Raw genomic sequence first — 57,671 nt, 5'->3', positions numbered from 1 at the left:
AGCGAATCCAGATCCAACCATAACTCTTCCCGATCAACGGGCGTTTCCGGCGGCAGGGTTGGATTTTCCAGCTGAAAGGTCAGTCGCTCTTGCAAGTTGGCCAGCTCCAAAACGCTCTGCACCATGGGGCTACCAAAAAACAACTCATCAAAGCGACCATTGGCAATTGCCAGGCTTAACCCGCGCTCAAGATCCTGAGCCAGTTGCTCATTCGCCTTACTAACAAATAAGTAGAACGGCATCCGGTACACCAGCATCACACGGCGCTCTACTGCCAGATCCAAGTGCGAGCGCGCCGGCACCTCTGACCAGGGCTCTTGAACCCCGCGTGGGAAGGCATCAAACCGGCCCCCATCCACCATGTAAAACAAGCTGTCGAACTTGTTGGCGGTGACCACCTCAAGGCCGTTGTGACGAAGGATTTCCGTGTCGGCCCAGGTGGTGCCCTGCCCAAAGCTGATCTGCTTTAAGTCCTCAAAGGTCTCAACCCGGTTAAAGCGTGCCTGGCTGTCTTTGTGGATAATAAAAATGCGGTGGCCCAACAGCCCCTTGTACAGGGGAATACGCACCGGCCGCAGAGCATCCTCCATCTCCTGATTGGTGGCCGCCCACATAATACTTAAGGCGCCGCTGGCCACCTCTTCAATGGTCCGCGCCTGGGTTTGCTCGCCAGCTCGTATTTCGATCTGATAATTGTGGTCAATTTCGCTCAGCGCCAGCTCTAACGCGGCGTAAGCGTATTTCCCATTGTCATCCAACGGTTGATTGAGGTGAATCACTTGAGGTTGGGCCCAAAGCGGCGATGCAACAAATGCGGTAAGGACCAGACAAGCACAGCGTGCCAGTTGGCGGGTAAAGCTAACCATGGAAGCCTCCTCGGTTGAGTGTATCCATGCAAGACGGGGCTCATCCATAATTGGCGCGTATTTCATCTTTCTCACAGTGTAACCTACCCCGTGGTATTGAGCCACAGTGGTGCACGAACTTTACAGTATCTTTACAACGCGTACTCACTACGGGCAATCAGAAAGCATCAGAGGGCTGCAGAGCGCAAAAGAACAGGAAAAGCGAGGCAGAGCCGAAGGAAAACGGGAGGATAGAAAAAGACAAAAAAAAGCGCGGCCCACATCCCTGTGGTGCCGCGCTTTTCCGCAACGCTCTGGTGTTTAGCCGAGTGTTACGACCACTTCGTGAGTCTTACCCGCTTCCAGAACCGGCAGCACATGACCTTCCACCGGTTGACCGTTTACGGTTACCGAGGCTACGCCGTGGCTGACTTTATTCGGGTTACGCACTTCAATGTTGTAGCGTGCACCACGGAAGCTGCGGGTAACCTTAAAGCCGTCCCAATCGCTGGGAATGGCCGGGTTCACGGACAGGCCCTGGTAGTCCGGCTTAACACCCAGGATATACTGAGTAATGGCCGCGAAGTTCCAGGCAGCGGTACCGGTCAGCCAGGAGTTTTTCGCTTCACCTGGCTTAAAGGCGTCCTTACCGGCAATCATCTGCGCGTATACGTAAGGCTCTACCCGATGCAGGTCACTGATCTCTTCCAGGTACGCTGGGCAGATCTTGCGGTAGTATTCAAACGCCTGGTCACCACGGCCCAACTGCGCCTCGGCGATCATGATCCAAGGGTTGTTGTGGCAGAAGATACCGGCGTTTTCCTTGTAACCGGCTGGGTAGGTGGAGATTTCACCGTACTCAATGTAGTACTTGGTAAAGGCTGGCTGCTGCAGCACGATACCGTAAGGTGAATCCAACCACTCTTTTACCGAGTTCATGGATTTTTCTACCATGCCCTCTTCCTGACCGATACCGGCCATGCCGCAGAAGCCCTGGGATTCGATGAAGATCTTGCCTTCCTCGTTCTCCTTGCTGCCCACTTTGTTGCCGTAGTAGTCGTAAGCGCGCAGGTACCAGTCGCCGTCCCAGCCGTGGGCTTTGACCGCTTCGATCATGTTGTCCACGTGCTTCTGAGCCGCGTCGGCTTCATCGTTGTTGCCAATTTCCCGGCACAGCTTGATGAACTCTTTACCGTACAGCACAAACAAACCGGCAATCATCAAAGACTCAGCGGTTTTGCCGGTCTTGTTGCCCGTGGTTTGGAAGGACTCGTTCGGGTCCTCAGAGAAGCAGTTCAGGTTCAAACAGTCATTCCAGTCCGCGCGGCCAATCAAGGGCAGATTGTGCGGGCCCAGGTTGTTGACCGTGTGGTAGAAGGAGCGCTTCAAGTGCTCAAAGTGACTGGTGGCCTTGCTCTCGTCGTTGTCGTAAGGCACCTGCTCATCCAGGATGGAGAAATCGCCGGTTTCCTTGATGTAATCCGTAGTGGAGAGAATCAACCACAGGGGGTCATCGTTAAAGTTACCGCCAATGGCGTTGTTACCGCGCTTGGTCAGCGGCTGGTACTGGTGGTAGGCAGAACCGTCTTCAAACTGGGTGGCGGCGATATCCAGAATGCGCTGCTTGGCCCGCTCCGGCACCTGGTGCACAAAGCCGATCAAATCCTGGTTGGAGTCGCGGAAGCCCATGCCCCGGCCAATGCCGGATTCAAAGAAGGAGGCACTGCGGCTCATGTTGAAGGTCACCATGCACTGGTACTGGTTCCAGATGTTAACCATCCGGTCCAGGCGCTCGTCACCACTGTCGAGTTGGTAAGTGGACAGCAGGTTGGCCCAGTAATCTTTCAGCTTGGCCAGCTCCGCCTCAACCTTCTCAGCGGTATCAAAACGGGCCATCACGGCTTTGGCGGGGTCTTTGTTGATCACGCCTTTGCTTTCCCACTTCTGCTCCGGCGGTACTTCGATGTAGCCCAGCACAAAAATGAACTCGCGCTCTTCGCCCGGCGCCAGATCCACTTCCAGGTAGTGGGAAGCGATGGGTGACCAGCCGTGCGCGATGGTGTTTCGCGGCTTGCCTTCCATCACCGCGTCTGGGCGGTCAAAGCCGTTGTACAGGCCCACAAAGGATTCGCGATCGGTATCAAAACCCTGCACCGGCGCGTTTACGGAGTAAAAGGCGTAGTGGTTACGGCGCTCTTTGAACTCGGTTTTGTGGTAAATGGCCGAACCTTCCACTTCCACCTCACCGGTGGAGTAGTTGCGCTGGAAGTTGGTCATGTCGTCTTCAGCGTTCCACAAACACCACTCCGCGTAGGAAAACAGCTTCAGGCTCTTGGGCTGATCAGAGGTGTTCTTCAGCTTCACCTTCTGAACCTCGGCCCAGGTACCCAGGGGGATGAAGTAGAGGGCTTCCGCCTCAACGCCATTGCGGGCGCCGGTAATGCGGGTGTAGCTCAGGCCGTGACGGCAGCTGTACTCGTCCAGATCCGCTTTAACGGGCTTCCAGCCGGGGCTCCACACGTCGCCACCGTCATTGATGTAGAAGTACTTACCGCCATCGTCCACCGGCACATTGTTATAGCGGTAGCGGGTCAAACGGCGGAACTTGGCATCCTTATAGAAGGTGTAACCACCCGCGGTATTGGACACCAGGCTGAAAAAATCCTCGTTGCCCAGGTAGTTGATCCAGGGATAAGGGGTCTTGGGATCGGTAATTACATACTCACGAGCAGCATCGTCAAAGTGACCAAATTTCATTGGGAGCTCCGTTGTTTTTGTAGGGCAGTGCTGGGCGGCCTTCCCTGTCGAGAGTGGCCTTGGGATAAAAGGTGGGCATTCTAGCAAGTTACTGGCGGTTTATTAAGCGGGGGGAGAGAGAAAAACCGGGGGCCAGGGGCCGGTTTTTGTGTGGTTTTAGGGGTATTTGGGGAGCTTGGAGGGGGTGGCTGGGTTATAGTCTTTTGGACCACTCATGGGTGGGCTTGGTTACACCGGTCTTTGGAAATCAGTGGGTTACGAACGTTCGAAACACCAAACCGGTTCTGATACCCCGTTACATGCCTTAGTGGCCGCAGAAAAGTAACCAGCCGCCCATGACCAGAAGGGGCTACCGCCCCAGATGAGTGAAACTGCGCCTATGCCGTGATATAAAGATTTACTTCGCCAAAACAGACGGGCAGGCGTTGGGTGGTCCCTAGGATATATCGCCTGATTTCGTAGATTTAATTATTACAAGGCAGAAAAGTGCGCCTAATAGTTCTGATCGTATTCATATTGATTTCAAACTCTGTGTTTTCTGAGAGTGACTCTTATATCAATGGCTTAAGCGTCAATTCAGATCTATCAGAAATCATCGAAGTCTTAGGGGCGCCGTTGGAGTCGAAGGAAGCATTCGATTGGTTCGACTATGTTCACCGGTACGATCGGTTTGAGATTTACGCATTTAGTGATGGGACACTAGTCGGTGGCGCGTCTGACAAGGATGGTGTATGTATAGGAATTGATGTTTGTGTAGGTGAAGAATTTTCTACTGACTCTCTTGAAAGAGCACCGTCATATATTGCGCATCGCTATTCCCACACTTTTGAAAAGAGGTGGTGCCCCTATTACGTCAATGTACTAGAGGGCAAAGTAGTTAGAGTGGCTGTATTATGCCGACCTGACTAGCCATGCAACAAGCGCCAGAACCCAGCCCATCTCGGGCTTCGAAAAAATATTTCACTCGCGCTCATTATTTGCCGGTGTACAAAATGTTTAGATGATGGAGGTCGAGGTGAGGATGCAAGTCAGAGTACTCGTGCAAGCGCTCAGAGCGGCGGGGGAAGCCTACACAGCTGATCTGGCTGAGGATTCCACTAAATCGGAAGATGGACTTAGTGCCTTCCTCGTTTCGAACGAACTTTGGGGTGGTGCCGGCTCTATCGCAGATCAGGCTGGTATTTCTAGCTCAGTCAAGCAACGGAAAGAAATCGAGTATGCGCTAGTTCGTCTAGGCGAGGCTCAAATAGAGTGTGGCATTACTAACCCCAGAACTGCTACATGGGTGGGTGCATTTAAGAGCTTGCACAATGAGCACATCTAACCTGTAGTGGCCAATTTTACTTGACCACTACAACCTGCCACTCAACCGTATGATAGAAACAGAGATTCTTGACGGCCTACCCGTTGAAGTTAGCGGCCGTTTTTTTAAGACTGAGGACGGATTAGGGCTCGAAGTAAAATCCATTAGAGAATTGGAGCCTGGCGAAACCATTCACAACCCAGAGTATCCTAGCATTTGGGGTGAATTCCAAGATTCGATAAACAAGTAAGATGGGCAAGAAAAGAGTATTGACTTAGGAGATTAGAATGGAAGCTTTATCGTACTCTATTCCACGAAATTCTCAGCATATTTTTACAGCTCTCCTCCAGACTCGAGAAGAAAACTTCTTGGTGCGAACAATCAAAATTGTTCTTTTTTCGCTCCTATGTGCAATATCAATCGCCACTTGGGCCGAAGAGGAAAACCGTACGGCCGCCAGCCAAGACTATTTCGACTACACCAGCGTTCTCCGCATACTGGTATACACCACTGACGGGACCCAGTCCTCGGGGCTGACGAAACCATTGTCGTCGGACCCGATGATGATGCGCGCGAGCGGGCGTCAATTCTACGAGCTGATCATGCCCTATATGGCGGAGGCGGTGGAAATGGTTATACCGATTCCGGAAGATCCTGTGTATGTGGTGGATCTGTTGGCGAGTGACCGCTTCAAGCGGTTGTACCTCGGCCCTGGGTGGATCAATGATGGTAAGGAGATCGCCTTTATTAGTGATGAGCATTGGAACTCTATCGTTCAGATTCTCGAGTCGCGGCTCGAGCGAGGCATTTCTTCCGTATCTACGGCTGATATTGAACGTAAGTTCGAGAACATGGATCGAAGCCAACCCGTAACGGCGGAACAGGAAAAACGGTCCATACACGAAGCGATCGAGGAAATGGGGGCATCAAGCGCGGATAGTGAAACAGCGCAGGACAGTGCCCGCTCTACGGACCCCCTGCCCCAGCTAGACACTAGGGACGATGGAGAGCAGCCAGTACGCCAGGAAACTGTGAGCTCCATCGCTACCGAGCATCAGAATTCGAGTGCACCGAATCGTGTAGCCCGTATGACAAGTCTTAATGGCGAAATGCCTGCGAGCAACGTGCCCGAGGCGAGTCCTACCCCTTATCATCAAGAAGCTGACCGCCCAACTTACGCTCTTTTATTCGGCGCTTTTTTGGTTTTGCTTTTGGTTGCGGGCGCTATACGCTTGAGTTTTAAGCGTCGCTAATTGGCGCCAGCCTGCCAATAAAACATACCCGCTTTTTTGCCTAGTACCCGCACAGACTCATGCCAATCAGCGGGCCGTTCGGCCAACCCGTAACACACATGCAGTGGCAGCAGGTGTTCTTCGCGTGGGTGGCAGTAACGGGCCTCGGGGGCGCTGGCCCATTGCCGCAGGCGTTCGGCGCGCTCGGGCTCGCTCAGTTCGGGCGCGGTGCAGGTGTGCGTTAGCCATGTTTCAAACGCGTGGTTGCGCGCTTCGGTTTCCGGTGTAACAGGCGCGAAGAAGGCGCTCATATTGTGAAAGGAAAAGCCCGAGCCAATCACCAGAAGGTTGTCCCAATCCAGCGCTTGCAGCGCCTTTCCCATCGCTAGATGAGCATCAGGGTCCAACGACTTGACCAGCGATAATTGAACGCAGGGAATATCCGCCTCCGGATACATCAACTTGAGGGGCACAAACAACCCGTGGTCAAACCCGCGCTTGGGATCTTGTGCCGCTTCCAATCCCGCTTGGGTTAAGGCGTGATACACACGGTCAGCCAGTACTGGAGAACCCGGGCATGGGTACTGAATTTCGTAGGACTCGGGCGGAAAGCCGTTATAGTCATAAATCAGTGATGGCTGCTCCCCACTGGTGACCGTTGGCACGGATGCTTCCCAATGGGCGCTGATTACCACAATGGCCGAGGGTCGCCGTAGGCGCCCGGCGATGGCGGTTAAGTGCGCAACCAGCTCTTGGTGGTCCGGGTCGCCCAGCAGTGGCAGAGGCCCACCACCGTGGGAGATGTAAAGGATGTCGGGTTTTGTCGTCATGGCACTGCTCCACATGAACGCTAGTGCCCATCATAGACGAGCCCGCGGATCAAAAGCCAATGACATTAGTGGCTGAGCAGAGGACTGACACGCCGCGGGTGAGTCAGGTGTACCTGTTCATCCACCGGAGAGTTGTCATGTGTCGAAAACGGAGCGAGTCAATCGACCACATTAGAAACTGACCTTTAATTTAACGGGAGCTGGATAATGGCACACGTGATTCATTCGATAAACACTACCGCGAGCGGCTTATGTCACCACCTGGATAGCATCATCGATGACGCCCACCATCAATACGCCATTGATTTGGCGCGATCCGCTGATGCTTTAGTTTTAGGTCGGAACACGTTCGATCTGTTTATGGAGTTTTGGCCCAACGCTGCAACCAGAAGTGATTTGCCCGAGATGACAGCAGCCCTAGCCAATGCGCTCAATACGGTGCCCAAGCTTGTGATCTCCAGCAGGCCGATTGAATTAACCTGGAATAACACAAATCATGTACGCGGACCTGACCTTGAACCACTTAAAAATGAGCTAACGAAGTTGGCGGGTACCGTCGTAATTTTTGGCAGCCCCAGGCTCGCCACTAGTTTGCTGAATGAAGGGCTAATTAATGAAATTCATATCCTGACTCAACCTTTTATCGGTACTGAAGGGCCCCAAGCGTATCGTGGATTAAAAAAGCGAGCAGAACTAGACCTCATAGGCACAACGCAGTTTCCGACCGGCTCAGTGTTGTTGCGTTACAACGTGACTTAGTTCAGTGGCCGACTACCCTGTCCGAACACACCATGGCTTAACGGCCAGAATAGCATGCCCTACCGCGAACCATCAGTCGATGTTACAAAACGTGCTTGTCAACCAACCAGTACTCAGATTTTAGGGCTGGTTGGCTTGCATACGTATTCACCGCGTTTGACCACTTCGTGCATACGTATTCATCTTGCGACTCAACCAGCGTAGTACTCCAATGGGGGTTCAGCGACGCTCTACAACAATAATCAGTCGTTGCGGTGTTTCCAGCTTCCGATTTCCCATGTTGTACGGATGCTGAGGAGGAGGTCCCAATAACAACGGTGCCCACAGGGCGCATAACCTCAAACACGCAGACATCACATGGGTGACTCTATGAATACAATCACAAGTAATTCCGTTACGCCATTCTTTCGGTGGCTCGGAAGTCTTTTATTTCTTCTTTTGATCAGTGTGAACGCGCAGGCCCATTCAGGAAGCACTTTCGTGCATCTGTTCGAGTGGCGTTGGACGGATATCGCCACGGAGTGTGAACAACACCTTGGGCCCAAGGGCTTTGCGGCGGTGCAGGTATCGCCACCGCAAGAGCATATTCAAGGGGATACGTGGTGGACCCGCTATCAGCCGGTTAGCTTGAATATCGATAATAGCCGTAGCGGTACACGTGCCGAGTTTATTGATATGGTGAACCGCTGCGACGCCGTGGGCGTTGACATCTACGCGGACGCGGTGATCAACCACATGGCCGCTGGTAGCGGTGTCGGCACCAACGGCAGCTCCTATTCGGCGGGTACCAGTTACCCAGAGTTTTCCAGCTGGGATTTCCATAACGAGTGCGAAATTACTCCCGAAGATTATGGCACCAACGCCTGGGCAGTAAGAAACTGCCGGCTCGTGGGCTTGCCAGATTTGGCCACCGGTTCGGAGTATGTTCGCTCAACCATGGCGGCCTACCTGAACGATTTAATCAGTATAGGTGTAAAAGGGTTTCGCATTGATGCCTCCAAGCACATGACGCCCGAGGACATTCACGCTGTGATCAGTCGCTTGAATGGCAATCCGTACATCTTCCAGGAAGTCATTGATTTGGGTGGCGAAGCCGTAAGCGCTGGCGAGTATTTGTGGGTGGGTGATGTCACCGAGTTTAAGTACAGCGGGGAGCTGGGGAACCAGTTTAATCACGGCCAATTGAGAAACCTGCAAAGCTTTGGCGAGAACTGGGGCTTTATGGGCAGTGGTTCGGCCGTGGTGTTCACTGATAACCATGACAATCAACGCGGCCATGGTGCGGGTGGCGAGAACGTTCTCACCTATAAGGACGGCCAGCTTTATGACTTGGCGAATGTGTACATGCTCGCTTGGCCCTACGGTTACCCGAAAGTGATGTCCAGCTATGCCTTTACCGATACCGAGGTCGGCCCTCCGAGTTCTTCAGTGCACGGTGGCCAGGGTGTGAACTGCTTCGGTTCCGATTGGCAGTGTGAGCATCGGTGGCGCCCCATTGCCAACATGGTGGAGTTTCGCCAACAAACTGCTGGTGCCACTCAGGTAACCAACTGGTGGGATAATGGAAACAATCAAATTGCGTTCGGTCGTGGCAACCAAGGCTTTGTGGTGATCAACCGTGAAGGCGGCAACTTGACCCGTACGTTTGGCACCAGCATGCCCGAGGGCGAGTACTGCAATGTGATTGATGGCGATTTCAGTAACGGTGAGTGCACGGGCGAGACGGTGTATGTTGATAACAACGGTCAGCTGAATGTGAGTGTACCGGGTATGACTGCTTTGGCGATCCATCAAGGCGCCATGGTTGAAGGCGGCTCTACCAATCCGGGCTTCCTTTGGGACAACGCCTATTTCCGTGGTACGCCCAATGGCTGGGGCACCACGCCCTTGACGGCCAATACGGACAGCGGCCTGTGGGAGACGGTGCAAACCTTTGGCAGCGACAACCCGAGGTTCAAAATTTCACGGGAGCAAAATTGGGAAGAAGCCTACCCCACTCAGGATTTCCCGATTGAAGACGGCCCGGGCGATTACCTGATCACGTTTAACGATGACAGCAAAGCCATTACCGCCACAAAACTCTCTGGCGGAACCACAATCGCGGCGTCGAATATCTGCTACGACAACGCCGCAAATTTCAGTAATCCGCACATCTATTACTGGAACCCTGCACCGTCGGGCAGTCTTGACAGTGTTGGCTGGCCGGGCGTGCCTATGAGTCAGGTGGGTGATTATGTATGTTTCGACCCGCAGACACAGTTAGACAGCCTAAATATCGTGTTCAACGACAACGGCGGCAGCCAAACCAGCGATTTAACCTATACAGGCGCTGGCTGCTACCAAGGAAACCAGTGGGTCACCCTGGAACAATGTGGGTTTACCGTTCATTAAGTTGATCAACCCCCTCTAAACTGGTGCACAGTTATTCTGTGCACCAGTCCCTCATCTGCCCCTTTAACCCTGCTTCGCTAAAATCCCACACGCCAGCCTTCCAGCTCGTGAAGTTACGGCTCTGCCGTGATATAAAGATTCAATTGAATGGAGTAAAAGACGTGGTCGCTAGCGAGCACCATACGGTGATTCTTTTCGTTGCGGGGGCATCATGAATAAAACCGAATCCAACGCTAACTGGAAGGCGGGTTATTGGTCAGCCATTCTTTGCGCCGCCTTCAGTCTTTTGTACATCGTGCTTCAGCTGGCGGAGTGGCTTGGCCTTTTAGGTTCAGCGGGAGGCCCAGAAAGCGCGAGCACGCCGTTGGGCGTGATACTTTTACTTACACCGTCGTTACTTCTCGCACCCAGCTTTATCGTTTTGATCGTAGCGGTTCACTGCTTGATCCCTGAAAGCCGCCGGGTCTGGGGATTAGCTGGGATCGCGTTTTCAGCAGTTTACGCGGCACTGATCGGTATCGTGTACTACGTACAACTTAGTTTTGTGGTGCCGCGCATGCTGCAAGGCAGGACGGACGATATCGAACTTCTTCTCTTTACTCCATTTGACTCGTTTTTGTACTCAGTGGATTTGCTCGGATACAGCTTCATGAGTTTGGCGGCTTTGTCTGCTGCGCTTGGACTGGCAGGTTTGGACAACACCCGTACTGCCCGGTGGTTTTTGCTGGCGACCGGGCTATTGCTGCCCTTTTTGCTGTTCCAAATCTACTTCAACCAACTAATCTACATAGCAGCCCTTTGGGCGATAACCTTCCCTGGTGCCGCCATCGCCCTGGCCATGGTTTTTAAGCGGAAAATCATACACTCCTGAGACTTAACTGCCTGAATGAGAAAGTTAGGATGAATTGGAAAACAATACTATTGGCTGCTTTTGGCGCCACACTGGGTACTGTTGGGGCGAATGGGTATTTTAACGGTTTGGACCTTGTGTTGACGCTAGTGGTTGGACTTGCATCCTTGCTGGGTGCGGTATTCCTGGGATGTATCAGTACCTTGGGAAGGCGCGGAACAGACGATAGGTAATACCTAAAACGCCTAGGGCCCAGGATCATCTGACCATGGAAACTTTGCGCCCTTAAAGGCTTTTGTGCCATATTTACCCAGATCTGACCGTTAAGTGCGGTGTATTGACGCGGAGATATGTGGCTACTAACAGCGAAGAGCGCGATGCGGCGTTTTAGGTTTCTGAGTGCGCTGATGTGTCTATGCAGCGGTTTGCTGGGATGCGCCCTGCCCGCTTTGGACGAGCGGCCAGAATCGTTCGCGCTGGATAGTGACCTGGCGCGGGACACGCACCTGGGGCGCGTGGTCTCTCCCTTGGTGGATGCCCACCCGAATACCAGCGGTATTCACCCTTTACAGCGCCCTATTGATGCCTTTGCGGCGCGCGGGCTATTGGCGCACTTGGCCGAGCGAACGCTGGATGTTCAGTACTACCATTGGAACAATGACCTTACCGGCACCCTGTTACTAGAAGCACTACACGCCGCAGCGGAACGGGGCGTGCGGGTACGCCTGTTATTGGATGACGTGGGCACACGCGGGCTGGAAGCCGAGCTGGCAGCTTTGAATGCGCATCCGAACCTTGAGGTTCGGCTTTTTAACCCCTTCCCCATGCGTCGGGCCAAATGGTTCGGGCTCTTGACGGACTTCCCCCGCCTGAACCGGCGTATGCACAATAAATCCTTCACGGCGGATAACCAAGTGGCGATTGTTGGTGGCCGTAATGTTGGCGACGCTTACTTTGGCGCGGCGGGTGTGCTCTATTCAGATTTGGACGTGCTGACTATCGGCCCCATCGTGGAGGAAATCTCCCGGGATTTTGACCGCTACTGGAGCAGCGAATCCGCCCACGTGGCCGAGCAAGTACTACGACCAATACCACCGGACCGGGAGAATCGTTTTGCCTCCGGCTCGTTTCTTATCGAACAGGAAGCGGGGGCAGCGAAGTACATGAGCAAGGTGGGACAATCGGCACTGATTGGTGATCTGCTCTATGGTCAACTGCCCTTTGAGTGGGCAAAAACGCGTATTCTCAGTGACGACCCGGCCAAGGCTTTGGGGTTAGCCGATAAAGAAGCGCTGCTGATCCATCAGTTGGAAGACATCAAGGGCGAGCCTCAAGGCAGCGTAACCTTGGTTTCGCCCTACTTCGTACCCACTGCCGCCAGTGCCAAGGTGTTCAGTGATATGGCCCGGCGCGGTGTGGATGTGCGGATTCTCACCAACTCGTCCGACGCCACACCCGTGCCGCCCGTTCATGCCGGTTATGCGCGGCGACGGCGGCAGTTGTTGGAAGCCGGCGTAAAACTGTACGAGCTGCGCAGCCTGATACCCGCCGTGACGCCGGACGACGATTACGTACCCTTTGCCGCACCCAGCTCCGCCTTGCACGCCAAAGTGTTTTCAGTGGACGACAAGCGCGTGTACATCGGCTCGTTTAATTTTGATCCGCGCTCGGAGAATTTGAACACGGAGGTCGGGCTGGTCATTGAAAGTCCTACGTTGGCACGACAAATCAGTACCGCTTTTGACACCAGCGTTCGGGCCAACGCCCATGAAGTCCGATTAAAAAAAGACGGCCGTATGTACTGGGTTAAGTTTGTAGACGACGAAGCCCACCATTCTTACACCGAACCCTATGCCGGCTTCTGGCGCCGCCGGGGCATTTTCTTGATGGGCATTCTTCCCATTGAGTGGTTGCTGTAAAGCCAGCCCTTCCCGCCATAGTTCAACTTCCGCGTACGCCTGTTGTCGACAACAGTTAATGCTGTCGTTTCGGGGCTCCACGTCATTCCCGCAGGCAAGAAAAACGAAGGACGGAGAAATCGCTGATATGGATCCCCGCGTGCGCGGGGATGACGAATGAGCGCTGGGATGACGATTGAGAGCGGGGATAAGGATTCGTGTCACCATACCATCGTCATTCCCGCGAAAGCGGGAATCCATGACAGACGGTAAAACGCGGATCCCCGCGTGCGCGGGGATGACGAGTAATGGAGGTGGATGCAAAAGGGAGGTTTGAGTTGTTGGATGCACGTACGGAACCCAAACGATCCTGGATCAGTAGGCGACTTGGCGTGTGTGTATTATTTGCCCTTGGTTTGGGTACTGGCTCCCCCGCGGTGGCCGATGGCGAGTGGTACTTGTCCGCTTATTGGGCAAAGAATTCACCCGATCGGTTGTTGGACATATTGCAGACGTCGATTCCAGAATTGCGCAGTACCTATTTGAACGCCGTCGCGGTGAATTACGCCTACGCGGAGGGCCGACTTATTCGCTGGGAACTGGAAGGGCAACTGGTGCGGCATTACGGGATGCAGGACCACTGGGAAACGAACGCTCTGGTGGTGGCGCGCTGGATGCATTTTCCGTGGGACCACATTCTGGATACGCGGGTGGCCTACGGCGGTGGTTTGTCCTATGCGTTGGAGGTGCCGTACATTGAGCCGCGCAGTGAACCCGAGCGGGAAGACTCGACGCGGCTGCTGCATTACTTATTACTCGAAGTAGAAGTTACCCTACCTGAAGCCGAACGCTGGAGCGCGTTTGCGCGTATTCACCATCGCTCGGGCGTGTTTGGTCTGTTTGACGGTGTGCGTGGCGGCTCCAACTTTATCGGTGTGGGCGTGCGCTATCAGTGGAAATAGCTCGCCCATCACCGCGGTGAACCGGCTCGGCGGATGCGCCTTGATTCTGCCCATCTTTTAAGTCCTGAATCTCACGCTCGAGCATTTTCATGCGGCGAAACATATCATCCAACTTGGGAAAACGTGCCGCGTTCCGGCGCCACTGTTGCACAGGTTGCACCGGCAGTGGCGATGAGTAGACCCCCGCCTCGCGAATGTTCCCCGTTACCGCCGACATACCCATCAGGGTGGTGTTGTCGGCAATTTCAATGTGTCCGGTAATCACGGCGGCCCCGCCAATGGTGCAGTTTTTGCCAATGGTGGTACTGCCCGCGACGACGGTACAACCGGCGATGATGGTGCCTTCACAAATACGCGTGTTGTGACCGATGTGCACCAGGTTGTCCAGCTTCACGCCGTTTTCAATCACGGTGTCTTCCTGAGTACCCCGGTCAATGGTGGTGTTCGCGCCGATTTCCACATCGTCGCCCACAAGCACGCGACCAATTTGCGGGACTTTACGCCAACCTTCCGGGCCGGGTGCAAATCCAAAACCGTCCGCACCAATGACCACGCCGGGGTGTAACACGGCTCGGGCGCCCACGATGCATTCCCGCTCGATGGTCACGCCGTTGCCAAACCAGCACTGAGGCCCGACTTGGGCCCCAGCGCCAATAAAACCGCCCGCACCTATTTCAGAGTTTTCACCAATGCGCGCGCCAGCTTCAACCACCGCATGTGCTCCGATGCTGACGTTTTGTCCCAGCACGGCCTGTTCCGAGACGACGGCCGTTGGATGAATGCCCGGCTCGGCCCAGTGGCGCGGATGCAGGCGATCGGCGATTTTGGCGTAGGCGTAATAGGGGTTGTCCACCACCAGAGCGGGTACCGGGCAATTTTCCGCGTGCTCGGCTTTTAGAATAACGGCTCCGGCTTTGGTGTTAGCCAAGTCGTTTCGATAACGGGGATCGGAAAAAAAGCTGATGCTGTCGGTCGTGGCTTTGTTCAGCGGGGCGACTTTTCGGATCAAACCCTGCCCCTCTCCTGTCACTTCTGCATCCACAAACTTGGCCAGTTCAGACAAGCTGATACCGTCGGGTGTCGTCATCATCCTTTCCTCGCACCTTCTCCAAAAGAACGCAGTCGGCGTTCAGCGGTGATTACTTTTAGGGGGCTTTAGTATACAGCGGAAGGCTTAGAGAACGCGTCGAAAAAAACGTTAGAAATTGTAAACGTGTGATGCGTTACGCCTTGAATATTTTTTTTGAATTCTTTCGCGACAAAATGTGGAAGAAAACGACTGCGCAAAAAAAGCCCGGTTGAGGCCGTAAGCTTCAACCGGGTTGTTAATGGGTTTCAATACACTTTATTGTTGTCCGTCGATGCGCTTAAGCATATCTCTTACGGCGGCTTCCAGTTGACGGTCACGGTCGGAGACTTCATCTTCCGGCGTTTGCTGGATGACGATGTCCGGCATGGCGCCGTTGTGTTCCATGTCCGTGCCGTCGGGCATGTACCAGCCACGGAAAGGACGGCGTACGGTGGCTCCGTCCAGTAGTGTGTGACTACCCGTGGAAATCACACCACCATAAGTCTGTTGACCAATGAGTGTGCCGCGCCCTACGGATTTAAAGGCGTGGGCGAGTATTTCCGCGTTGGAGTAGCTCTTCTCATTACTCAGCATATTGATGGCCATGGTGTAGCGCGGCGCATCCAACCGATCTTGCGGGTAGTGACCAGTCCTGGACGGATCGGCCCCTGCGGGTACGGTGTAGGCGTGCTCCGGTGCGGTAATGGAAGTAAGAATACGGTCCGTGGTGTGACCGCCACCGTTATTGCGCACGTCGATGATCAAGCCCTCTTTACCCATGGCGGCCGCGTAGAGGTCGCCTTGGAATTCTTCCAGAGATGCCTGGTTCATGGCTTGGATGTGCAGGTAGCCCAGTCGCCCACCGGAGAGCTCTTCCACTCGTCGGCGGCTTTGCTCACGGAAGTCGTCGTACTTCAGGCGTACCAAAGCGCTGTAATCAATGGGCATCAGCAGCGCGTGGTTTTCCATATTGCGGCCGCGATGCTCCCGTTCAAAGGTGACAATGACTTCCTGACCGGTGCGGCCTCTCAGCCGATGCAACAGAGTGTCAGTCCGGGTAAAAGGCTGCATATCGATTTCGGTGATGAGATCACCCACTTCCAGCCGAATCGGACCACGCGTGGCCGGCCCGCCCGGTAGCACCGCGGTCACTCGGTAGGCGGCTCGATCGCCATTGAGGTACACATGCTCATAATCAATACCCAGGCGGCCCGAGGGCTCACGCAACGCCGAGGCGGGCCCCGGGTTAGTCACGCCCATATGGGATGCGGCCAGCTCACCCATAAGGCGGTTGGAGATGTCGCTGAATTCACTGGCGGTGCGGGCGCGGCGAATCAGAGATTCATAATCCTTCACCACCGCTGGCCAATCCAAACCTTTCATGTCGGATAGGTAAAAGCTCTCGCCGATCATTCGCGCCGCTTCATTGAATTTTTGCAGGGATTCCTGACGCAGGTCGATGCGAATGCGATCCGTGATGTCCGGGCGGCGGTGGCTGCCGCCAGACAAGTTCGCCACGCCTACCCGGCCGCCGGCTACGTAGACGATCCGCTCACCCCGAATGTCCAGGTGCTGCATGTTCACGGTGGGCCCAAGGCGCTGGCGGTTTTCACCGTTCCAGTTCATCACCATCAAACCTTCACCGCTGGAGTTGAATACGTAGCGATCCCCGCCCGGCGTCATTTCATTGCCAAACTGGTGCGTGGGCGCTGAGGTGACGCGCTGCACGCGCCGCCAGGCATTTTCCAGATCCAGGCCATCGATAACGGACTCAGAACTGCTGCGACCACGTTTGAGCCTAGCCGCTGCTACCGGCAGAGGTCGGATTTTCCCGGCGTCATTGCGTGCGTCTCTATAGTAAGTGGTCAGCTCGCGTGGGGTGTAGTTCTCGATCTCGTGGTCCAGATAGATCCGATAGATGTCGTAGCTATCTGCAGAGCGATTGGATATGAACGTGAGTATGCGCCCGTCCGCCGACCAACGGGGGTTGATGTCGTTGCGCGGGTGACGAGTTACATTCACGGCATCACGGGAACCATCAGCGGGCACAATGAAAATATTGGCGCTAAAGTTCATGTCGTTTTGGGAATAGGCAATGTACTGGCTATCCGGAGACCAGCGCCAATGGATGCCGGTGTCCCAGCCCTCCACCAGGGTTTTTTCTTTACCGGTGCGTAAATCCTTCAGTACCAAGTTACCCAGGCCCCGGCGGAATGCCAGTGTCTGGCCGTCTGGCGATACTAAAGCGTTGCGGTCATTGTGGTGCGTTCGGACGACCGGCTCTACCGTGAAGCGTACGGCATCGTGCCACCGGCTAGGGTCTTTGTCGGCGGGCCGGTCTTCAGCGGGCTCGGTGTCCAAATCTTCCTCGGGGATGGTTTCCGGCTCCACGGGCAGATCCAGGGTGACACCCGGGTCGAAAGGCGCGGGTTCCGGCTCTGGTTCGGGCTCCACGGGGCCGTGGGGCAAGCCCGGGTCTACGGGGCCAAAGGGATCTTCAGGTTCGCCGCCTCGCCCGCCGGGCACCAGGGTCGGCTCATCCGGGTCGCTAAGCTCAATCAGTGGCAGTTCAGTCGTCGCTGAAGCAACGGCACTGACTTCCACTTCCACACGCCGAGCGGCGGGCCGCCCCTCGGTGCCGCTGCGAATTTCATCCCGCGTCAGCGCCACTCGGGCCTGATAGATGGAATCAGTGCCGTCGGAGTCATTGGTAAAGAACAGGCGCAAGCCATCCGGAGACCAGCTCAGGTGTTGGTGACGGGCATGGCTGTCGGGGGTGACGGCTCGGGTGGGGCTGTGATCATCCAGGTGGCGCACGTACACGCGCCCATAGGCAATGTAGGCCATAACCTTGCCGTCAGGGCTGAGCGCGGCTTCGGTCACATCCCGGTCAATGCGGCGCAAAGTGTAGTCGTCACGGCCATCTTCGCTGGCGCGGATGGTCAGGGCCACCGGCTCAGCGTTGGGATCGGTCAGATCCAGGGTATATAGGGTGTCCCACACATGCACCACGGCGGTGCGGCCGTCATGAGATACGTCGAAATGCTGAATATCCCGGCCGTCAAAGTGGGTAAGACGCTCGGCTACGCGCTCGTCGGAATCGACATTGAGGCGGTAGAGGTTAATGGTGTCCAGCTCGCGGTCGGACATGAAGATGAGGGTTTGGTCGTCCTGCCACTGGGCACTGCCATCGTCCCCTTCCCATTCGGTCAGGGCTTCGAAGCTCTTCGCTTGGCGGTCATACAGCCACACATTCATGGCGTCAGGGCCGCGGTAGTGGCGCCGGCCCCAGTCGTGATAGTAACCACCGCGGGTAAACACCACGCGGCGGCCGTCCGGGGAGACTTTTGGCTCGGAACCAAACGCGTCGTGTACGCGCCGGGGCTCGCCGCCTTCCTGGCTAATGGCGTAAGGGCGCTGTTCGCGAAACACGTCCGCTTCCAGCGCGCCGGAAAAGACGATGCCCATACGGCCATTCTCGTCCAGGCCATAAGCCGGGTGGCGAATGAAACGGTCGCTGTAGGTCAGCTGGGAGACACTGGAGCCGCTGCGATGGAGGCGCCACAAGTTCATGTAGCCATCACGCATGGAGGTAAAGGTGATCCACTGGCCGTCTGGACTCCAGGTGGAGTGCATATCGTCCAAATTGTGCCGCGTCAGTCGCGTCGCTTGGCCACCCTGGGCAGACACCCGCCACAAGTCACCACCCCAGGAGAAGACGACTTCCGAACCATCGGGACTGATGGACGGGAAACGAGGCAGTTCTACCAAGTCATTACCCGCCGCAGCGGGCAAGGCCAACGCTACCCAGATCAGGGCGATGGCAGCCAGGGCAAACATTCCCCTCACCCACCGGGAGGAGCCTAAGCCCTCCGAGCTACGATTTTCGATGTGTGACAGACATGAAGAACGATTGCCGCACCGGTCGCCTGCACCCGATGACTGAAGTTTCATACAATACATAGAATAAAAGGTAGCAAAAGAGACTGGACCCATCCAATAAAAATGAATGTGTAATGTGATGACGCTTCTGATGGACATTGTGCCATTTGCAAGGTTCAACCTTTGAACCGAAACTGTGACTCAGCTAACAGCCGATTCCCATGCCACTTTGACTCCGTTTTCATTACCCACGACGTGCAACTCAGCACACCCTTGTCCCGATGCCAGAGTTCATGGGGAGCAGGCATTTTTTGCGTTTTTTTTCTTTCGAGTTTCTTTCGATGAACAACTTTGTACTTTTGTAACCCCACGCCTTGAGTCATTCGTCATCCCCGCAAAAGCGCTGTTCGAAATAAATTGTTGAGTCGACTTCTCTGTAAGCAAGTCCTCGGGTCGCGCAGGGGGAATGTTCAGCAAACGTCGTAAACCTCGTCCCTACGCGCTCCCGGCGCTTCGGGACACTCCTCACTTCCCTGTGAGTCGTCCATGGGACTGCCTCACCGGAGCGCCGGCCGAAAGGTCCCTCTTTTGAGGCTTGCTGAACATTCCCCCTGCACGCCCCTCCTATCCCCGAGCTATGTAGTTCTTACGAAATGTATTCCCTGCAGCTGCAGATACCATTTGAGTTGGCGTGCAAATCAGGGGAGAATCCCCACCTCTCTATTATCAGGCTGAGATTTTTTATGGCGATCAACTGGTTTCCCGGCCATATGCATAAGGCACGCAAGGACATCGCGCGCATCATGTCCCAAGTGGATGTGGTGATCGAAGTGTTGGATGCCCGCATACCCTATTCCAGCGAAAACCCACTGGTGCCGAATCTGCGCGGAGAAACGCCGTGCATAAAACTGTTGAACAAAGCGGATTTGGCCGACCCGGCCACTACCGCGTTGTGGGTGCAACACATGGAACAGGAACAAGGAGTGAAAGCCATTCCGGTCAGCTCCAAGCAGCCTGGGCAGATCCGGCAATTGCTGCAAACCTGCCGCGATCTGACGGCTGGGCGGAACCTTGAGGCGCGCAATATTCAAGCGATGATTATGGGTATTCCCAACGTGGGTAAATCCACGTTGATCAATATTCTTGCCGGTAGAAAAATCGCCAAAACCGGTGATGAAGCGGGGGTCACCAAATCGCAGCAGCGTATCAAACTGGACGAGCGCATTGTACTGACTGACACCCCTGGTTTTCTATGGCCCAAACTGAACCCGCCGGAATGTGGTTACCGCCTGGCGGCGACTGGAGCCATCAAAGACAAGGTGTTCGAATACGAAGACGTGGCAGCGTTTTTAGCGGCCTATCTGGGGCCTAATTATCCACTCGCTCTGCAAGCACGCTATGGGTTGGAAGAAGTGCCCGAGGAAGAGATAGCACTTCTGGACGCCATCGGCCGCGCTCGCAGCTGTGTGCGTAAAGGCGGCGGTGTGGACCTGGCCAAGGTGTCTTCCCTACTGGTGAACGAGTTGCAAGCGGGCCTGCTAGGGCCGATCAGCCTGGAAACGCCGGAGATGGTGGTGGAAGAGGAAACGCGCGCGCAACAGGAAGATGCCGCGAAAGCCAAACAAAAAGCGGAGAAAGACGCTGCGCGCCGAGAGCGCGCGCGCAAGAATCGAAAATAGAGGCGACAGGCTATTGAAGCCTGTTAGATGCCACCTCTAAGAATCCGTGTTAACGACGATAAGTTATGAATCGAAAGCCGATTCATTGGAAACGAATGCTTTAGCTGAGACGTTGTGGGCGCAAGTTTACCGGCCACTAGACCAGCAGCAAAACAGCACGCCAAACCCACACGAGTACCCAGCTTCCGGCCCAAAAGCACTTGCGAGTCATGCAACCCGGCTTTGAGCGTTTGCTGGCGAACCTGCAGCCGCTTACTGATCGTCTCTACGCGACGCTTCTGTCGACCTAGAATTAGACCAATCATTTTGCCGTCGCCTCCTGTTGCTCAGGTTGGGTATCCTCGTTCGCCGGGGCCGACTCTTTCCATGCCTTTATCGCTTTGCGCGACGCGGGGAAACCCATGTTTTTGGTCAGCTTCTTCACTTGCCAAATAATTCCCCAAATCATCAACCCCTGGGCAACCAAAAGGCCAATGACGACTGCGGCCCAATGCGCACCGAGGGTGAGCGCGTAATAGCCCAACCCAAATAACATGGTTATGCCCATCAAGACGCCCAGGAGTGCCATACAACTCAACAAAAGCGAAATAAGCACGACGCTTTTTAGTGCCAGACGTAATTCCACCCTAGCCAGAGCCACATGGTCCGCTAGCGTTTGCTGGATAAGCGTTAAAAGCGCCGCTATAACGTCGAGCAGGGACTCGTCGTCCGCTGGCGCGGACGACGGATCCGGCACTGACTCAAGCTCGGGGCCTGATTCCTTGTGTGCTGACTGCATACGCTAGCCTTAGCGGCGCATCAGGGCAGCAACAACCGCCCCAGCGGCAAAGGCTATACCGGCGGCCATTAAAGGATTTTCCTGCACGTAGCCGCGCACACCGTTAACGGACTCATCCATGCGGGTTTTAAACTCTTCCTGCTTTTCGGCAAAATTCTGGCTGGAGCCATTAACCATGTCACGAACGGATTTCTCGGTTTTGGCAATACGCGCCGAGAGGTTATCTATCGCTTCGTGAGCAGCGGCAACACTGCGCTCAGTCAGAGGGGCTTCTTTCGTTTCAGTATCGGTGGTTTTAGAGGCTGTGGCGACCATGACAAACTCCTTTAATCTGGTAGTGAAGTGAATAACATGTGCTATCAAACTTCCTGCTTGTCCCAGTAAGCGACATTGCGCAAATTGGGCCACGATGTCCTTAAATCTGCAGTCTAGAAACGCCTGCACCCAACATCTGTGACTCAGGCCACACCGACCGGTGGCGCCCGACTCGTAGGGGGGCGTTTAATGCCAGGCTGGTAAATTAGTTATACAGCTATTGGGCTCGAACTGTCAATTTGCTTTCCTAAACAGAAATCCGGCGACGAGAGGATTCAACGACAGTACCGCGCGTCGAAATCGCCCGCCCCTCTGGGCACTCCGACCATTGTAAAGTTCGGTAAGCCACGCCCATGCCTGAACTTGCGCACTCCTTTATAATGAGGCTTTTACTAACGAAGCGTTATCTCAACCTAGGAGAGCCGGTTATGGGTTTGCTGATTGAAGGCCAGTGGCATGACCAATGGTACGATACGGAAAAAACCAGCGGCGAGTTTGTGCGTGAGAACTCTAAATTTCACCATTGGGTAACAACAGATGGTCGTGCAGGACCTACGGGTGAGGATGGGTTCAAGGCGGAAAAAGACCGCTACCACCTCTACGTCTCCTATGCCTGCCCCTGGGCGCACCGCACGCTGATCTTTCGGCGTTTGCTACAGCTGGAGCACGTCATCGGCGTAACCGCTGTGCACCCACACATGCTGAGCAAAGGTTGGGAGTTCAAAGCCGACCCAACGTTTAATACAGACGTTGATCCACTGTATGGGCTCGAGTGCATGCACCAGCTGTACACAAAGAACGACCCCAACTACACGGGCCGGGTGACTGTACCCGTACTTTGGGATAAAGAGCGGGAGAAAATTGTTAATAATGAGTCGGCGGATATCATTCGCATGCTCGCCGACGGATTTTCCGGGCTGGCGAAAAACCCTCAAGATTTTTACCCGCCGGAGTTACGCAGTGCCATAGACGATATCAATGACACTGTGTACAACAATATTAATAACGGTGTTTACAAAGCCGGTTTTGCCACCCGCCAGGACAAGTACGAGCACGCGTACCGGGAGCTATTCAAAGCCCTGGATCATGTGGAGGCGATTCTCGGTCGACAAGCGTTCCTTGCCGGCGACCAAATCACCGAGGCCGACTGGCGACTTTTCACCACTTTGCTGCGTTTTGACGCGGTGTATTTTGGCCACTTCAAATGCAACCGACAGCGCATCGCCGATTTCGATAATCTCTCCAATTACTTACGGCAGCTGTACCAGTGGCCCGGTGTATCCGAAACGGTGCATATGGATCATATTCAGCATCACTACTATTACAGCCACGACAACATCAACCCCACGCGTATCGTTCCCCTGGGGCCAGACTTAAACCTGGACGCACCGCATAACCGTTAGGACCTTTCGTCATCCCCGCGCATGCGGACTGCTGTCCGGAATAAGTCATCGATTACCAGCTTCGTAAGCGAGCCCCCGTGCCGCACAGGGTGAGTATTCAGCAAACGTCGTTAACCCCTCCCTGGGGACTGCCTCGAAAGGTCCCTCTTTCGAGGCTTGCTGAACACTCACCCTGCACGTCCCTGGCAGCCCCAAACTACCGAGTTCTTTTCCGTAAGCCGCCCTCATAACAGGAGTTTTGGGGCGTAAGAATGCCTTAGTTGGGGCTGCAAAGGTGATTTGCAGGAGGCATTTCGAAACTCTCAAAAGAGGGGTGAGGCAAGCGTAGTACGCAAAGCACTGCTTTGCGCGTAGCCGAACGCCCCCAATCTATGATTGGGGGCAGGGCCGCGTGCGGTTGTGGGAGAGCCCCCAGGGAAGGGTTTACGGCGTTTTCGAAATGCCTCCTGCGAAGCGCCTTGGATTACCTTACGAAGCACATCACCTGAAACTGCGTTTTTCGAGTCTCTGGCAGTCAGCGTACTATTTGAGTACCGCGCAAATTGTGGCGCTGCACTTACTTTCCTCAAATTATTCCGGACAGCAGTGCGCGCACGTTGAAATGACGGCTATGAGAGCCGCTACATCCTCGGCGATTTTTATCGAAGCGTGTGCGGGAATGACGAATGGGGCTGGGCGCTGCCTCTCTCTCGTAGATCAGCTCAACCATACATAGGCAGTGTTCGCTCAATCAGTGCCCGAGCAGGAACACCGCGCGGTAAGTTGCCGTAAAGACCCGCCGGTTCCGCGATTCGGCTCGCAAGAAAAGCATCCGCCACGCGGGCATCACCATAGCGCAACAGCAGCGATCCCTGCAGAGCAAGGGCCATGGATTCCACCAATGTGCGCGCGCCATAAACTAATCCATCTTGGTCCTCCAGGAGCTTGAACAGCTTGGCAATGTGCCGATCGAGGCGTTGATCCAACCCCTGAGTGCGTGCCAGCTCAGACTTTAATGCCTGCACACACTCCGGTTTGCGCTCCAACGCACGCAAGACGTCCAAACATTGAATATTGCCACTGCCTTCCCATATGGCATTAATGGGTGCTTCCCGGTACAAGCGCGCGGTCATGAAATCGTTCATTACGCCACTTCCGCCCAGGCACTCCATGGCCTCATAGGCATAGCCAGGTGCGCGTTTGCAGTTCCAGTACTTGCCGATGGCCGTCCCAACGCGCAGCAACGCCCGCTCGTCCGGATTATGCGAATGGTCGAGCGCTCGCGCCATGCGCATGGCAAGCACGAGCGCTGCGTCGCTCTCGACAATTAAATCCGCCAAGACATTTTGCATCAGCGGCTGCTCCACCAAAGTTTTGCCAAAGGCACGTCGTTGCGAGCAGTGATGCACCGCTTGAACCACCGCCTGGCGCATGGCCGCGGCCGAAGCGAGCATGCAATCAAAACGAGTGAGTGCGCCCATCTCCAGAATATTGGCCACGCCCCGCCCTTCATCTCCAATCAACCAGCCCAGTGCCCCGCGCAGCTCCACCTCGCTGGAGGCGTTGGACACATTGCCCATTTTGTCCTTGAGACGCTGAATGATAAGTCCGTTCTTTTCTCCCCCCGGACACCACCGTGGGACCAGAAAACAGGACAGGCCCGCCTCCGCTTGAGCCAACATCAAAAACGCATCTGACATGGGTGCCGACATAAAAAACTTGTGCCCCACCAGTTGATACGGTTGGCCGTCACCGGGGGCATAAAGCGGCCGGGCGCGAGTCGTGTTCGCACGCAAATCAGAGCCACCCTGCTTTTCCGTCATGGCCATCCCGATGGTCGCGCCGCGTTTTTCTTCCACTGGGCAGTTCGTCGGGTCGTAATGAGTTGAAAGAATACGTGGCAACCATTGTTCAGCCAGATCCGGCTGCAGGCGCAGAGTCGGCACACAGGAGAACGTCATGGTCACCGGACAACCGTGCCCCTGCTCCACTTGGGTCTGCAGATAGGTGAGTGCGGCGCGATACACATGCGCACCGTCGCCCGGCTGGTTCCAGGGGATTGAGTGCAAACCGTGACCCAGTGCCTTGGTCATAAGGGAATGATAGGCGGGGTGATACTCTACCCAATCCAGGCGCCGACCGTAGGCGTCGTGAGAATGAAATCTTGGCGGATTGGCATTCGCCAAAAATCCCCATTGGATCCACTGCGCCGAACCGGTCTTTTTGCCCCAGGACGTCAGTTCAGATTCAGCCCAGTTCGCGCCCATACTTTGCGTCAACTGTTGTAGGAAAACGTCTTCGCGATAGGCGTTGTAATTTTCCAAAGGCTCGGAGACGTTAAACACTTCGTGCGTTTCCGCGCCGGAGAGATAGTCTTTGCGCGATTGCTCTGACATGAGTGTACTCCCGCAAACGGCTGGGAAATTTTCTCTACTCAAAACTCGTTGAGACTGATGTCTCACTGATTGCGTCGACCTCATTATAGACGGATTCCCTAAAAGTTAATGCGGAAGCGAACGCCCCTACACGAACGCGGTAAAACACACGTTGTCAAATTTCCCACTGTCGCATTCATTGCGCACTTAGATGCCCGAATCATACGCTGCGCGAATGAAAAACAGTTGGGTTATTTCGATTGCGTTTATGGCTGAGCCTCAACGCAAAGGCCCGACTCGTTGAATGCCCAAATTGCAAGCGCGCCATTTTTTTCGGCGCTGGTGCACGACACAGATTTCACACGAACAACCGTTCACGCGAGTGAGAAGGAGCGAACATCATGAAGAAGAGTAATAAGTCTCGAGACTTAGTGGTTGTTATTACGGGCGCCTCCAGCGGGATTGGCCGAGCCACCGCTCACGCCTTTGCCCGCGAGGGCGCAACCCTGGTATTAGCGGCGCGCCGCGAAGAAGCGCTTAGAGAAACGCTTCACGAATGCGAAGAGTTGGGCGGCCGAGGAATCGTGGTGCCCACTGATGTGGGTGATTCCGAGCAAGTGGACCGGCTGGCGGATGCTGCGGTGGAAGCCTATGATCGGCTCGACGTCTGGGTTAACAACGCTGCCGTGTCCTTGTTCGGCCGACTTGAGGAAACACCCCGGGAAGATTATGAGCATGTGCTGCGCACCAATCTCCTAGGTATTGTGAATGGCGCCCGCGCCGCCATTCGTCAGTTTCGCGAGCAGGGTAAGGGTCGTTTGATTAATGTCTCCTCCATGGTGGGTCATTCCGGCCAACCCTACGTAAGCGCCTATGTGACGTCCAAGTGGGCTATTCGCGGTTTGACTGAAAGCCTGCGCATGGAATTGTCAGACGCGCCAAATATCTCCGCCACTGTTATCTCCCCCGCGTCCATAGACACGCCCATCTTTCAACACGCAGGCAATTACACGGGCCGACCCATCAAGGCGATGAAGCCCGTTTATCCGCCCGAGCAAGTGGCGGCGGCCATCGTGCGCGCGGCTCATGCACGCTCACCTCGCCGGGAAATCATTGTCGGTAACGCCGGGCGCATGATGGCAATGGTACGCACTCTGATCCCACCACTGGGCGAACGCATGATGCGGCAACAAGTGGAAACCGACCACTTTGCCGAAGGGCCTCCAGTGGATCTTGGCTCCGGCACCGTCAACGAACCGGCCAGTGGCAAGGGATCCGTTCGTGGTGGCTGGATTGAACGGGAGCACGGGAATAGCAGCGGCGCTAAGCCTGCACTGTACAGTGCGTTGGCTCTTTCAGGAGTTGCTTTGACCGCACTTGTGGGCCGCCGGGTAATGACTCGAAACGATCATTCCACTTTCGACCCCTTGGAAAGGCGCTGATGGGTGTACCACGAACGCCTTGGCAGGACGGATTTAACTTCATGGGAAAGTAACCCAGTGCAGCTTCAACCTTGAAATCATCAGGAGGACCTTATGCGGCCTAGCGCTCCTTCTTACCTCGCCGATTTCGACTCAGCTTCGGCAATGCTCCGAGCCACCTCGAATATACTGAACGGAAAGGATTTTCCGACACTCGGACAGCCACCAGCCCTGACGCCCTTAGTACGCTCGGTAAACTTGCTCCCCCGTTCAGCCCGCGAGCAAATCTACGCCCTGGGCGGCGCTTTCGAAGGCCAATGGCCGACCAAGTTGCACACCATCAGCGCCGAAGCCGTCGCCGAATGGGCGGCGGCACGCTATCCGCAACGTCCCTATCAGGCCGTGATGGTCGGTTCGAGCAATGGCGCTCTGGTCCATCTCGCCGCCGCCCTTGATTTGCCTTGGTTGCCGCAGACTAGCATGATCCCAGTACGGCACTTTGCTACCGACCCCGACGATCCTAAGTCGGCCATGGAGTTCGGCAAGCGATTCGGCCCCGCCCTGCTGGATGCCAACCCCGAGTGGCAATTGCACCATATGCACGATGCCAATCAGGACCGGCTTATGGTTCGGCACATGGATTATTTCCGGGTCAAACGCCTGAATCTGGGCCGTGCCTACGAGCGTTTTCTCACCAGCCGGCTGCCTGAGGGCGGCACCATTATCTTGGTGGACTGCCAGCGCAAATGGCCCACCACGCGGATCAACGAGCACCACGTTTTTCAGCACGGTGCCCTGGGCGGTGCCACGGAGCACGAGTTTATGGAGGGCAGCGAACGGGTGGAGGAATACCTGCATCGCTACGATTCCGACGTCCGTCGCTGGGATGGACCCGAACCCAATGACGAGAGCCCCGAAGCTGAATGGGGTTTTGAGCAGGCTTTGCGAGAAGACGTACTGCGCTTCGCCGCCAAACATGGTTACAAGGTTAAACGCTTGTCCTTCTATGAACCCGAGCACACCAGTCCCCTGGTGGCCGACTTTTACCGTGATTGGTATCGACTGCGCGGACTGAAGGCCAATCGTTTACTGGTGGAGTCCTTTATCTCCATGGAGCCCTACTGGGCCCTGCGCACCGGCTCGGTGCCCTTTTGGATGAAGTTCAATATGGAACCCTCCGTGGAATGCGTCGAAAAATACCTGGACAACAGCGAGCCCTTTGATGAAATCAACCTGATGCTGTTCAACAACGGGGTCGAAGCCGCAGGCTTTCCACAGATCGACCGTTGGAAAAAAGTCCTGGAGCGTGCGCGTCGGCGCGGCCGGTTTATCGGAGTACGGCCGGATTTACACCCCCGCGATTTCGGCGCTCTGGCTCGCTACCACACAGACATGAAGAAACTGGCACCGCGCTACCCCATACCCGGGCCACTGCCCCTGAAGCGCTTCACGGATTTCATGCAGCGCTCCGATCGGGAATACGCGGTCAAACTTGAGGACGAATAACCAGAGGCGGCTTTGCCGCTTCTGGTTTTATCCGGCCGGTGTTTTCAGCCGGCCATTAAAAGCTCCGGCCAGAACCTGTATAATCGCGTCCTTCAAAGACTCAGCATCGCGACGATAAGGTTACGCATGGCCATGGAAAAAACCTACCAGCCCCAAAGCATCGAGCGTCAGTGGTACGAAACCTGGGAAAAACAAGGTTATTTCGCACCCGGCGGTGACGGGGATCCCTACTGTATTGTGATTCCACCCCCCAATGTCACCGGCAGCCTGCACATGGGGCACGGCTTCAATAACGCCGTCATGGACGCCATGGTTCGTTACCACCGCATGAAAGGCCATGACACCCTCTGGCAAATGGGCACCGACCACGCCGGCATCGCCACCCAAATGGTCGTGGAACGGCAGTTAGCGGCCGAGGGGATCAGCCGGCACGATTTGGGTCGCGAGGCGTTTCTGGAAAAAGTTTGGGAGTGGAAAGCGGAATCCGGTGGCCAGATCTGCGATCAGTTGCGCCGGCTCGGCTCATCCCTCGACTGGAGCCGCGAGCGCTTCACCATGGACGAAGGTTTGTCCCGAGCCGTGCAAGAAGCGTTTGTGCGCCTGCATGAAGACGGCCTGATTTACCGGGGCAAGCGCCTGGTGAACTGGGACCCGAAAATGCACACTGCCATTTCCGACGTGGAGGTGGAAAACCACGAGGAAAAAGGCCACTTCTGGCACCTGCGCTACCCGCTGGCCGATGGTGCCAAAACCGCCGATGGCAAAGATTATCTGGTGGTAGCCACCACCCGCCCGGAAACCATGCTCGGCGACAGCGCCGTCGCCGTACACCCGGAAGACGAACGCTATAGCGCCCTGGTGGGAAAATTTGTCGACTTGCCCTTGGTTGGCCGGCGCATTCCCATCATCGCCGACGACTATGTGGACCCGGAATTCGGTACCGGTTGCGTGAAGATTACTCCGGCCCACGACTTCAACGATTACGAAGTGGGTAAACGCCACAACCTGCCGTTGATCAACGTTCTGGATCAGGACGCTTCCGTGCTGACGCGCACACAGGCGTTTGCTTACGATGGCTCCCGCAACCCCGACTGGGAAAGCGACCTGCCCACCGATGTGGCCGGGCAGGACCGCTACGACGCCCGCAAACAAGTGGTTCAGGCGTTTACCGACTTGGGGCTCATGGATCAAATTGACGACCACGCCATGACCGTGCCCCGTGGCGACCGCTCCGGCGTGGTCATCGAACCCTGGCTGACCGATCAATGGTACGTAAGCACCAAGCCTTTGGCCGAAGAAGCCATAGCTGCTGTTGAAGATGGTCGCATTCAGTTTGTACCCAAGCAGTACGACAATATGTACTTCTCCTGGATGCGGGATATTCAGGACTGGTGCATCAGCCGACAATTGTGGTGGGGCCACCGCATTCCAGCCTGGTACGACGACCAAGGCAACGTCTACGTGGGCCGCAACGAAGCGGAGGTGCGCAGCAAACACAATCTCGCCGCCGACCTGCCCTTGCGTCAGGACGAAGACGTATTGGACACCTGGTTCAGCTCCGGCCTGTGGACTTTTTCCACCCTGGGTTGGCCAGAGCAAACCGATTTCCTGAAGAAATTCCACCCAACGGATTTGCTCGTTACCGGCTTCGACATTATTTTCTTCTGGGTCGCGCGCATGATCATGCTCACCATGCATTTGGTGAAGGATGAACAGGGCCAGCCACAGATTCCTTTCAAAACCGTATACGTACACGGCCTGGTGCGCGACAGCTACGGGCAAAAAATGTCCAAGTCCAAAGGCAATGTGCTGGATCCGCTGGACATTATCGACGGCATTGATCTGGAGAGCTTGGTACAGAAGCGCACCAAAGGGCTCATGCGCCCCAAAGATGCCGCGAAGATTGAAAAACAAACCCGCAAGGAATTTCCCGAGGGCATCGCCGCCTACGGTACCGATGCGCTGCGCTTCACCTTCTGCTCCCTGGCCTCCACCGGACGCGACATTAAGTTCGATATGGGCCGCGTGGAAGGCTACCGGAATTTCTGCAACAAAATCTGGAACGCCACTCGCTACGTTTTGATGCAGTGCGAAGGAGAAGACTGCGGTCAAGGCGCGGAGAGTGAAGTCGAGCTGTCCCTGGCTGACCGCTGGATTATTTCGCGCCTGCAAATGGCCGAACAGGCCGTGACCGAAGGGCTGGAAACCTACCGTTTGGATATGGCGGCCCAAGCACTCTACGAATTTATTTGGAACGAATACTGCGACTGGTATTTGGAACTATCCAAACCCGTTCTGTGGGACGAGCAGGCTAGCGCCGCGCAAAAACGCGGCACTCGCCGCACCTTGATCCGCGTGCTCGAAACCACTCTGCGCCTGGCGCACCCGCTAATGCCGTTTATCACTGAAGAGATTTGGCAAAAAATCAAACCGCTGGCCGGTGTCAGTGGCGAGACCATTATGCTGGTGCCCTACCCCAAAGCGGACGAAAGCAAGATCGATCACGCGGCCATCAGCGATATCGAATGGTTGCAGGCGGTGATTTTGGGTGTGCGCAATATTCGCGGGGAAATGAATATTTCCCCGGCAAAAAAACTGCCGCTGTTTTTCTTGAACGGCAGTGCGGATGACCAACGACGCTTGGAAGAAAACCGCCCCTTCCTGCTCAAGTTGGCTGCCTTGGAAGAAGTCACCTGGCTGGACTCCGAGGACCAAGCGCCCGTCTCCGCCACCGCGCTAGCGGGCCAGCTGGAATTGCTGGTGCCTATGGCGGGCTTAATCGACAAGGATGCGGAACTGGCGCGCCTGAACAAAGAGGTGGGCAAGCTACAGCAGGACATCGGCCGCACTGAAGGAAAATTAGGCAATGCCGGTTTTGTGGATAAGGCGCCCGCGGAAGTGGTTGAGAAGGAGCGCGCTCGACTGGCCGAACTGAAAGGCAGCTTGGGTAAACTGCAAGAGCAGGTGCAACGCATCGCCAGTTTGTAACAACGACCCCAGCTGGCACTCTAGCTTTGCTCAACCAACCAAACCCCGGCATAAGCCGGGGTTTGTATGTTACGGGGCTGTATTTGACAGAACTATTCCAATTTCAGGAACGGCGAGTTTTCACCAAACCAGTACAATTTGGACTCCCCCGCTCGGCCGTACTGCACTCTCAAGCCCGCGTGGCCACCGCCCTGAAAGTAGCTCAATTGAAAATCGTGTGAACCCGCATCCAAACGGATTGGACAGCGCTGGGTGGCCAAGGCGCGGTCGCGCACAAAGCTGCAAACTTCCCGGCCATTGATGCGCAAGGCAAATCCGTCATCGCTCGCCACCACGAACACGTAAGTGCCGGGTTCTGTGATGCGAAAGCTGGCTTCAACATCAGCAAAAAAATTCTCTCCGTAACCGACATCTCCCAAATTCGAATGGTAAAAACGGTTGTGCCGGGCAAGGTCCAACTTATCCAAGTGCACCACTTTGGTCATGCCAATATCACGGCGTTGATGCAAATAACGAATCGGCACGTTGCTTTGGGAAACGCGCATTTCCAGATTGGCATCAACACCTATTGGCACCATGGCGCGCAGAATTAACACGGCCAGTAGGCACAGCAGAGCCGTCAGCGCCGTATCTTTGGTCATCCACCGCTGCACGTTCATCACCGAACCACCTGCATCATCCAAAAGTCAAACCACTGCCGCTGCTCAAACTGCTCGGGAGTGATGGGGATGCCATAGGTCAAAGGGGAAAAGTAGGCAAACACGGCAATCACCAGTGCCACAAAAATGCCCAGATTGATCAATGTGTGGCGGTTGTTGGTGAGTATCTGCGCGCGGAATATGTAGGTGAACACCAAAGCCAAATTGATAATGGCAAACACCAAAGGCACTAGATAGTGGTACAGGTACATCACTCGCTCTATTTGCAACATAACGATCATGTAGCTCAAATAGAGCCCGGTAAATACCGCAATCCAGCCAAACAGGCGCACATCCTTTACTGGGTTACCGTATACATATCGGCTGATCAGCAACCCCACTGAAAGCACAATACCCAACAACGCCGAAAACCAAACCATGGGATTGGCAACCAGGTAGATATGAGCCACCTTCACCTGCCCGTCCACTTCCTCCCGGTCCCACCGGTAGCTGATGCTTTTAGTACCCCCCGGCCAGGCAAAAGCCGGGCTGCCGTTTTCTCCGGGCTTGCAAATATCCAGGCGCGGTACGCCATCAGAATACTCGGCCATAAAACGCCACTGATCCCGCATACCCACGGTAAAGCCGCTTAAGGTATGCGTCGTGCCTTCACGAATGTGCGTCAAGTACTCGGGCGAGGCTTTGTAGCGCTGATTCCCGGCAATCTCGGTCCCAGTGGCGATGTGCACATAAAAGGTGCTCAAGAACACCATAACCAAAGGCGCCACGGCGCTCGGCACGCTGGTCGCCAAGCGTTTAACCACAGGCAGCACGCGCAGCGCTTTGATATTTGACCACTGGTCAACAAAGAACAGGACCACCAGTAGCAGTAGCACGATGGCCCCATTGGCTTTGACCGAAACCGTCAGCCCCACCAGCGCACCCAAAATCGCGTAGTGGCGCAGTCGAATCGGCGCCGTATGGGTGACCGTACGCACCAGGTAGTAAATCGCCGCCAGAATAAAGAACAGTTGAATCCCTTCCAGCATGGCTGCACGCGAATGCACCACCAGAGCATTATCGAAAATCAGCAGGCAGCTAAAAGCCACCGCAACCAACCGGTGGCCGGTAAGTCGGTACAGGATTCCGTACATAAACAGAACCGACAGCGCCATCAATAAAGTCGAAGGTAGGCGCATACCGGCAAAACTGAAGTTTTCCGGTAAGGCTTCTCCAGAGATGTGACTGGTGCGAGTCAGCGCTGATTTGTCCAGCTCCGCATTTACTCCCAACAGCCCTTCGCTGGCCGCCATAAGCATTTTGCCCAGAGGCGGATGGGTTTCCATATACATAACCCCATCCAAGTGCTTTTGGGCGGAGGTTACGTGGTAGTTCTCGTCCCAAAACAAAGCCCGTGGTGAGGTGTATGCAGTCATGTACACCAGCAGCGAAACCGTTAGCAGAAGCAGCGGATAGGCGAACCGATGGTAGGTCTTGAGAGTAGCAAGCATGGCGATGTCGAGGTTATTGTTGGGGAGACGCCAAAGGGCAGAGGGAAGAATAGCATATGGGGTAAGTGGGGGATAAGGTGGGGTTTCATTGGGCGGGATCTGAGAGCGTGAGGACGCGCTAGTTACAAAAGAAGCGGCTGGTTTGGGAGGGAGGGATGTACCAGGGCACATCCATGTGCCCTGCCCCTTCGGGGCGCCTTCGGCGGTACTGATCGTTCCTGACGATCAGTCACTCGGGCCATGACCGCCAGGGATGGCGGGAATGCCGATAACGCAGGAGCAGTTATCGGTCCATAGCCCTCGCCCTACGGGCAGCCTTCGGCTGTGGCAAACGGCTTTCCTGCCGTTTGCTCGAACCCGGCGAGGGTTCTCTCACCCTCCCTCTCCGCCACATACGAAAAAGCCCGGCATTTGCCGGGCTTTTTCGTATGTGGCGGAGAGGGAGGGATTCGAACCCTCGATACCGGATTAGGGTATACTCCCTTAGCAGGGGAGCGCCTTCAGCCACTCGGCCACCTCTCCAAAACTGTTTGTCTGCCTCATCCTTTGGCTAGCCCCTTCGAGCTTCTCGACGTCTAATTTATACCTGACAAATTAGTCGCCTCTCCAGAACTGTTGTCCGACGCTTTAAATGCCGCTCTGGCCAACAGGTGCGGCATAATACCATATCTCACAAAAATTCAAAGTCTTGTGTGACTGAATTGTCGAGAATGCCGGTCTGGTTCGACACGGGCGGGTGTGGCGGACGAAATCGGGAGTAGGTAACAGCCATTGGCTGCCAGCGAAAACAGGGCTTCTCGACTGCCGGGTCCCGGTGTCCTTGGCCCCGCCAATCTAGATTCTATCAATTGGTCTCAGGCGGCGACGTGCACCGCCTCAGTAACCACAGACGACTAATCGTCCATTGACTCGTCTTGGCCTTGCTTTTCGCGCTGTATGCGCTGGTAAATCTCTTCACGGTGCACGGCAATGTCTTTAGGCGCATTCACACCGATGCGTACCTGATTGCCTTTTACGCCCAACACGGTCACGGTGACTTCATCACCTACCATGAGTGTTTCACCAATACGGCGGGTCAAAATCAACATTTGTAATCTCCTTCGCTCATCCTGTAAGAATACGGCTTAGACTCCATTGCCCACTTCCGTACCTCGGCTACCCTTGTCACCAACTTTGGAAACAATACACTCGAGCCCCCTCTCAGTATTGTCCAAGTATAGCAATAAGGAAAATATTTTTTGCTCCTGTTTTTTCTATTCCTTCCCTGTCGTCTGCTTCAGCATCACTTTACCAGATCTGTCGAGCCACCGCTAACCCCGCACCCGGCTCTCCTCGGGCTCTGCGTCTAACCCAAACGCCGTATGCAAGCAGCGTACTGCCAGTTCTAAGTAACGTTCTTCAATAATCACCGAAATTTTGATTTCCGAGGTGGTGATCATCTGAATGTTGATGTTTTCCTGCGCCAATGCGGTAAACATTTGCGAAGCGACTCCCGCGTGAGAACGCATGCCAACGCCCACAATGGAGACTTTGGCTACTTCGCTGTCCGCGCGCACTTCTCGGGCGCCTATTTCCTGCGCCACACCTTCCAGCACGGCCACGGCCGCCTTCATATCACCTTTGTTTACGGTGAAGGTCAGGTCGGTAGTGTTATCCGCACCTACGTTTTGGACAATAACATCCACCTCTATGTTCGCTGCCCCGATCGGTGCGAGGATGCTCGCGGCCACGCCGGGCGTGTTAGGGACGCCAGCAAGGGTAATTTTTGCTTCATCCCGGTTAAAGGCGATACCGGAGACTAGGGGTTTTTCCATGGTGTCTTCTTCCTCGTCGAGCGTAATCAGCGTGCCGGGGCCCTCTTTAAAACTGGACAACACCCTCAGCGGAACATTGTATTTGCCAGCAAACTCCACGGCCCGAATTTGTAGTACTTTGGATCCCAGGCTGGCCATTTCCAGCATTTCTTCAAATGTAATTCTGTCTAGACGCTGGGCGCGCTCCACAACCCTTGGGTCGGTGGTGTAGACGCCGTCCACGTCCGTGTAGATCTGGCATTCGTCCGCCGTCAGCGCCGCCGCCAGGGCTACGCCAGTGGTGTCCGAGCCGCCACGCCCCAGGGTGGTGATGTTGTTCAATTCATCCACGCCTTGAAAGCCCGCCACAACCACTACCCGACCGGCGGCGAGGTCGGCGCGCATATTGGCTTCATCAATTTCCTGAATCCGGGCTTTGGTGTGAGCGCTGTCGGTGAGGATTTTCACCTGGCCACCGGTATAGGAGCGGGCGTCCCAACCGCGCTTTTTCAGCGCCATGCACAACAGCGCGATGGTCACCTGTTCACCGGTGGATACCAGCACGTCCAGCTCGCGAGGATCTGGATACTCTTGAATTTGCTGCGCCAGACCGATCAGCCGATTGGTTTCGCCACTCATGGCGGAAACCACGATCACCATATCGTGACCCTGTGCGCGAAAGCCGGCAACCTTATCGGCGACCGCTTCTATACGTTCAACAGTGCCGACGGACGTGCCGCCGTATTTTTGTACCAACAAGCTCATTGACTGGCCCGGTCCTTTTTAAAAGGCAAAAATGTGGACATGTGTGCCAAAATTGGCAAGCAATTAAACACTACTTTGCGGAAAAAGTTAACGATTTTTGAACCCTGTCAGCATTATTTTTAACGGCTCATTGCAGTTGTTCTTGCACCCAGGGCACCACCGAAGCCAGAGCGGCATCCAGCCCGGTCGGGTCTGTGCCGCCGCCCTGCGCCATGTCCGGGCGTCCACCGCCTTTGCCGCCAACTTGGGGAGCGAGATGTCGCATTAACTCGCCAGCTTTGACTCTGTCCGTCACGTCTTTGCTCACCCCGGTTACCAACGCAACTTTGTCGCCGTCGACCGCCGCCAGCGCAACGACGCTGGAGCCAAGTTTATTTTTGAGTTGATCAACGCTGTCGCGCAGGGATTTCGCATCCGCACCTTCAAGGTGCAGTGCGAGCACTTTAATGCCGGCCACGTCTTTCGCTTCGCTTAATAGGTCGCCCGAGCCAGCGGTTGCCAATTTGGCTTTCAACGATTCCAGGTCTTTTTCCAGTTTACGATTCTGGGTGATCAGCTGTTGGAGCTTTTCAGGCAATTCCGAGCGCCGGGTCTTTAAAGACCGGGCGGCTTCATCAACCAGAGTTTCCAATTGATCAAACAATGCCAGGGCTCGGGCGCCGGTTACCGCTTCAATACGGCGCACGCCGGAGGCGATACCGGATTCGGAAGTGATGCGCAGCAGACCGATATCACCGGTGCGCTGTACGTGGGTGCCACCGCACAGCTCTACGGAAAAGCCATCGCCCATGGTGAGTACGCGCACTTCGTCGCCGTACTTTTCGCCAAATAAAGCCAGCGCACCTTTTTCCCGAGCGGTGTCCATATCGCACAACTCGGTTTGTACGGAGGTATTGGCTCGAATTTGATCGTTCACCAACGCTTCAATGGCGCGTATCTCCTCTGGCTTAACGGCTTCAAAATGAGAGAAGTCAAAACGCAGGCGCTCGGAGTCCACTAAGGAGCCTTTCTGGGTTACATGGGTACCCAGCACTTCGCGCAAGGCGGCATGCAAAAGGTGGGTGGCCGAGTGGTTAAGGGCTGTAGCGCCCCGCACGCTGGCATCCACTTCCGCCGCCAAAGAATCGCCCACGGCCAGACTACCGCCGAGCAAGTGGCCAATATGCAAATGAGCCTGCCCTTGCTTGGCGCAATCCCGGACTTCGAAGCGCGCGTTTTTGCCCAGCAAGTAGCCACTGTCACCGATCTGGCCACCGGACTCCGCATAGAAAGGCGTACGGTTCAGTACCACCGCACCGTGCTCGCCCTCTTCCAGGCGGTCCACTTGGTTGCCGTCTTTAAGCAGGGCCACGACTTCACCCTGCTCGATTGTCAGGTGGCTGTAGCCAAGGAACTCTGTGGCGGGCAAATCCAGCCCAGCGGCGGTGTAGTCGGTTTTGAACGTCCCAGCGGCACGAGCGCGGGCGCGCTGCGCTTCCATAGCCTGCTCGTAACCCGCCAGATCAATGCTGAGGTTGCGTTCACGGGCAATGTCGTTGGTGAGGTCGAACGGAAATCCGTAGGTGTCGTAAAGGGTAAACGCCACCTCACCGGGGATTTCGTTACCTTGCAACTGAGCCAGAGCGTCTTCCAGAACCACCATGCCCTTATCCAGAGTTTTGGCGAACTGTTCTTCCTCCAGCAAAAGGACTTTTTGAATTTGTGCTTGCTGGCTGCGCAGTTCCGGGTAAGCATCGCCCATGACTTCGGCCAGCGCTGGCACCAGGGTATGGAAAAAAGTCTGGCTCTGACCCAGCTTGTGACCGTGGCGAATGGCCCGGCGGATAATCCGCCGCAACACATAACCCCGGCCCTCGTTAGAGGGGAGGACGCCATCACTGATTAAAAAGGCGCAGGAGCGAATGTGATCGGCGATAACGCGCAGAGATTTTTGCTCCAGATCCGTACAGCCGGTAGCGGCTGCGGCGGCCTTGAGCAGGTGCTGAAACAAATCGATATCGTAGTTGTTGTGTACGCCTTGCATGACTGCCGCGATCCGCTCCAGCCCCATGCCGGTATCAATCGAGGGATTGGGCAGCGGTTTTAACTCGCCGTTGCTCTGGCGTTCATACTGCATGAACACCAGATTCCAGATTTCGATGTAGCGGTCCAGATCATCGTTGTCGCTGCCCGGTGGGCCACCGGGAACATCTTCGCCGTGATCGTAAAATATTTCGGAGCTCGGGCCGCATGGGCCTGTGTCGCCCATCTGCCAGAAGTTGTCTTCGTCGAGCCGTGAAAAACGCTCCGGGCTAACACCGATTTCCTTTTGCCAAATATCCGCCGCTTCATCGTCGGAAATATGAACAGTAACCCAAAGGCGCTCGGGGCGTAGTTCCAGAACCTGAGTCAGAAACTCCCAGGCGAAGCGAATGGCGTCGCGCTTGAAATAATCGCCAAAACTGAAGTTGCCGAGCATTTCAAAAAAGGTGTGGTGACGCGCGGTGTAACCGACGTTTTCCAAGTCATTGTGTTTGCCACCTGCTCGCACACAGCGCTGGGAGCTGGCGGCGCGGTTATAGGGCCGCTTTTCATCGCCCAAAAACACGTCTTTGAACTGCACCATCCCGGCGTTGGTGAACAACAGCGTGGGGTCATTGCCGGGGATCAGTGAACTGCTGGGTACGGTGGTGTGTCCCTGCTTTTCAAAATATTGCAAAAAGGCGTCGCGAATTTCTGCGCTCTTCATAGGTATTCCGTCGGATTGTTCAAGAAGACTGTCGTGTGGGGCAATCAGCGTTTACGCTTGTCGCGCTGCTCCCGCTCTTCCAGGGTGAGCTGCCGAGCCTCACTCTCCAGCATGACGGGGATGCCGTCGCGAATGGGATAGGCCAAACCACTGGCCCAGCAGACCAACTCCTGTTGGTCGGGATGGTATTCCAGTTCACCCTTGGTTACCGGGCAGACGAGTATGCTGAGCAACTTCTTGTCGATCATGTCGATAAACCTGCGGCCGTTTGCTGGGAATGAAGGGCGATATGTTACACCCCACCGCCGCCAGTGGCTACTCGTCCATTATGGTCTATTCGGGCATAGGGCCCACCAAAAGGGTGGGGTCCACTCGCTGGTCGAACCAGTTCATGCGCCAATCCAAATGCGGGCCGGTAGCTCGGCCGGTTGCGCCGACCTGCGCTACAACCTGACCCTGCTCAACATAGTCGCCCTCTTCCACCAAAATTTTGTGCAAGTGGATAAACGTGGAGGACAAACCGTGGCCGTGATCCATGATCAGGGTGCCGCCGGAGAAGAACATATCGTCATGCACGAGCGTCACAACGCCATCAGCGGGGGCCCGGGCGGGTGTACCCGTGGGCGCGGCGATGTCCACGCCATAATGCGGTGCTCTAGGTTCGCCATTAAAGTACCGTTGACTGCCGTAGACGCCACTAATGCGGCCGGTTAGAGGCCACTCAAAAGACTGGGAAAAGAATGTGTATTCGCTGTCGCGCTGGCGCGCCTGCCAGGCTAAAGCGGCTTCTTTTCGGCTGCGCTCGACTTGTTTGGGATCGGGGGTAACGGTTTGCTGGGGTACGCCTTCCACTCGCTGAATGTGGTACTCGCGCTGCACAACATCAAAGCGGTGCTTCTCAGTTTCACCATTAGGAGGGGTCACTTTCAATACCGCTTCTGGCTCCGCATCCCGACCGAGACCAACAACAAAACGGCCATCTTCCGCCACACGTACCTGGCGCTGTAAAAACTCCACCTGACTGCCGGGTTCGACCCGGCCCAACAGGACGGCGCCCTGCTTCCACTCACCCTGAATTTCCAGGGCCGCTGCACCCGCACTGAACAAGCTGCACAATGCAGCAATGATTAATCTCGTTGTCATGGAAATACCCCCTGCGACCCGCTTTAGGACGCTAGGTTAGCACGAAGTTCCATGAAGATGGCGCAATACCGCGCCGCATTTGGCGGTTTAGCGCACAAAAAAACGGCAGCCCGAGGGCTGCCGTTTTTCGCTGGAAAAGCCCGTTGGGTTTAGGCTTCTTTGTCACCCATACGAAGAATCTTCAGGGTGTTGGTGCCGCCCAACTGATTGCCATCGCCGTTGGAGACAATCACCAGATCGCCATCCTCCAGGAAACCGGCTGACTTCAGGTCTTCCATGGCGCGACGATAATCTGCCGGGCCAGGTACGGTGGCGGTTTCGAAGGGAACCGGTTGAACGCCCCGGTAAAGAGCCACTCGACGCTGTGTGTCAACGTGCTGGGAAAACGCAAAGATCGGCAACTCAGAACCCACTCGTGACATCAGTCGAGGTGTAGTGCCCGACTCGGTCAGAGCAATAATCGCTTTAACGCCGCCCAGGTGATTGGCTGTGTACATGGCTGCGAAAGCAATGGACTCGTTGATGGAGCCAAATTTTTCGTTCAACCGGTAGCTGCTTTCACTGGCCGTGGGGTGCTGTTCAGCGCCGCGAATAATACGCACCATGGCTTCAACGGTTTCCACCGGAAAGTCCCCGGCAGCGGTTTCACCAGAGAGCATCACCGCATCAGTACCGTCCAATACAGCATTGGCCACATCAAACACTTCGGCACGGGTGGGCATGGGGCTGCTGATCATGGACTCCATCATTTGAGTGGCGGTGATCACCACTTTATTGAGCGCTCTGGAGCGGGCAATAATGTGTTTTTGCACACCAATCAGAGCGGCGTCTCCGATTTCCACCCCGAGATCCCCCCGGGCAACCATCACGGCGTCACTGGCGTTAATGATGCCATCCAGTGTTTCGTCATCGGCTACGGCTTCGGCACGCTCAATCTTGGACACCAAGCCCGCTTTCTCGCCGCCAGCGGCACGCATCAACTCACGCGCTCGGTTCATGTCGTCCGCACTGCGCGGGAATGACACGGCCAGATAATCGACTCCGATGTCGGCGGCGGTTTTGATGTCTGCCATGTCCTTTTCGGTCAACGCCGGTGCACTCAAGCCGCCACCTTGGCGATTGATGCCCTTGTTGTTGGACAGAGGACCGGCAATGCGGGTAATGCAGGAAATGCGTGGGCCATCGATGGCTTCCACTTCCAGCACTACGCGGCCGTCATCCAGCAACAACATGTCGCCCGTTTGACAGTCCTGAGGCAGCTCTTTGTAGTCGATGCCCACTTGGTGCTGATCACCGGCGTCACGCTCCAGGCTGGCGTCGAGAACAAACTTGTCTCCCAAAGCCAGGTGGATCTTGCCCTTAGCAAAGCGCGAAATACGAATTTTGGGACCCTGCAAATCACCCAGAACGGCTACGTACAAACCGTGCTTTTTGGCAATTTCACGTACCAACTCGGCACGCTGGCGGTGATCGTCCGGGGAACCGTGGGAAAAGTTTAGGCGAACGACGTTAACGCCCGCCAGAATCAATTTTTCCAGAATTTCCGGTGATTCGGAAGCCGGCCCCAAGGTGCTGACGATTTTGGTGCGTCTTAACATAAGTTTCTCTCAACGGTTCTTTTTTACTTGGCCTGCATCAACGCCAGGGTGTTGTCCAACATGCGGTTGGAGAAACCCCACTCATTGTCGTACCAGGACATCACTTTAACCCAGCGGCCCATGACTTTAGTCTGGCGCGAGTCGAAGTTAGAAGAAGCTGGGTGATGGTTAAAGTCGATAGAGACCAGGGGCTCATCTGTGTACTCAAGCACACCGGGCATTTCTTTTTCGGCGGCTTCTTTCATGGCCGCGTTCACTTCTTCAGCGGTCACATCTTTGGATACCAATACGTTCAAGTCCACCAGAGACACATTGATCACCGGTACACGCACTGCCATACCATCGATTTTTCCTTCCAGCTCCGGAAGTACCAGGGAGACCGCACGAGCCGCACCGGTTTTAGTCGGGATCATGGACTGGGTGGCGGAACGAGCGCGGTAGATATCGGAGTGATAAACATCGCTCAGATTCTGGTCGTTGGTGTAGGCGTGGATGGTGGTCATGGAGCCCTGCTCAATGCCGAACTTGTCGTTCAGTACTTTGGCTACTGGCGCCAGACAGTTGGTGGTGCATGAGGCGTTGGAAATAATCTGGTGGCTGGCTTTCAAGGTGTTGTGGTTTACACCGTATACAGCCGTCGCGTCCACGTCGGTACCCGGCGCGGAGATGATGACTTTTTTGGCACCGGCGTTAATGTGGGCCATGGCTTTATCGCGGCTGGTAAAAATACCGGTGCACTCGTACACCACGTCTACATTCAAATCGCCCCAGGGCAATTTGGACGGATCGCGCTCAGAAGTAATCTGAATAGAGTCGCCGTTTACGATCATTTTGTCGCCATCAACGGACACTTCGCCCGGGAAACGGCCGTGTACGGAATCGTACTTGGTCAGGTGAGCATTCATGTTGGAATCGCCCAAATCGTTAATGCCCACGACTTGAATGCGGTCACGATAGCCAGACTCGTACAAGGCCCGAAGTACATTGCGGCCGATGCGGCCATATCCGTTAATTGCTACTCTGATAGTCATTCGTCATTCTCCTATTAAGAAATTCGTTACTTGGAAATAAATTCCGTTTAGCGCGTCAGACTCGCCGCTTCGCTTGCCAGTTTTTCGATCTCGTCCCAACGCTGCTCAGCGATCAACTCCTGGGGTGCCATCCAGGTGCCACCCACGCAGGCGACATTCGGAAGCTCGAGATACTTGGGTGCCTTGGCCAGGTCAATGCCGCCCGTGGGGCAAAAGGTAATCTGAGGCAGAGGACCGCCGATGGACTTAATCATGGCTACCCCACCAGCAGCTTCCGCCGGGAAAAATTTCAGGTGGGTAAAACCGGCCGCCAGCAGATGCATGGCTTCCGTCGGCGAGGCAATGCCCGGCAACAAGGGCACAGAGGAGGCCTGGGCGGCTTTGATCAAAGCTGGCGTGGTACCCGGGCTCACCAGAAATTTGGAACCGGCCTCTACGGCCTTGTCCAGATCTTCAGGTGTAATGATGGTGCCGGCACCGATCACTGCATCCTCGGGGAGGGCATCGACCATGGCGCGAATGGCGTCCAGAGCTACGGGGGTGCGCAGAGTAATTTCCAATACTTTGAGCCCGCCGTTGTAGAGCGCTTGCGCCAAGGGCACCGCATCTTCCAGGCGTTTGACTACCATGACCGGTACTACCGGTGCGACCTTGAGTATCTCGTCGATGCTTAAACCCACTCGTTTATCCTCGTTTAATTAATTCAATGTGTTCAGCCGCATATCGCGGGCTGTTAGGGTGCCCAATAAACCGTCAAGGGAAGCTGGTCCTGTTGCAGTACTGCGCGTATCGGCATGTCCGCCACTTCGGAGCCGGACTGTGCCTGACGAAAGGCTTCCAGTTTATCTTCGCCAGTAATCAGCAGAATCAACCGACGCGAGTTCAGAAGACCTTTCAGGCTCAGAGTCATACGATCCGTATACTCACCGGTCACCTCGCTCTGTTTAGCGCTGATGGCGGCGCACAGGGCATCGTTGCTCGTGTCCAGCGCCTTCTCCAGGCCGTCTGCATGGGGAAACAGGGAGGCGGTGTGGCCGTCGGGGCCCATACCCAGGAGGGTTACATCGAAGGGCTGGGGTAGTTTTTGATAAGCGGCTTCGCATTCGGCCAAACCTTGGGCGGGCAGCTCGGCGGCGTTTTTCATGCCGGTCAAGCTGGCCTGGGCGGCACGGTTTTGCATCAAGTTGTTGACCACCAGAGTCTCGTTACTTTTTTCATGACCGGGTTCCACCCAACGCTCGTCCACCAGCGCCACGGACACCGCCGACCAATCCAGATCCACTTCGCTCAGGCGTTGATACAAAGGGGCCGGAGAGCTACCACCGGACACCATTAAACTGGCCTTACCACGCTCCTTGAGCGCTTCTTGCAAAGCCGACGTGCACTCGTCCTGCAGTGCGGCCAAGAGTTCTTCACGGCTATCAAACAAGTGTTCGTTGACCATTAGGATTTCCCTCTCTCCAGCAGTTCATCAATATTGAACCAACTCCGCTCATCACCCGAGAGCAGTTCCTGGGAAGCCTCGGGCCCCCAGCTGCCTGCCGGGTAAGGCAGGGGCCGATTTTCCGGGCGCTGCCAGGCTTCAATGATGGGGTCGATCCAGCTCCAGGCTGCAGCCACTTCGTTGCGGTGAATGAACAAGCTCGGATCGTCTGCGGCGGCGTCCAGCATCAAGCGCTTGTACGCATCACTGACAAAATGCTTGTACGTTTCCGCAAAATTCAAATTCAACGCGACCGGCAGCAGCTCAGTTTCGTGCTTTTCCAGGTTCTTGGAAGTAACAATGATCTGGATGCTCTCCTCCGGCTGCAGGCGAATCACCAGACGGTTCGGCTCCAGTGTTCCCGCAGCGGAAGGGTACACCCGGTGAGAAACATCTTTGTACTGAATGACGATTTCCGCAGCGCGCCGACGCATACGCTTACCGGTACGCAAGTAAAAAGGCACATTGGCCCAGCGCCAGTTATCGATGTGGGCACGGATGGCGACAAAAGTTTCTGTGGTACTTTTGTCATTCCCAAGTTCTTCCAGATAGCCGGGGACTTTTTTGCCACCCACTTCACCGGCCACGTATTGACCGCGAATGGTATGCCATTTTACCGCGTCGCCTTTCAGCGGGCGCAGGGACTCCAACACCTTGAGTTTTTCAGAGCGGATGCTGTCGGCCGTCAGTTTGTTCGGAGACTCCATGGCCACCAGGCACAACAACTGCAACAGGTGGTTTTGCACCATGTCACGCAACGCACCGGCATCGTCATAGAAACTGGCACGACCTTCGAGGCCGACGGTTTCTGAAATGCTGATTTGTACATGGTCAATGGACTTGGCGTCCCACAGGTTTTCAAAAATGCTGTTGGTGAAACGCAGAGCCAGTAGGTTCTGAACGGTTTCTTTGCCCAAATAGTGATCGATACGGAAGATGCTGCGCTCGTCGAAGTATTCGGCGATTTGCGAGTTGATCTCCTCCGCGGTTTGCAGGTCGTAACCCAGGGGTTTTTCCACCACCACGCGCGAGGTAGGCGTGATCAAACCCACGTCCGAGAGATTTTTACAGCAGACCCCAAACACACCCGGAGGCGTGGCCAGATAAAACACTCGCTGCTCATTGCCAGCGTTCAGCAGGTCGGCCAGGTTTTTCCAGTGCTCATCCTGCTCGTCGATATTCAGAAACACTGGAATAATGCACTGGGCAAAGGTATCCCACGCTTCACCATCAAATTCGTCGGGGCGCAAATGCTCCTGAGCGGCCGCGCGGATATTTTGCTGATAGTCGGCCACCTGTTTTTCGCGGCGGCAGATACCCAGAATTCGGGTGCCCGAGGGCAACTCGTCATTGCGGTAGGCGCGATACAGGCCCGGCAGAAGTTTGCGCAGTGCCAAGTCGCCGGCACCTCCGAAAATGACAAAATCAAACGCTTTGAGCATGGAATCAACCTTGTGTTCGGTTCTTGTTGTGAGGGAAAACTGGCACCCTCGAGCCGGCCCGGAAGCCGGTGTTCAGTGTCTCTGAGTTACCACTCGAATACAGTGGCACCCTCTTCGGCCGTTCCCACGGTACGACGCATGGGAGCAAACAGTTCACGGCCCATTCCCTCGTGACTGGCGGACAGGTCGGCTTCGATGGGCTTGCGCTCGCGCAACTCTTTTTCGTCCACCAGCAGCTCCAGCGTGCCCGCCTCCGCGTCCAGCTCAATCATGTCGCCCTCGCGCACCAGCGAGATAGGACCACCATCCAGAGCTTCAGGCGTCAGGTGAATGGCGGCGGGGATTTTACCAGAGGCACCGGACATCCTGCCATCGGTCACCAAAGCGACCTTGTAGCCGCGATCCTGCAGTACGCCCAGGCCCGGCGTGAGTTTGTGTAGCTCGGGCATGCCATTGGCTTTCGGGCCCTGGAAACGCACCACGGCCACCAAATCCTTATTGAGTTCACCGCTTTTAAACGCTTCCGTCATGGCTTCCTGGGTGTGAAACACCACGGCAGGCGCTTTCACTTTGCGGTGTTCCGGCTTAACGGCGGAGGTCTTGATCACGCAGCGACCCAAGTTGCCGGTCAACAGCTTCATACCGCCTACCGGGCTAAACGCTTTACCGGCCGGACGCAGAACAGTGTCGTCCAGGCTTTCGGTCGGGGCGTCGCGCCAAGCCAGCTTGCCATCTTCCAGGAACGGCTCCTTGGTGTAAGGAGCCAGGCCACCTTCGCTGCCCATAATGGTTTTTACGTCGTCGTGCAGTAGCCCTTCGGCGCGCAGCTCGCGCATCAGATAGCCCATGCCGCCCACAGCTTGGAAGCGATTGATGTCCGCCATGCCGTTGGGGTAAATGTGACACATCAGAGGGATAATATCCGACAGGTCAGAGAGATCCTGCCAGTTGACCTGCACGCCCGCCGCGCGGGCGATGGCCATAATATGAATGGCGTGGTTAGTCGAGCCACCAGTCGCCAACAAGCCAATCATGCCATTAATGACCGCTTTCTCGTCCACCACTTCGGACATGGGCGTGTAGCCGCCAGCCGCGTCGGTATTGCGGGACAACTGGCGAATCGCTTCAGCGGTCAACGCTTCACGCAGAGGCGTATCGGGGTTCACAAACGAGCTGCCGGGCAACTGCATGCCCATCATTTCCATCAGCATCTGGTTGCTGTTGGCGGTACCGTAAAACGTGCAAGTGCCGGGACTGTGGTAGGACTCGCTTTCCGCCTGCAGCAATTCCTTACGACCCACTTTGCCTTCTGCGAACAACTGCCGCACACGGACTTTTTCAGAATTAGGTAAACCAGGTGTCATGGGGCCAGCGGGGATAAACACGACTGGCAGATGCCCAAAGGACAGAGAGCCTATCATCAGGCCCGGTACGATCTTGTCGCAAATACCCAGGCAGGCAGCCCCGTCGAACATATCGTGGGAGAGTGCCACGGCCGTGGACATGGCGATGACGTCGCGACTAAAGAGGGATAGGTCCATCCCGTCCCGACCCTGAGTCACCCCGTCGCACATGGCGGGAACGCCACCAGCGAACTGGGCGGTCATGCCCACGGAATGCGCGGCGGCCTTGATGGGTTCCAGGTAGGTCCCGTAGGGTTGGTGGGCGGACAGCATTTCATTGTAAGCCGATACCACCCCCAAATTAGGGGCGTCGCCCTCGGCCAGAGCCTCTTTGTCAGGAGACAGAACACCGGCAAAACCGTGTGCCAGATTTCCGCACGAGAGCCGCTTGCGTGCCGGACCGTTGCTGCGCATACGCTCAATGCGCTCCAGGTAACGGGCACGCGTATCGCGACTGCGCTCGGTAATGCGTTGAGTAATCTCCGAGAGTTTCTTGTGAGTCATATCAGCACCATAGATTCTTTGAGTGTGTCAGCATCGCCCCATCGCCTGAATACGGGCGGAATGCAGCGCATTTTATCGCTCATTCCAGCTCGGGCTCGCGCCCTTTACGTATCCCCTGGCGCCGAGCAGGCCGCCGGTCAACCCTACACACGAGGCATAACAAGCCTGCCGGCTTTAAAACGTACACGGTGATCACTCCGGGCGATTCGTTGCCGCCTGATAGCGATCCGCTCTCTCACAAGTCTCCGTGCAGCGGTGCGCCCACGTTTAAACCGACATCGGGCCCACCATTGGGCCCGACGCCGACTACCGCTATTGCTGTTTTGCTTTCTTGTAATATTCTATCAGATGGCGGGTTGAGGCATCATGCTTGCCACTGACCTCGTTGTCAGGCGCCAATTCTGGCTCTATGCCTGCCGCCAGCACCTTGCCCAGTTCCACGCCCCACTGGTCGAAAGAATGCACATCCCAAATAATGCCTTGCACAAAGATCTTGTGCTCATAAAGCGCAATCAGGGCGCCCAGGGACTTAGCTTCCACTTTATTAAGCAAAAGACTGTTGGTGGGCCGGTTGCCCGGATGGACCTTATGGGGCACCAATTCTTCAATACGCTCCGGCGCTACGCCTTTGGCGGTCAGATCGGCGCGCACTTCCTCGGCACTGATGCCCTTCATTAGCGCTTCGGTCTGGGCGAAGTAGTTCGCCATCAACGCGTCGTGATGGCCGGGCACTGGCTGCGTACTGTTAATTGAACCGATGAAATCGGCTGGAATTATGTCGGTACCTTGATGGAGCAGCTGGTAAAACGCGTGCTGACCGTTAATACCCACTTCACCCCAAATGAGCGGGCAGCTGGGGTAAGCCAGAGGCTCGCCGGCCCAGTTAACGGACTTACCATTACTTTCCATCTCTGCCTGCTGCATATACGCCGGCAGGCGATGCAGACACTGATCATAGGCCAGCAAGGCGTGCGCCCGGTAACCCAGGAAGTTGCCATTCCAAACACCGAGTAGTGCCATCAATACGGGCGCATTGGCTTCCAGCGGTGCTTCGCGAAAGTGGGTATCCATCTCGAAAGCGCCTTGCAACAACTCGTCGAACAGCTCAAAACCCAGCTGCAAGGCGATGGGCAAGCCGATGGCCGACCAAAGTGAGAAACGGCCTCCGACCCAGTCCCACATTTCAAATATATTGTCTTTGCCCACACCGAATGCCACGGCTTTTTCGACGTTGGAGGACACGGCAATAAAATGACGACTGGTCGTGTCCTCACTGCCACCATTGCTCAAAAACCAAGCTCGCGCCGTATTGGCATTCAGAGTGGTTTCGGGGGTGGTGAAGCTTTTTGAGGCGATGACAAACAACGTGGTTTCGGGATCTACGTGATCCAGCACGTCGGCAATTTGAGCACCATCCACGTTGGATACATAGTGCACATTAAGGCGGCCATCCGCGTAAGACTTCAGTGCTTCAGTGGCCATCAGTGGGCCGAGGTTGGAGCCACCGATACCGATGCTTACCACATCAGTAATTGCCTTATCACTGTAGCCTCGCCATTCACCCGAACGCACTTGCTCTACCAGAGCGCGCATGCGCTTCAGCTCGCCTTCCACCACCGGACGCATGTCTTTGCCGTCGATCATAATGGGGGCGCCGGATTTATCCCGCAGCGCCACATGCATCACGGCGCGATCTTCGGTGCGGTTGAGGTGCTCGCCGGCAAACATCTTATCCCGCCAACCGGCCACATCGGTCTCTTTCGCCAAGTCGAGCAGTAGCGATTTAGTCTCTTCGGTGATCAGGTTTTTGGAAAAGTCGAACAAAAAATGCGGTAACTGGAGGGAGAACTTATCGAAGCGCGCTTGATCTTCGGAAAACAGATCCTTGATTTTCCGGGTACGCATGTTCTGGGTGTGTTGGGTCAGAGCCTGCCAGCTGGATAACTCAGTACGACTTGCCATGGAATACCTCTTGTTCCCTGGGCTGCACACGCAGCCGGATTGCACAATGTGTAGCGATACAAAACCGCCTTTCGCCGCCAATGACATGGGCCCGCGCAGCCCTGTCATCGGGCGAGCTGTTCGCAGCCGGCCCGAGCCCCGGACCAGCGGTCGCTTTGGGTAAAAGATTGATACCAGCGTGCCTGCAAACACCTGTACAAGCTGTATGTCTGGCGCTGGCCGGGCGAGATAGTGGGGTTCCAAAAAGGCGGCTATCTTAGGCTTTTAGGGCCTGAGTGTCAATCCACGCCACTCCTGGCAGAGCGCGCCATGCCCGAGTCCCAGGCACTTTTGGCCGATGACTTCCCATACCCTCCCCAGCTGGGTAAGCTGGCGGGAAATCGGCGGGAAGTGATTATGGCGCACACATCTGTTTCCACCCCCCTGGGTGTGATCGAAGGCTTTTTCGGCCGCCCCTGGTCCTGGTCCGCGCGGGAAAGCTACGCCAGCTTTATGGCGCAGCACGGCTATGATTTTTACATCTACGCCCCTAAAAGCGACGCGATCCTCAGGCGCCGCTGGCAAGAGGACTGGACCGCAGCACAGTGGTCACAGCTACTACAGCTGCGATCGCGCTATCAACAGGCGGGAGTTAAGTTTGGTGTGGGCCTGAGCCCGTACGAACTCTACCGGCAACCGAGTGCAGACAGTCGAGTCGCATTAACCCGTAAAATCGAATCATTGAATCGTCTTGAGCCAGATATTTTGTGCCTGCTGTTTGACGATATGCGCGGCGATCTGCCAGAACTGGCCCAGAGGCAGGTGGAGCTGGTACAAACCGCCGCGAATACCACCAGCGCTTCACGCATTGTGTTTTGCCCCACCTACTACAGCTTTGACCCGATTCTGGAAAAAGTCTTTGGCGCTCGTCCCGCCGACTACTGGAAAACTTTGGCGCAAGGCCTGGATTCCGCCATTGATATTTTCTGGACGGGGCCCAAAGTGTGCTCCGAACATTACCCTGAAGCACATCTTGAGCAAGTAAACAGTCTGTTAGGGCGGCGCCCGTTTCTATGGGATAACTACCCCGTTAACGATAGCCAAAAGCTGTGCCAGCAGCTGCGCCTGCAAGCCTTCTCTAAAGATCGCGCTCACCTTGAAGGGCACCTGGCTGGGCACGCTGTAAACCCCATGAATCAACCCTACCTATCGCAGATTCCGTTAAGCACCCTCCCCCAAGCCTACCGCGAGGGTGATGGCTACCAAACTGAAGCGGCCTTTATTCAGGCGTGCCAGCGCCTATGTGAGCCCGCTTTGGCGGAGCGACTGATCGAAGATCGACCTCTGCTTCAGGATACTGGGCTCGACGCTCTCACTGAGTCACAGCGCCTGCACTTAAAAAACCGTTACCAGCCGTTTGCCGACAGTTCAGTCAGCGCCCAAGAACTGCTCAACTGGCTGAGTGGTCACTACGCCTTCGATCCGGCCTGTTTAACTGAGTAAACGTCACCAAAGCCGAACCCGCCCAAAACTGGTACCATACCCGGTTCACTAAACGCGCGAACCCTGCGCGCGTTACGTTACTCCTGGCAGTACAAAAAAGAGGTGCGCGATGAATCAACGGCAATTGGGCAACAGCGATTTACAAGTCAGTGAAGTGGGCCTGGGCTGCTGGCAACTGGGCGGCGATTTTGGCCCCATTGAGGAACAAACCGTCGGCGCCATTATTGAGACCGCGCTGGATAAACAAGTGAATTTTTTCGATACCGCCGATGTGTATGGCGCTGGTGCCAGTGAGCGTTTTCTTGGGCAACGCTTGAGCCAGAGCGAACCGCGCCCGATCATTGCCACCAAGTACGGCCGCGGTGGCGAGACCTATCCGGACAAATACTCTCTGAACAATCTGCGCGACGCTGTGCGCCGCTCACAAGACCGGCTGAAGCGCGACTGCATCGACTTGCTGCAATTGCACTGCGTGCCCACAGAAGTGGTGGCCAGGGGAGAAATCTTCGATTGGCTGCGCACCGTGCAACAGGAAGGCTTGATTCGCTACTTTGGTGCCAGCGTGGAAACCGTCGAGGAAGCTTTGATTTGCGCGGAGCACTCCGACCTAACGTCGCTGCAAGTGATCTACAACATCTTCCGCCAGAAGTTGCGTGATGAGCTGTTGCCCAAAGCGAAAGAAAACCAGATTGGCATTATTGTGCGCCTACCGTTGGCCAGCGGCATGCTGAGCGGCAAGTTTGATGAGAAAACTCAGTTCGCATCCACAGATCATCGCAACTTCAATCGTGAAGGCAAAGCTTTCAGCGTGGGCGAAACCTTCGCCGGCATTCCGTTTGAAACTGGCGTCCAGCTGGTTCGGGAGCTGAACGATAAGGTGCCTGAGGGTTACACCATGGCGCAAATGGCTATGCGTTGGTTGCTGGATCAGGACGCGGTGAGCACGATTATTCCCGGCGCCAGTTCGGCTGCCCAGGTACGAGAAAACGTGCGCGTCAGCGAGTTAGCTCCCTTACCCGAAAGTCTGCACAACGAATTGTACGAGTTTTACCAGCAGCGAGTGAAAGAGCACATTCGCGGCGTTTATTGATTCAGTAGGGCTCGAAAGTAACCGAACATAAAAAAAGCGGCCAATGGCCGCTTTTTTTATGTGGAGCTGAAACTCCTAGCGAGTGCGGCGGGACATCAGCCCAGCACCACCCAGCATGGTGAGCATCAGCAACAGGAGGCTGCTCGCGCCGCCGCCCGTGCTCTTAACAGGTGGCGTGTAGTCGCTACCGCCGTTACCACCGCTATCAGCAGGACCACCTTCGTCCCGCACTTTCAGGCGTACTGTGACCGGCTCGCTGGAGCCTTCACTGTCATGCGCGACAACGCTGATATCGTGGCTGGTAGCTATGCTGTGATCCAGAGTTGCGTTGCTGGCCAGAGCCAAACGACCATCTTCGTTGATGGTAAACAAAGAGGCATCATCACCACCGGTAATCTCCCAGGAGGAAATGTTACCGTTAGGGCTGTGACCAACCACGCGGCCGATGTTCGCTCCAGCTCTTGCGTTGTCACCCAGCTCGAACACCTGATCTTCGATCACCGCCACTGTGTCGCATTGCAAGTAACAACGCAGCCATTTCATGGCAGGACGCTCGGAACCATCAGTGCGAACCAGGTTGGCGGAGTCACGCCACAATCCGGGTCGGAAGCCCCACAAGGTCACCCCTGCCACCGCTTCATGCTCCCAAAAAATTGGGAAAACACGCGAGTATTCAAGCAACTGCTCTTGGTCTGTAGGACCGTCGATATCCATTTCCGTGATATACACGGGAACTCCCACCGCTGCCACTTCATCAATCGCAGCCCGAATGCTTGCCGAAGAGCCACCGGTAGAAAATGCGTGTGCCTGTGCTCCGATAGCATCCAACAAATCACGCTCTTTCAACAGCTCCGCCAGTTCCAGGTAGCGGGAGCGAACACTGCCCACACTAATGACGTTGTACTCGTTCAACATCAATTTATTGCCACCGTCTGGAGTCCGGGGGAAGTATTCACGGGCCATTTCATAGGCGGCAATTGCCCAATCCCATTCACCCCCAGTGCCGTCCTGTACGGCACTGGCCAGTGCGTCCGCATAATGGCCACCGTCACTATCGCCGTCTTCGCCATCGGGCGGATCGTTGACGGGTTCATTGACCACCTCAATATAATCAAATCCGCCTCGGTCATCGTTGTAGCGATCCCGTAGAACGCCAAACCACTCACGGATGGCTTCCAGCTGCTCCTCTTGCGGAAGATCTCGAATCCAACCCGGCTGCTGGTTGCCCCATATCAGCACGTGCATTCGAAATACGAAATCGTTGTCTTTGGCGAGGTTAAAAGCATTATCTAAACCACCGTGCCAACCGCCCTCGAACCAGCTGTCCTGATACTCAGCAGGTCGGCTGTTTTGGTTGGTGACGGCGCCCCATTTACCGGCGTTTTCGGGCGTCACTTGGTTGAAGTACTGAGTAAACCCTTCCACTTGGTTGGTAGCAAAGATGCCGCCCAAAAATTTGTCATGCCCTTCGGCAAGCGGAGTAACTTCTTGCGCACTCGCACCGACAGCCAGGGACAAACCCAAGGCGGCGCTGGAAACAAATTTGGCTAGGTGCTTCATAAACGTCTTACCTCTGTTATTTTTCTCGCAACTCTCATACCCGGGAGGCTTACCACTAGGGCCTCTCCCCACATATAACCAGAACTTCACTCGCCTCAAAATCCCGTTCGCAACCGAACAAAACCATTTGGTCAATTGGACCAGAAGTTACGCTAAGTTCGGCGCAAGGTCAAATACCCAGTTAGTATAAGCGCCCACCGTTGGCGCGCCAGAAGGCCGGGCAAATACCCGGGTTAAGTAGAGGATCAAAGGCCTTCGCAGCTGATTTTCATCGCGTTTTCTGCTAAGTTTACGGGCTCTCCTTTCGGTTTTACCGAGCCCGACCTTTAAACGCTAGATGTTGCCTATGCCCGATAACCAGCCCCTTTCCGCCGAACAGCTAACCACTCTTGACCGAGAGCATTTGTGGCACCCCTACTCCTCGTTTCTAACCCCCAGCCCCGTGTTTCCTGTCGCCAGTGCTGAAGGTGTATACATCCAACTCAGTGATGGCCGAAAATTAGTGGATGGAATGGCCTCCTGGTGGTCGCAGCTGCACGGATACAATCACCCGGTGCTCAACGCCGCTGTACAAACGCAGTTACAGAGTATGGCACACGTAATGTTTGGCGGCCTGACTCACGAGCCGGCCGTGCGCTTGGCGCAAACACTGATTGCGCTAACGCCACCGGGTTTGAACAAAGTGTTTTTGGCTGACTCCGGCTCCGTATCCGTAGAAGTCGCCCTAAAAATGGCCATGCAGTATTGGCACTCCCAAGGCCAACCACAAAAACACCGCTTTCTGGCTTTACGTAAGGGATACCACGGCGACACCTTTGGCGCCATGTCAGTGTGTGATCCGGTTACCGGCATGCACCAACTCTTTAGCCACACCCTGGCACAACAGTTGTTTGCTCCCGAACCGCAATGCGCGTTCGATGCCCCCTGGGATGACAGCGATATCACCGAGCTCGCTCGGCTGCTTGAAGATCATCGAGATGAACTGGCCGCGGTGATTCTGGAACCCATTGTTCAAGGCGCTGGCGGAATGCGCTTCTATTCGCCCCGCTACCTGCAACGGGTTAGGGAGCTGTGTGATCAGCACCAAGTGCTGTTAATTGCCGACGAAATTGCCACAGGCTTTGGACGCACGGGCACACTCTTTGCCTGTGAACACGCTGGCATCAGCCCAGATATTATGTGTTTGGGTAAAGGTCTGACCGGCGGCTATATGACTCTGGCGGCGACGCTGTGTAACGACAAGGTCAGCGATGGTATTTGCCACGGCGAAGCCGGAGTGTTTATGCACGGGCCGACGTTTATGGGCAATCCGCTGGCCTGCGCCGTCGCCAACGCCAGTATTGAGTTGCTGTTGGAAAGCGACTGGGCAGGACGAGTTAAAGCCATTGAGACGCAGATGGAACTTGAGCTGGCCCGATGCCGTGAACTGGACGCTGTCGCCGATGTGCGGGTGTTGGGCGCCATTGGTGTGGTGGAACTGAAGGAGCCAGTGGATATGAACCAGGTGCAACCCATGTTTGTGGACCAAGGCATTTGGGTGCGACCTTTTGGAAAACTGGTCTACGTTATGCCGCCCTACGTAATTTCTCCCGAGGAATTGCGTCAGCTTACCGGTGGTATTTATCGGGTAGTCGAGAAGTTGAGTTCGTAGGGGACACGACAGCTTCGGCACTTTGGTCGAGTGCTACGAGTGGGGCAGGCACACCCGGACACGCCGTGAATACGTCCGTGTAGGCTTGGATGCGGCATCCATGCCGCATACAGTCCGGGAATGCCTGCCCCACTCTCCGCGGTGCCACTCTGGATGTTTCGGGAAATAAGAGAGCTTGAAAAGCTTAGAGATCCTGAGGGCCTTTCCTGTCCGCCACACTCCGGGAATGCCTGCCCCCTCCGCTGTGCCAACTGAAAGATTTGGGAAATAAGGAAATTAAATTCGGAGTTGTGGAGCCAAGCGAAACCCAAATTCGGGCTTTTCCGAGCATTACTATTAGCACCAAGGGTGGTTGGGTAAGCTATTCCGGAACCCTCGCGTCATGGATGACGCGCGGGAGCCACATGGATGTGTTCACTGCGTTTCCGGAATAGCTTACCCAATCGCCCCAGTTCCAGATTGTCCAAGGACTAACTGGAGAACCAAAACCTTATTGCTCGAATTTGTAAGACTACCCTAGCGGTCTAATACCCACTGCCGCGCGCAATTTTTCCAGCATAGGTTGGCTGTGAGCGCGAGCTTTGGCAGCTCCCGCCTGTAGAACCTCTTCTACGTATACGGGATTATCCATCAGCTCGTTGTAGCGTTCGCGAGCTTCCCCCAATTGATCGTTGATCAATTCGAACAACTGCCGCTTGGCCTCGCCCCAGGCGATACCCTCAGCGAACGCCAGACGCATGGAAGCGGTTTGCTCCGGGGTGGCGAAGGCTTGCCAAACTTGAAACACAGTGGCGTCGTCCGGGTCTTTCGGCTCGCCGGGTTCAAGAAGATTGGTTTTGATTTTATTGATGTGCTTTTTCAGTTTCTTTTCGGGCAGAAAAAGCGGAATCGTGTTGCCGTAGCTCTTACTCATTTTACGCCCGTCCAAACCCTGCAGAACCGACACCTGTTCGTCCACACGAGCTTCCGGTAATACAAAATGTTCGCCATAGTGATGGTTAAAACGCGCGGCGATGTCCCGGGCCATTTCCACGTGCTGGATTTGGTCTTTACCCACCGGCACTTCGTTGGCATTGAACATCAAAATATCCGCTGCCATCAGCACCGGATAGCTATACAGGCCCATGGTAATGCCGTAATCCGGATCTTCCCCGGCTTCCTGGTTTGCGGCTACCGCCGCCTTGTAGGCGTGCGCACGGTTCATCAGGCCCTTCGCCGCCTGACAGGTCAATAGCCAGCACAGTTGTGGAATTTCCGGCACGTCCGATTGGCGATAAAAAATGGCTTTATCGGTGTTCAGGCCCAAGGCCAACCAGGTGGCGGCAATTTCGCGCGTGGATTGGTGGACTTGCTCGGCGTCCTGACACTTGATCAGGGCGTGGAAGTCAGCCAAAAAATAAAAGGACTGAGCGTCATCCCGCTCGCTGGCCTGAATGGCTGGGCGGATGGCGCCGACGTAGTTGCCCAAGTGGGGCGTTCCGGTGGTGGTAATGCCTGTTAAAACCCGTTGCTTACTCATGATGACCTGTCTTGTTGTGACTCAGCGCCCGTATGATACAGGCAGGCGTGGCACCTGTGCACCTTGCGGGCGACTTTTCACCCCGAGCGGCAAACGGTCAGGCGCTCGAACAGGTTTCTATAGTGCCCCTCCAGTGTGCGCCAGGATAAAGCTTCTATGGTTGGTGCAGCGGCCCACTGCCCCTGACGGAACTCGGCCTCCCATTGGAGCAGCTTATCCGCCATTGCCTGTTCCTCCAGACCCGGTTGGGAAGAATCGCTCTGGTAGCGGTACTCAGGCCCAAACCATTCCGGGTAGGCCTGACGCTCTGGCACTAGGGGTCGAGCGCCCCCCGCCACCGCTTCCAGAACCGATAGCCCTTGGAAGTCATGCAGTGCCGTTGAAAGGACCACGTGGCTTGACGCCAGCAGCCGTCGGTAAGCGTCCAGATCTTCCACATAACCCCACTGCCCCACAGCGCCTTCGGCTTCCAAAAGCGCACGTATTTGCTTGAAAGCGGCCGGCTGGCGGCGAAACTGTTGCCCCACTACATGCACCCGCACCGGGCCGGCATCTTGATCTCGAGCCGCAAAAAATCGTTGCAGTGCGGCCAGCAGTCGCTCGGGGGCTTTGTCATATTCCCAGCGATGGTTCCATAGGAGCGAGAACGGTTGATCGCCTGCCGAAGATGGCTGAAAACAGGCGTCCGCCAAAGGGACAGGAATAACTTCACTGCGCTGGGCCAAAAGGTTGGCAACGTTCGCGGGCACATGATCGGGTAGACGCCGCAACAGCTCGTCCACGCCATCCAAAAAGGTGCTGCGGTTGAACTCGGAGTTGAACACCACTCGGTTCGCGCACAAAGCGGTGTACAGATTGAGAACCTGCGGGCCAACGCTGTCACCCTGGCGCGCACTGGGCGGATAAGCGAACTGATTCTCGTGGAAATACACCGCGGTGGGCAAAGACGCTAACTGGGGCACCAGCCCCCGCAACGTCGACAAGTCGACCATCGAGGTGGCGATGAGCAGGTCATAGGGGGCACATAACAAATCGCGGGATTCGAAGGCCCAGGTAAGACTGTTGCCTCGAATGCGCCAGCGAAAGTGCCGGGGAGGCAGGGCCAGCTGGATCCACTGGCAGTCGGGGAAGTGGGCTTCCAGGCCC

39 protein-coding genes and 1 tRNA gene (2 of these 40 cut by a window edge) are annotated in these 57,671 nt (G+C 55.6%); 14 read left to right on the top strand and 26 right to left on the bottom strand.

The genetic code is table 11. The features are described from left to right. Together RBH33_RS10900 and RBH33_RS10895 are read right to left on the bottom strand one after the other, a co-directional pair. A protein-coding gene (locus RBH33_RS10900) for a diguanylate cyclase (protein WP_306732221.1) crosses the window boundary here: on the bottom strand, positions 1-866 show its 5' portion. It extends 4 nt beyond the left edge of the window; the window shows 866 of its 870 coding nt (coding positions 1-866); its start codon is at positions 864-866; the stop codon falls past the left edge of the window. A 300-nt stretch (positions 867-1,166) separates the two neighbouring features. Then, positions 1,167-3,602 carry a glycoside hydrolase family 94 protein gene (locus RBH33_RS10895; protein ID WP_306732220.1) on the bottom strand — a complete coding sequence of 812 codons (2,436 nt, stop codon included), beginning with the start codon at positions 3,600-3,602 and terminating at the stop codon, positions 1,167-1,169. Positions 3,603-5,276: 1,674 nt separating this feature from the next. Between RBH33_RS10895 and RBH33_RS10890 the strand changes: the two genes are divergently transcribed. Continuing rightward, the gene (locus tag RBH33_RS10890; protein WP_306732219.1) at positions 5,277-6,158 is read left to right on the top strand and encodes a hypothetical protein; all 882 of its coding nucleotides are present in this window, start codon (positions 5,277-5,279) and stop codon (positions 6,156-6,158) included. Here the strand turns inward: RBH33_RS10890 and RBH33_RS10885 are convergent. Then, entirely contained in the window at positions 6,155-6,967 is an 813-nt protein-coding gene (locus tag RBH33_RS10885) for a DODA-type extradiol aromatic ring-opening family dioxygenase (protein ID WP_306732218.1), read from the bottom strand. The two genes, RBH33_RS10890 and RBH33_RS10885, sit on opposite strands and share 4 nt — an antisense overlap. Positions 6,968-7,174: 207 nt before the next feature. Between RBH33_RS10885 and RBH33_RS10880 the strand changes: the two genes are divergently transcribed. The 5 genes from RBH33_RS10880 to RBH33_RS10860 all read left to right on the top strand — a co-directional run bounded on the left by RBH33_RS10880 (position 7,175) and on the right by RBH33_RS10860 (position 13,827). Then, entirely contained in the window at positions 7,175-7,726 is a 552-nt protein-coding gene (locus RBH33_RS10880; RefSeq protein ID WP_306732217.1) for a dihydrofolate reductase family protein, read from the top strand. 480 nt (positions 7,727-8,206) lie between these two features. Beyond that, positions 8,207-10,117, top strand: coding sequence for an alpha amylase C-terminal domain-containing protein (locus tag RBH33_RS10875; RefSeq protein ID WP_306732216.1), 1,911 nt, complete (start codon positions 8,207-8,209; stop codon positions 10,115-10,117). Positions 10,118-10,328: 211 nt separating this feature from the next. Continuing rightward, positions 10,329-10,988 carry a hypothetical protein gene (locus tag RBH33_RS10870; protein WP_306732215.1) on the top strand — a complete coding sequence of 220 codons (660 nt, stop codon included), beginning with the start codon at positions 10,329-10,331 and terminating at the stop codon, positions 10,986-10,988. Between the two features lie 386 nt (positions 10,989-11,374). Next, positions 11,375-12,886 (top strand): phospholipase D family protein, encoded by a 1,512-nt coding sequence (locus RBH33_RS10865; RefSeq protein ID WP_306732214.1) that lies wholly within the window; start codon positions 11,375-11,377, stop codon positions 12,884-12,886. Positions 12,887-13,257: 371 nt separating this feature from the next. Then, entirely contained in the window at positions 13,258-13,827 is a 570-nt protein-coding gene (locus RBH33_RS10860) for a hypothetical protein (protein WP_306732213.1), read from the top strand. On the opposite strand, the gene lpxD is transcribed toward RBH33_RS10860, so the two are convergent. Then, positions 13,793-14,914, bottom strand: coding sequence for a UDP-3-O-(3-hydroxymyristoyl)glucosamine N-acyltransferase (gene lpxD, locus RBH33_RS10855; protein ID WP_306732212.1), 1,122 nt, complete (start codon positions 14,912-14,914; stop codon positions 13,793-13,795). The two genes, RBH33_RS10860 and lpxD, sit on opposite strands and share 35 nt — an antisense overlap. A 258-nt stretch (positions 14,915-15,172) precedes the next feature. Next, a complete protein-coding gene (locus RBH33_RS10850; RefSeq protein ID WP_306732211.1) occupies positions 15,173-18,736 on the bottom strand; it encodes a S41 family peptidase in 3,564 nt (1,187 codons plus the stop codon). Positions 18,737-19,521: 785 nt separating this feature from the next. Here RBH33_RS10850 and ylqF point away from each other — a divergent pair. Beyond that, positions 19,522-20,457: a ribosome biogenesis GTPase YlqF gene (gene ylqF / locus RBH33_RS10845; protein WP_306732210.1), complete on the top strand. Its 936-nt coding sequence runs from the start codon at positions 19,522-19,524 to the stop codon at positions 20,455-20,457. Between the two features lie 301 nt (positions 20,458-20,758). Here ylqF and RBH33_RS10840 read toward each other — a convergent pair whose 3' ends face one another. Both RBH33_RS10840 and RBH33_RS10835 read right to left on the bottom strand, forming a co-directional pair. Then, positions 20,759-21,235, bottom strand: a complete 477-nt coding sequence (locus tag RBH33_RS10840) for a hypothetical protein (RefSeq protein ID WP_306732209.1) — start codon at positions 21,233-21,235, stop codon at positions 20,759-20,761. A gap of 9 nt (positions 21,236-21,244) precedes the next feature. Continuing rightward, complete coding sequence (locus tag RBH33_RS10835) at positions 21,245-21,550, bottom strand: glycine zipper domain-containing protein (RefSeq protein WP_306732208.1); 306 nt, start codon at positions 21,548-21,550, stop codon at positions 21,245-21,247. A gap of 428 nt (positions 21,551-21,978) precedes the next feature. Between RBH33_RS10835 and RBH33_RS10830 the strand changes: the two genes are divergently transcribed. Then, positions 21,979-22,953, top strand: coding sequence for a glutathione S-transferase family protein (locus RBH33_RS10830; protein ID WP_306732207.1), 975 nt, complete (start codon positions 21,979-21,981; stop codon positions 22,951-22,953). 701 nt (positions 22,954-23,654) lie between these two features. Here the strand turns inward: RBH33_RS10830 and RBH33_RS10825 are convergent. Further along, positions 23,655-25,328: an acyl-CoA dehydrogenase family protein gene (locus RBH33_RS10825; RefSeq protein ID WP_306732206.1), complete on the bottom strand. Its 1,674-nt coding sequence runs from the start codon at positions 25,326-25,328 to the stop codon at positions 23,655-23,657. Positions 25,329-25,708: 380 nt separating this feature from the next. On the opposite strand from RBH33_RS10825, the gene RBH33_RS10820 reads away from it, so the two are divergent. From RBH33_RS10820 to RBH33_RS10810, 3 genes are all read left to right on the top strand, one after another. After that, a complete protein-coding gene (locus tag RBH33_RS10820) occupies positions 25,709-26,749 on the top strand; it encodes an SDR family oxidoreductase (RefSeq protein WP_306732205.1) in 1,041 nt (346 codons plus the stop codon). Positions 26,750-26,842: 93 nt separating this feature from the next. After that, positions 26,843-28,234 (top strand): hypothetical protein, encoded by a 1,392-nt coding sequence (locus tag RBH33_RS10815; protein WP_306732204.1) that lies wholly within the window; start codon positions 26,843-26,845, stop codon positions 28,232-28,234. 132 nt (positions 28,235-28,366) lie between these two features. Further along, positions 28,367-31,222, top strand: a complete 2,856-nt coding sequence (locus RBH33_RS10810) for a valine--tRNA ligase (protein ID WP_306732203.1) — start codon at positions 28,367-28,369, stop codon at positions 31,220-31,222. A 92-nt stretch (positions 31,223-31,314) separates the two neighbouring features. On the opposite strand, the gene RBH33_RS10805 is transcribed toward RBH33_RS10810, so the two are convergent. The 15 genes from RBH33_RS10805 to pgi all read right to left on the bottom strand — a co-directional run bounded on the left by RBH33_RS10805 (position 31,315) and on the right by pgi (position 49,223). Next, entirely contained in the window at positions 31,315-31,881 is a 567-nt protein-coding gene (locus RBH33_RS10805) for a PA14 domain-containing protein (protein WP_306732202.1), read from the bottom strand. Next, entirely contained in the window at positions 31,881-33,371 is a 1,491-nt protein-coding gene (locus tag RBH33_RS10800; protein ID WP_306732201.1) for a phospholipid carrier-dependent glycosyltransferase, read from the bottom strand. The genes RBH33_RS10805 and RBH33_RS10800 overlap by 1 nt, the downstream gene beginning before the upstream one ends. Before the next feature lie 431 nt (positions 33,372-33,802). Then, positions 33,803-33,893 (bottom strand) — tRNA-Ser (locus RBH33_RS10795). A gap of 371 nt (positions 33,894-34,264) precedes the next feature. After that, a complete protein-coding gene (csrA, locus tag RBH33_RS10790) occupies positions 34,265-34,459 on the bottom strand; it encodes a carbon storage regulator CsrA (protein ID WP_306732200.1) in 195 nt (64 codons plus the stop codon). A 222-nt stretch (positions 34,460-34,681) separates the two neighbouring features. Next, a complete protein-coding gene (locus RBH33_RS10785; protein ID WP_306732199.1) occupies positions 34,682-35,929 on the bottom strand; it encodes an aspartate kinase in 1,248 nt (415 codons plus the stop codon). Positions 35,930-36,056: 127 nt separating this feature from the next. Then, positions 36,057-38,657 carry an alanine--tRNA ligase gene (gene alaS, locus RBH33_RS10780; RefSeq protein WP_306732198.1) on the bottom strand — a complete coding sequence of 867 codons (2,601 nt, stop codon included), beginning with the start codon at positions 38,655-38,657 and terminating at the stop codon, positions 36,057-36,059. Between the two features lie 44 nt (positions 38,658-38,701). Beyond that, positions 38,702-38,905 carry a Trm112 family protein gene (locus tag RBH33_RS10775; protein WP_306732197.1) on the bottom strand — a complete coding sequence of 68 codons (204 nt, stop codon included), beginning with the start codon at positions 38,903-38,905 and terminating at the stop codon, positions 38,702-38,704. 85 nt (positions 38,906-38,990) lie between these two features. Continuing rightward, the gene (locus RBH33_RS10770; protein ID WP_306732196.1) at positions 38,991-39,800 is read right to left on the bottom strand and encodes a M23 family metallopeptidase; all 810 of its coding nucleotides are present in this window, start codon (positions 39,798-39,800) and stop codon (positions 38,991-38,993) included. A 149-nt stretch (positions 39,801-39,949) separates the two neighbouring features. After that, entirely contained in the window at positions 39,950-41,398 is a 1,449-nt protein-coding gene (gene pyk, locus RBH33_RS10765) for a pyruvate kinase (RefSeq protein WP_306732195.1), read from the bottom strand. Positions 41,399-41,421: 23 nt separating this feature from the next. Further along, positions 41,422-42,429 (bottom strand): type I glyceraldehyde-3-phosphate dehydrogenase, encoded by a 1,008-nt coding sequence (gene gap, locus RBH33_RS10760; RefSeq protein ID WP_306732194.1) that lies wholly within the window; start codon positions 42,427-42,429, stop codon positions 41,422-41,424. A 47-nt stretch (positions 42,430-42,476) separates the two neighbouring features. After that, entirely contained in the window at positions 42,477-43,109 is a 633-nt protein-coding gene (locus RBH33_RS10755) for a bifunctional 4-hydroxy-2-oxoglutarate aldolase/2-dehydro-3-deoxy-phosphogluconate aldolase (protein WP_306732193.1), read from the bottom strand. Between the two features lie 53 nt (positions 43,110-43,162). Then, the gene (gene pgl, locus RBH33_RS10750) at positions 43,163-43,873 is read right to left on the bottom strand and encodes a 6-phosphogluconolactonase (RefSeq protein WP_306732192.1); all 711 of its coding nucleotides are present in this window, start codon (positions 43,871-43,873) and stop codon (positions 43,163-43,165) included. After that, positions 43,873-45,354, bottom strand: coding sequence for a glucose-6-phosphate dehydrogenase (gene zwf / locus RBH33_RS10745; protein WP_306732191.1), 1,482 nt, complete (start codon positions 45,352-45,354; stop codon positions 43,873-43,875). Before zwf ends, pgl begins: the two co-directional genes overlap by 1 nt. Before the next feature lie 86 nt (positions 45,355-45,440). Next, positions 45,441-47,261, bottom strand: coding sequence for a phosphogluconate dehydratase (edd, locus tag RBH33_RS10740; protein WP_306732190.1), 1,821 nt, complete (start codon positions 47,259-47,261; stop codon positions 45,441-45,443). A 312-nt stretch (positions 47,262-47,573) separates the two neighbouring features. Beyond that, positions 47,574-49,223 carry a glucose-6-phosphate isomerase gene (pgi, locus tag RBH33_RS10735; protein ID WP_306732189.1) on the bottom strand — a complete coding sequence of 550 codons (1,650 nt, stop codon included), beginning with the start codon at positions 49,221-49,223 and terminating at the stop codon, positions 47,574-47,576. A gap of 309 nt (positions 49,224-49,532) precedes the next feature. On the opposite strand from pgi, the gene RBH33_RS10730 reads away from it, so the two are divergent. Together RBH33_RS10730 and RBH33_RS10725 are read left to right on the top strand one after the other, a co-directional pair. Next, positions 49,533-50,705: a beta-N-acetylglucosaminidase domain-containing protein gene (locus RBH33_RS10730; protein WP_306732188.1), complete on the top strand. Its 1,173-nt coding sequence runs from the start codon at positions 49,533-49,535 to the stop codon at positions 50,703-50,705. A 109-nt stretch (positions 50,706-50,814) separates the two neighbouring features. After that, positions 50,815-51,795 (top strand): aldo/keto reductase, encoded by a 981-nt coding sequence (locus RBH33_RS10725; protein ID WP_306732187.1) that lies wholly within the window; start codon positions 50,815-50,817, stop codon positions 51,793-51,795. Between the two features lie 75 nt (positions 51,796-51,870). Here RBH33_RS10725 and RBH33_RS10720 read toward each other — a convergent pair whose 3' ends face one another. Next, positions 51,871-53,355, bottom strand: a complete 1,485-nt coding sequence (locus RBH33_RS10720; RefSeq protein ID WP_306732186.1) for an endo-1,4-beta-xylanase — start codon at positions 53,353-53,355, stop codon at positions 51,871-51,873. 346 nt (positions 53,356-53,701) lie between these two features. Between RBH33_RS10720 and bioA the strand changes: the two genes are divergently transcribed. Continuing rightward, positions 53,702-55,006 carry an adenosylmethionine--8-amino-7-oxononanoate transaminase gene (gene bioA / locus RBH33_RS10715; RefSeq protein WP_306732185.1) on the top strand — a complete coding sequence of 435 codons (1,305 nt, stop codon included), beginning with the start codon at positions 53,702-53,704 and terminating at the stop codon, positions 55,004-55,006. Positions 55,007-55,517: 511 nt separating this feature from the next. Here bioA and RBH33_RS10710 read toward each other — a convergent pair. Both RBH33_RS10710 and RBH33_RS10705 read right to left on the bottom strand, forming a co-directional pair. Further along, the gene (locus RBH33_RS10710; RefSeq protein ID WP_306732184.1) at positions 55,518-56,525 is read right to left on the bottom strand and encodes a tryptophan--tRNA ligase; all 1,008 of its coding nucleotides are present in this window, start codon (positions 56,523-56,525) and stop codon (positions 55,518-55,520) included. A 77-nt stretch (positions 56,526-56,602) separates the two neighbouring features. Continuing rightward, on the bottom strand, positions 56,603-57,671 hold the 3' portion of the coding sequence (locus RBH33_RS10705; RefSeq protein ID WP_306732183.1) for a tRNA-queuosine alpha-mannosyltransferase domain-containing protein. 56 nt of this gene lie beyond the right edge of the window; the window shows 1,069 of its 1,125 coding nt (coding positions 57-1,125); its start codon lies off the right edge, out of view; its stop codon occupies positions 56,603-56,605.

Origin of the sequence: Marinimicrobium hydrolyticum (assembly GCF_030848505.1) — a bacterium.
In the GTDB taxonomy this organism is placed as follows: domain Bacteria; phylum Pseudomonadota; class Gammaproteobacteria; order Pseudomonadales; family Cellvibrionaceae; genus JAVDDU01.
Note: the sequence above shows the minus strand (reverse complement) of the source record. Positions and strands in the feature narration are given on the sequence as shown.

What these genes read in the sequence shown, in the direction of transcription:
- RBH33_RS10830 (WP_306732207.1), top strand. Translation starts at nt 21,979, where the DNA reads ATGGGTTTGCTGATTGAAGGCCAGTGGCATGACCAATGGTACGATACG.
- RBH33_RS10725 (WP_306732187.1), top strand. Translation starts at nt 50,815, where the DNA reads ATGAATCAACGGCAATTGGGCAACAGCGATTTACAAGTCAGTGAAGTG.
- csrA (WP_306732200.1), bottom strand. Translation starts at nt 34,459, where the DNA reads ATGTTGATTTTGACCCGCCGTATTGGTGAAACACTCATGGTAGGTGAT.
- RBH33_RS10815 (WP_306732204.1), top strand. Translation starts at nt 26,843, where the DNA reads ATGCGGCCTAGCGCTCCTTCTTACCTCGCCGATTTCGACTCAGCTTCG.
- pgi (WP_306732189.1), bottom strand. Translation starts at nt 49,223, where the DNA reads ATGGCAAGTCGTACTGAGTTATCCAGCTGGCAGGCTCTGACCCAACAC.
- edd (WP_306732190.1), bottom strand. Translation starts at nt 47,261, where the DNA reads ATGACTCACAAGAAACTCTCGGAGATTACTCAACGCATTACCGAGCGC.
- RBH33_RS10810 (WP_306732203.1), top strand. Translation starts at nt 28,367, where the DNA reads ATGGAAAAAACCTACCAGCCCCAAAGCATCGAGCGTCAGTGGTACGAA.
- RBH33_RS10850 (WP_306732211.1), bottom strand. Translation starts at nt 18,736, where the DNA reads ATGTTTGCCCTGGCTGCCATCGCCCTGATCTGGGTAGCGTTGGCCTTG.
- RBH33_RS10870 (WP_306732215.1), top strand. Translation starts at nt 10,329, where the DNA reads ATGAATAAAACCGAATCCAACGCTAACTGGAAGGCGGGTTATTGGTCA.
- RBH33_RS10895 (WP_306732220.1), bottom strand. Translation starts at nt 3,602, where the DNA reads ATGAAATTTGGTCACTTTGACGATGCTGCTCGTGAGTATGTAATTACC.
- RBH33_RS10840 (WP_306732209.1), bottom strand. Translation starts at nt 21,235, where the DNA reads ATGCAGTCAGCACACAAGGAATCAGGCCCCGAGCTTGAGTCAGTGCCG.
- RBH33_RS10805 (WP_306732202.1), bottom strand. Translation starts at nt 31,881, where the DNA reads ATGAACGTGCAGCGGTGGATGACCAAAGATACGGCGCTGACGGCTCTG.
- RBH33_RS10820 (WP_306732205.1), top strand. Translation starts at nt 25,709, where the DNA reads ATGAAGAAGAGTAATAAGTCTCGAGACTTAGTGGTTGTTATTACGGGC.
- bioA (WP_306732185.1), top strand. Translation starts at nt 53,702, where the DNA reads ATGCCCGATAACCAGCCCCTTTCCGCCGAACAGCTAACCACTCTTGAC.
- RBH33_RS10720 (WP_306732186.1), bottom strand. Translation starts at nt 53,355, where the DNA reads ATGAAGCACCTAGCCAAATTTGTTTCCAGCGCCGCCTTGGGTTTGTCC.
- RBH33_RS10785 (WP_306732199.1), bottom strand. Translation starts at nt 35,929, where the DNA reads ATGAGCTTGTTGGTACAAAAATACGGCGGCACGTCCGTCGGCACTGTT.
- pgl (WP_306732192.1), bottom strand. Translation starts at nt 43,873, where the DNA reads ATGGTCAACGAACACTTGTTTGATAGCCGTGAAGAACTCTTGGCCGCA.
- RBH33_RS10835 (WP_306732208.1), bottom strand. Translation starts at nt 21,550, where the DNA reads ATGGTCGCCACAGCCTCTAAAACCACCGATACTGAAACGAAAGAAGCC.
- ylqF (WP_306732210.1), top strand. Translation starts at nt 19,522, where the DNA reads ATGGCGATCAACTGGTTTCCCGGCCATATGCATAAGGCACGCAAGGAC.
- RBH33_RS10885 (WP_306732218.1), bottom strand. Translation starts at nt 6,967, where the DNA reads ATGACGACAAAACCCGACATCCTTTACATCTCCCACGGTGGTGGGCCT.
- RBH33_RS10865 (WP_306732214.1), top strand. Translation starts at nt 11,375, where the DNA reads ATGTGTCTATGCAGCGGTTTGCTGGGATGCGCCCTGCCCGCTTTGGAC.
- RBH33_RS10770 (WP_306732196.1), bottom strand. Translation starts at nt 39,800, where the DNA reads ATGACAACGAGATTAATCATTGCTGCATTGTGCAGCTTGTTCAGTGCG.
- RBH33_RS10775 (WP_306732197.1), bottom strand. Translation starts at nt 38,905, where the DNA reads ATGATCGACAAGAAGTTGCTCAGCATACTCGTCTGCCCGGTAACCAAG.
- RBH33_RS10825 (WP_306732206.1), bottom strand. Translation starts at nt 25,328, where the DNA reads ATGTCAGAGCAATCGCGCAAAGACTATCTCTCCGGCGCGGAAACGCAC.
- pyk (WP_306732195.1), bottom strand. Translation starts at nt 41,398, where the DNA reads ATGTTAAGACGCACCAAAATCGTCAGCACCTTGGGGCCGGCTTCCGAA.
- gap (WP_306732194.1), bottom strand. Translation starts at nt 42,429, where the DNA reads ATGACTATCAGAGTAGCAATTAACGGATATGGCCGCATCGGCCGCAAT.
- RBH33_RS10710 (WP_306732184.1), bottom strand. Translation starts at nt 56,525, where the DNA reads ATGAGTAAGCAACGGGTTTTAACAGGCATTACCACCACCGGAACGCCC.
- zwf (WP_306732191.1), bottom strand. Translation starts at nt 45,354, where the DNA reads ATGCTCAAAGCGTTTGATTTTGTCATTTTCGGAGGTGCCGGCGACTTG.
- lpxD (WP_306732212.1), bottom strand. Translation starts at nt 14,914, where the DNA reads ATGACGACACCCGACGGTATCAGCTTGTCTGAACTGGCCAAGTTTGTG.
- RBH33_RS10800 (WP_306732201.1), bottom strand. Translation starts at nt 33,371, where the DNA reads ATGCTTGCTACTCTCAAGACCTACCATCGGTTCGCCTATCCGCTGCTT.
- RBH33_RS10880 (WP_306732217.1), top strand. Translation starts at nt 7,175, where the DNA reads ATGGCACACGTGATTCATTCGATAAACACTACCGCGAGCGGCTTATGT.
- RBH33_RS10730 (WP_306732188.1), top strand. Translation starts at nt 49,533, where the DNA reads ATGCCCGAGTCCCAGGCACTTTTGGCCGATGACTTCCCATACCCTCCC.
- alaS (WP_306732198.1), bottom strand. Translation starts at nt 38,657, where the DNA reads ATGAAGAGCGCAGAAATTCGCGACGCCTTTTTGCAATATTTTGAAAAG.